Source organism: Microbacterium sp. LWH12-1.2, from assembly GCF_040675825.1.
In the GTDB taxonomy this organism is placed as follows: Bacteria; Actinomycetota; Actinomycetes; order Actinomycetales; family Microbacteriaceae; genus Microbacterium.
Genome location: NZ_JBEGIJ010000001.1, coordinates 568,812 through 624,911, shown reverse-complemented (window position 1 = coordinate 624,911; position 56,100 = coordinate 568,812). Strand labels below are relative to the sequence as shown.

The window sequence follows — 56,100 nt, the reverse complement described above, 5'->3', positions numbered from 1 at the left end:
GCTGTGCCGAGCTGGCCCCACGTGCTCGGTACCGACGACACCGGTCGCGACATCCTGAGCCTGATCATGGCCGGCGCGCGGACGACGGTGTTCGTCAGCATCGGCGCCGGTGTCGTCGCGACCGTCGTCGGCATCGCCCTGGCCGCCCTCGGTGCGCTCACGGCGCGCTGGATGCGAGAGACGGTGGCCGTGCTCGTGGACATCCTCATCGCCTTCCCCGTGCTGATCATCGCGATGATGATCTCCTCGGTCTGGGGCGGCTCGCTCTGGGTGGTCGTCTGGGCCGTCGGCATCGGGTTCGGCGTCAACATCGCCAGGGTCACGCGCCCGGAACTGCGTCGGGTCCAGCAGAGCGACTTCGTGCTGGCCGGCCGCGCCTCCGGTCTCACTCCTGCGCAGAGTCTCGTCCGGCATCTCCTGCCGAACGTCGCTCCGGTGTTCATCGTGCAGTTGTCCTGGTCGATGGCTGTCGCCGTGCTCGCCGAAGCGGGCCTGTCGTACCTCGGATTCGGCGCATCCGTGGTCGAACCTTCCTGGGGCATCCTGCTGGCCGACCTGCAGCGCTACATCAGCGTGCATCCGCTCTCCGTAGTCTGGCCCGGCCTCGCCATCACGATCACCGTGCTCGCTCTGAACCTGCTCGGCGACGGGCTCCGCGAGGCCACCGACCCGACCCTGCAGCATCGTGCTGCCGAGATCCACACCCCTGGAGTGGTCGCATGAGCCTCGAAGTCGAGAATCTCGTGATCGAGATCGACGGGCGCCGCGTCGTCGACAGCGTCTCCTTCGACGTGCCCGATGGCGCCCGCGTCGGGCTGATCGGGGAATCCGGTTCCGGCAAGTCCCTCACCGCGCTCGCCGTACTCGGTCTCCTCCCGGTCGGAGCCGTCGCGAGCGGCAGCATCCGCTGGAACGGCACCGAACTGATCGGGATGCCGGACCGACAGCTCGCCGAGCTGCGCGGGGACGAGATCGGCATCGTCTTCCAGGAACCGCGGACGGCGCTCAACCCGATCCGCACCGTCGGCCGGCAGATCGCCGAGTCGATCCGCATCCATGAGCGCATCGGCCGCCGAGAGGCCAGGGAACGGGCGATCGCGGAGGCCGCCCGCGTGCGACTGCCCGACCCGGAGTCGATCGTCGACCGCTACCCGCATCAGCTCTCCGGCGGTCAGCGTCAGCGCGTGGCGATCGCGATGGCGCTCGCCTGCCGACCGAGACTGCTCATCGCCGACGAACCCACGACCGCCCTGGACGTCACCATCCAGGCGGAGATCCTCGCCCTGCTGCTCTCTCTGGTCGACGAAGAGGGCATGTCGCTGGTCTTCATCACCCACGATCTCGCTGTACTCTCACAGGTCGCCGTCGACGGCGTGGTGCTCGAGCACGGCCGGGTCGTCGAGGCCGCTCCCGTCAGGACATTGCTGAGTGCACCGGCATCGCCGATCACCCAGGGTCTGCTCCGCGATGCCACCGCGACGCTGTGGCGCCCGGAAGGAGGCGGAGCATGAGCCTCATCGAGGCGCGCGGGCTGTCACGCGACTTCTTCGTACCGAAACGCTCTCCGTTCGAGAAGACCCGTACGCAGACCGCGCTGGCGCCGACCGACCTCGACGTCACCGAGGGCTCGTCGGTCGGGATCATCGGCGAATCCGGGTCGGGGAAGTCCACGCTGATCCGTCTGCTCCTGGGTCTGGATCGCCCGACATCCGGCACCGTTGCGGTGGACGGCAGAGACGTGGATGCCGCGGCATCCGCGCGCTCGCTGCACTGGTTGCGCCGGGCCACCGGCCTGGTCTTCCAGGACCCGTACGCGTCGCTGGACCCGCGGATGACGGCTGCCCGGATCATCGGAGAGCCGCTCTGGGCGCTGGACATCCCGGGAGACCGCGCCGCGCGCATCGCGGAGGTGCTGACGCAGGTCGGCCTCGAGCCGTCAATGGCATCGCGGTACCCTCACGAGTTCTCCGGCGGTCAGCGCCAACGCATCGCCATCGCGCGTGCGATCGTGCACCGCCCGCGGATCCTGATCGGCGATGAACCCCTCTCCGCGCTCGACGTCACCGTGCGCGCGCAGATCCTGGAGCTGCTCGCCGATCTGCGCCGCACCTCCGATCTGACGCTGCTGCTGGTCTCGCACGACATCGGCGTCGTCCAGCACCTGTGCGACGAGGTCATCGTGATGAAGGACGGCGTGATCGTCGAACGCGGCACCACGAAGGACGTGCTGCTGCGCCCCCGGCACGATTACACGAAGAAGCTTCTCGCCGCGATCCCGGTGATCCCAGGACGGTGATCGCCGGTCACTGACCGCGGCCGATGATCCGGCGCCGACGCCGACCCGTCGGCCGCAGCGAGCGCTGCAGATACACGGTGCCGAGATTGCGTCCGAACTTGAAGCCGACCCGGCCCATCCGACCGACTTCGACGAAACCGAGCTTCGTGTGCAGACGGATCGACGCCTCGGCCCCGGTGTCGCTGATCACGGCGACGATCTCGCGGAGGCCGATCTGCTCGCACGCCTCGATGAGCGCCTGCAGAAGGGCTGCGCCGAGCCCCTTCCCAGCCGCTCCTGGCCCGAGATAGATCGAGTCCTCGACGGTGTACCGGTAAGCGGTCTTGCTCGCCCAGGGTGCCGCGAGCGCGTAGCCGAGCACCTCCCCGGCCGGTGAGACCGCGACGAGGAACGGAAGGCCGAGCTTCGACAGCAGCGCGAACTTGTCGCGCCAATACCGGATGCTGCTGCGCCGCTCGTCGAAGGTGACGACGGAGTTGCTCACGAAGTGGTTGTAGATCTCGCGGACGTGCGGGAGATCGGTCGCCGTCGCCGCCCTGATCGTGTACGAGAACACGTCAGGAGCCGGCTCGGGCCTGCGCAGATGGCGGGGGATGCGGCGGCGGCGGTCGCCGGGTTCGAACTGCATGCGCTCAGCCTAGAGAATCGGCGGGCTCGCCCTCGACCCGCCAGTCGACGGCTGCGGCTCCTGCCGCCTCGAGAAGCGCGTTGGTGCGCGAGAACGGCCGGGATCCGAAGAAGCCTCGGCTCGCGGAAAGCGGCGACGGGTGCGCGGAGGCGATCACGGGCGTCGCCCCCAGCAAGGGCTGCAGGTTCGCCGCGTCCTTGCCCCACAGGATCGCGACGAGCGGCTGCTCCCGCGCGGCCAGGGTGCGGATGGCGAGTTCGGTGACCTGCTCCCAGCCCCAGCGGCGATGGGAGCCCGGCACGCCCGGCTGCACCGTGAGCACCCTGTTCAGCATCAGGACGCCCTGATCGCTCCAGGCGGTGAGATCGCCGTGCGGGGCGGGTGGGATGCCGAGATCGCTCTCGCGCTCCTTGTAGATGTTCGCCAGGCTCCGCGGCAGCGGCCGTACGTCGCGTTCGACCGCGAAGGAGAGACCGATGGGATGACCGGGCGTCGGATAGGGATCCTGCCCGGTGATGAGCACGCGCACGTCGGACAGCGGGCGTTGGAACGCCCTGAGCACGTTCTCACCGGCGGGGAGATATCCGCGACCCGCGGCCTGCTCCGCCCGCAACCGTTCTCCGATCTCGGAGATGACGCCCTGGACGGGGGCGAGAGCCTCCGCCCAACCGACATCGATCCGGCCTTCGGTCGCGAGGTCCGCGAGAGTCTTCGGCACTGCTCAGTTGTCCAGCCGGACGCGCAACGGTCCCCTGGCCAGGAGATGGTGAGCGGACTGGGCGACAGGTCGCATCGTGATCAGGTCGAGGTTGACGTGCCCCGGCGCCTGCAGCGCGTAGGCGATGACATCTGCGACATCCTCGGCGAGGAGGGGCGCCTCGACGCCTGCGTACACGGACTCCGCAGCGACAGCGTCGCCGCCGAGCCGGTTCAGCGTGAACTCCTCGGTGTGCACCATGCCAGGAGCGACCTCCACGACGCGGATCGGCTCGCCGTTGAGCTCCTGCCGGAGCACGCGCACCAGCATCCCCTCGGCAGCCTTGGCCGCGTTGTAGCCGCCTCCGCCCGCGTACGCGACCTGGGCGGCAGTCGATGTCACGAAGACGGTATCGGCATGGCCGTCTTCATCGGCGGCGCGGCGCAGCAGCGGAAGGAGGCCTGCGACCAGTCGCTGCGTCGCCAGCACGTTGGCGTCGAACATCCACTGCCAGTCGTCGATCGAAGAGTCCTCGATGCTGTCGGTGCCGCGAGCTCCGCCGGCGACCTGTACGAGTGCGTGCACCGGCCCGGTCTCCTCGAGCTCGGTGATGAGCGCTGCGACCGCCTCGGCGTCGGTCAGATCGCAGACGATCGCGGACGCCCCGGTCTCGGCGACGAGCGCGGCCAGGCGGTCTTCGCGCCGCGCGACGCCGACGACGTCCCATCCGCGCGACCTCAGCGCACGCACCGTCGCCGCGCCGATCCCCGAGCTCGCACCTGTCACTACCGCACGCCTGTTCACCATGCCTCCACCGTACGACTTTCGCGTGCGGTTTTCGCGTGCGCCGGCCGCATGGCTTGTTACGTCACATTTCCCGGTCGTTGTTGACATCCCGCCATCCTCCGTACGCTCGCTGCAACGGCATCCGCCATCCGACCTTTCAATCCGCTCCCAGGGGGAACAGCATGTCCGAATCCGAGACCTGGCGTTTCGAGACCAAGCAGATCCATTCCGGTGCTGCTCCCGACCCGGTGACGAAGGCCCGCGCGACGCCGATCTACCAGACCACCTCCTACGTCTTCGACAATGCGGACCACGCGGCGAACCTGTTCGCGCTGGCCGAGTTCGGGAACATCTACACCCGTATCCAGAACCCGACGCAGGACGTGCTCGAGAAGCGTCTCGCCGCGCTCGAGGGCGGCACCGGCGCTCTCGTCCTCTCCAGCGGCCAGGCCGCCTCGACCTTCGCGGTGCTGAACATCGCCGAAGCCGGCGATCACATCGTCGCCTCGAGCTCGATCTACGGCGGCACGTACAACCTCTTCAAGTACACGCTCGCGAAGCTCGGCATCGAGGTCACCTTCGTCGAGAACCAGGACGACCCCGAAGAGTGGCGCCGCGCGGTCCGCCCCAACACCAAGCTCTTCTTCGCAGAGACGATCGGCAACCCGCAGATCAACGTCCTCGACATCCGTTCCGTCGCCGACGTCGCACACGACAGCGGCGTGCCGCTCATCGTGGACAACACGATCGCGACTCCGTACCTCATCCGCCCGTTCGAGTTCGGTGCCGACATCGTCGTGCACTCGGTCACGAAGTTCCTCGGCGGCCACGGCACGACCATCGGCGGCGCCATCATCGACGGCGGCAGCTTCGAGTGGTCGAAGAACGTCGACAAGTTCCCCGGCCTCACGGTTCCGGACCCCTCGTACCACGGCGCGTCGTACACGGCGGCTGTCGGCGACGGCCTCGCCTACATCATCAAGGCCCGCGTGCAGCTGCTGCGCGACCTCGGTTCCGCGATCGCTCCGCAGAGCGCCTGGAACCTCATCCAGGGCATCGAAACGCTGTCGCTGCGCATCGAGCGCCACGTGCAGAACGCGCAGGAGATCGCCGAGTGGCTTGACAACCGCGATGACGTCGCAGCCGTCAACTACTCGGGTCTGCCCACCTCCCCCTGGTACGCGAAGGCGAACGAGTACGCACCGAAGGGTGTCGGCGCTGTGCTGTCCTTCGAGCTCAAGGGCGGCGTCCAGGCCGGTCGCGAGTTCGTGAACAGCCTGACGCTGTTCAGCCACCTCGCGAACATCGGCGACGTCCGTTCGCTGGTCATCCACCCCGCATCCACGACCCACGCGCAGCTCACCCCCGAGCAGCAGCTCACCGCCGGCGTCACCCCCGGTCTCGTGCGTCTGTCCGTCGGTCTCGAGAACATCGACGACCTCAAGGCCGACCTCGACCAGGCCCTGGCCGCGGCACGCCGCGTCTCGGAGGCGGCTCGCGCCTGATCTCGTTCGGCACACCGGATGCCCTGGGCCGTTGCGGTCCGGGGCATCCGTGCGTCTGGCACGCGCCCGGCGTCTCCGCGCGGGTGTCAGACCACCGGCGCCGCGGTGACCACGTAGGCGCCGGTCTCGCCACGGCTGTCGAGCTCGATGATCCAGCCCGGCGTGCTCGTCTTCACTGCCACGGTCGCACTCGAGGGGCACTGGATGCTCCCTGTAGGCGCGGCCCGGTGGTCGATCTCGTCCCCTTCGCTGAACCAGAGGTCGATGACCTCGGCACCGGCGCACCTGACCGTGACGGAGTAATCGCCCGCCGCGGCATTCCGATCGTGCCACCCCTGGGGTGCGACCTGCCCAGCGACTCCGAATGATCCCCACATCGCGTTCGCGCCATCGGGGATCGGCTCGTCATCGAAATAGTCCGTGAACCGATCGAGAGCCGCTGGTCGCGCCGTCTTCGTCGGAGCCGGAGCCGGAGCTGCGTCGTACTGCCGCGCCTGCGGGGTGCACGCCGTGAGGCACGATATTCCCAGCAGCATGGCGACCGTTCCTGCTCCCACCCGTGTCCGCATGGTCTCGAGCGTAGCCCGCACGAAGGACGCAGAACCGTAACCTTCGCCGGTCGGTCGCCTTTCCACGCGACAATGGAGGAATGGACTGGCAGACGACCTCTGAGGACACCGTGCCGTCGGCACCGGTGACGGAGGCGGATGTACGCCTGCTCCGCGCGCGCCCCCCGGCGACCGGCGCCTGGCGCGACGGCGACCCCGTCGGCAACCGGCGCTTCGCCGGGTTCGGGGCTTTCCGCACCGAGAGCGGTGCCGAGCTTCCCGGCATCCGTCTCGCCTACGAGACCTGGGGCGAGCTGACCCCCGAACGGGACAACGCCGTGCTCGTGCTGCACGCGCTCACCGGCGACAGCCATCTTCGCGGCGAAGCCGGCGCGGGTCACCCCACCGCGGGATGGTGGGAGCAGATCACCGGACCCGGAGCTCCTCTGGACACCGACCGCTGGTTCGTCATCGCCCCCAACATGCTGGGCGGATGCCAGGGGTCGACCGGACCAGCCAGTGTCGCGCCGGACGGCTACGAGTGGGCGTCGCGTTTCCCGTACCTGACCATCCGCGACCAGGTGGCAGCCCAGGTCCGCCTCGCCGACGCTCTCGGTATCGACACGTGGGCCGCCGTGATCGGTGGCTCGATGGGCGGCATGCACGCGCTGGAGTGGGCCGTGTCGCATCCGGAGCGCGTGCAACGGCTGGGCGTGCTCTCCTCGCCGCCGGTGACGACTGCCGATCAGATCGCGCTGAACACCGTGCAGACCGAGACGATCCGGATGGATCCGCGTTTCCAGGGCGGCGAGTACTACGACCTCGGCGACGGAGACGGACCGCACCGCGGGCTCGCCCTGGCGCGCCGGATGGCGCTGCTGAACTACCGCAGTCCGATCGAACTCAATCAGCGCTTCCAGCGGTCCTGGCAGTCAGGCGTCTCGCCGCTCGGTCACGGCGGACGTTTCGCCGTGGAGTCGTACCTCGATTTCCACGGGAACAAGTTCACCCGCCGCTTCGACGCGAACAGCTATGTCACCCTCGTCGAGGCGATGAACTCGCACGATGTCGGACGCGACCGCGGCGGCGTCGAAGAAGCACTGCACTCGGTCACCGCGACGACGCTCGTTCTCGGCATCGACAGCGACCGGCTGTTCCCGATCGATGGGCAGCATCGCATCGCCCGCAGCATCCCGAACACTCTCGACGGAACCGAGGCCGTGGTGCTCGCGAGCGACTTCGGTCACGACGGATTCCTGATCGAGACGGAGGCCGTGGGGGCGCACCTGCGGCGACTGCTGGCGAGCTGAGATCAGCCCGGTCGGTACCGCCACGGCAACGACCCCGTTTCGAGGCGGTCACTGCCCCAGGTGAAGACCTGTCCCTCGGCCGTCCGGTTCACCACCGTGCGAAAGGTCCGTGGCATCCCTGCCGATGTGAGCGCCGTGGCGACATCGGCGAACGTGGCGAGGTGACGCAACGTCATCCAGGTCGGCGGGAACAGCGTCCACTCCCCTGCGCCGTGCCGAGCCAGCGCGTCGCCCGGTCGGACCCAGACCGCGTCGATGACCTCGTCGGTCGACGCCAGGACGTCACCACCGGGATCAGCGGCGACGAAGAACCACGTGCGGAACCGCCGGGGAGCCTCGACGGGCGGATGCCAGCAGGAGAGCACAACCAGGTCGGAGACGACGATCCCGACCTCCTCGAACGTCTCGCGAATCGCCGCACGCCTGGCATCCTCGTCCTCGGCCTCCGACGGCTCGCGATCCCCATCCTCGACGCGACCCCCGGGGAACACCCACGCATCCGCGAAGGAACCCCGCTCGGGCCTGCGCATCAGCAGGACTTCGAGGCCGTCCGTGCCGTCGCGCAGCAGCACGACGGTGCCGGCGACGGGGAGCATCTCGGTGTCGGTCACTCCCACACTCTATGACCGGGTGCCCGACGACCAGCCCGGCTACGAACGAGCGGCCACCAGCACCGTCGTCGGACGGCGCCCCTCGACCCGGTACGAGACGACCGCGATGACGAGCCCGATCACCGCGAGCGCCGCCCCGGTCCATGCAGGAGCCGTGAACCCCCACCCGATGGCGATCACCGCTCCGCCGAGGAAGGCGCCGAGGCTGTTGCCGATGTTCAGGGCCGAATGGTTGAGCGCCGCCGCGATCGACTGGTTGTCGCCTGCGACGTCCATGAGGCGTGTCTGGATCGTGGGGCTGAGCACGGACGACACGAAACCGACGACGATGACGAGCACACCGAGCGTCAGGATCCAGAACGACAGCACGGCGAGCAGTGCGAGCACCGCTGCCATCGCTGTCAGGCCGACGAGCATCGTTCGACGCAGATCGATGTCGGCGAGGTGTCCACCGACGAGGTTTCCGGCGGTCATGCCGACGCCCATGAGCACCAGCACGATCGGCACGGTCCATGCCGGCGATCCGGCGACCTCGGTGACCAACGGGGCGATGTAGCTGTACACCGCGAAGAAGCCGCCGAACCCGATCGCGCCGACGGCGAGAGTGAACCACACCTGCGGAATGCGGAACACGCCGAGTTCCGCGCGCATCGTGCGACCCGGCTCCCCCGGATGCTCCGGTACGAACAGCGCGATGCAGAGCGTCGCCAGCGCGAACACCAGCGTGACGACCAGGAAGGCGGTTCGCCAGCCCCACTGCTGGCCGAGGAATGTGCCCAGCGGCACACCGACGACGTTCGCGATGGTGAGACCGGTGAGGATGAACGCGACGCCCTTGGCCCTGTTGCCCGGCCCCATCACGTCGGCGGCGACGAGTGCGCCGATGCCGAAGTAGGCGCCGTGCGGGAGCCCGGCGAGGAACCGTGAGGCTCCGACGAGCTCGAACGACGGCAGCACGACCGTGAGCGCGTTGAAGACGGTCAGCGCGAGCGCGAGGACGATCATCACGCGATGCCGCGGAAAACGCGCGACGAAGCCGGCGATCGTGGGGGCGCCGATGACGACTCCGAGCGCATACAGCGAGATCAGCCAGCCGGCCTGGCCCAGCGCGTCCTCCTGGCTGGCGTTCCAGACGGAGGGCAGCAGGTCTCGGGCGATGTCGGGCAGCAGGCCCATGACCACGAATTCGGTCATGCCGATGCCGAAGCTGCCGATGGCGAGAGAGAGGAGCGCCCTCTTCGCCGCACCCCTCGATTCAGTCGAGGGATTCACCCTTCGATGCTACCGGTCCGACCCGCCCTCGATCGCCGCCTCCAGGCGGTCGACCTTCGCATCCAGCTCGCCGGAGTAACCAGGGCGGATATCGGCCTTCAGAACGAGCGACACCCGGGAGCCGAAGGGCATCACGGCTTCCGTCGCTCGCTTCACGACGTCCATGACCGTGTCCCAGTCGGGTCCCTCGATCTCGGTGAACATGCTGGTCGTGCGGTGGGCCAGGCCGGACTCGCGCACGACACGGACGGCAGCCGCTACCGCATCGTGCACGGAACCGTCCGTGCTCTCGGCACCGCTGGCCGGTGTGCCGCTGGGGGCGACGGAAAAGGCGATGAGCATGGGAGTACCTCCGGGTGTTCAGGGTTTCGTCGGCACCCGCACCAGCGCGCGGATGCCGACGGCGAGCAGGATGACCAGCAGGATATTCCGCGCCGACAGCATCATGACGGGCACGAGCTCGGCACGCAGGAGCGCATCGTAGGTGAGCGGGTAGATGAAACAGGTGAGTGCGCACAGGACGAGCACGATGATGGCCGGAACGTGTGCGCGGACGCGATCGAGAACGATCCAGAGCAGGGCCGGTGCGATCAGCCAGGTCTGGAACTGCGGGGAGCCGACCTTGTTGGTGACGATGAGCGTGACGACGAGTGCGAGCGCCAACGGCGGGAACAGCCGCGGGAAGGATGCCCCGCGCATGACCTTCATGGCGCCGATCGCGGCGATCGCGAGAACCGCGGCGAACATGAGCGGCGTGAGCACGGCGGTGACGGCATCCGCACCGTCCGCAGCGATCTGGAAGGTGAGGATGTCGAAGCTGTACTCGATCCGCGCGGATCCGGCCATGGCGAGCCAGAGGAACGGCGTCGCGGCGACCGCTTCGATCTGCAGGCCTCTGCCGGTCTGCTCCGTGAGGAATCCGAGCAGCTCTGCGTCGGCCCCGAGCAGGAAGAGCAGCACGATCACGACCGCCGTCACGGCGACCGCGGTGACCAACATCCGCACGCGGGTCCTCGAGGCGAGGATGGCGGCCACGACCACGGCGCCGGGCCAGATCTTGATCCATGCTCCGATCGTGAGCAGCGCGACCGCGACCGCCGGTCGCCTGAGCAACCAGAGGCCGCCGACCACGACGATCGGCACGGTGATCGCATCGATCCGGTACATCGCGATCGGCCCGAGCAGGAGCAGCGCCGCCGACCAGAACCAGGCAGCGCTCCGATGCGGCCGCGACGCCACGCGACCGAGGAGCACACCGAACGCCACGGCGTCGAGCACGGTCACCAGCACCGCCCAGGCGATGAGATAGGCGCCGGATACGCCGAGCAGCGGCACGAGCGGCATCGAGAGGAGCTTGGCCAGGAGCATCGGCAGCAGCGCCAGCTGCGGATAGACCCACTGCTCGGTGACGCCGACGATCGCTCCCCCGCCGAGCGCCGAGGCCGACCAGGGTTCATAGACGAGGACGACGTCACCCATCGGTTGGCTGGGATAGATCCAGCCGAGTACCGCGATGAGCAGGTGCACGCCGAGGAACACCGCCCAGAGCGCGATGAGTCGACCGGTGCGGGCGGCGGTCACGACAGCAGGTCCGCAATCGCCGACGGCAGCGCCTCGGCGACGTCCATGGCCACGATCGGATGCCCGTGGGCTCCATCGGTCGCTCCTGCGGCCAGCCGCCCGGCGTGTCCGTGCAGCCAGGCCCCGGCCGCTGCCGTCTCGGCGAGCGGCGCATCAGGATTCGCCGCGATCAGCGCGCCCAGGATGCCGGCGAGCACATCTCCGGTGCCGGCCGTCGCGAGCCAGCCCGTCCCCGCCTCGACGGTGATGATCGCTGCATCCGCGGAGGCGATGAGAGTCTTGGCCCCCTTCAGCAGCACCGTTGCGCCGAGCGCTGCTGCCGTCTGCGCCACCTCAGCCGCTCTGTCCGCGTCCGCGCGAAGCTTCATCAGCTCTCGCAACCGAGCGAACTCTCCGGCGTGCGGTGTGACGAGGGCCGGCGCGTTCGCGGCGACGGCAAGATCGAGCGCACCGGCATCGACGACCACAGGCACCACGCCGGCGAGAATCTCGCGCAGCGCCTCGTGCTCCTGGTGACTCCGGTGCCCGGGGTCCGTGCCGGAGCCGATCACCCACGCGCCGATGCGGGTGCGGCCGGTGTCACGGCCGGTGACCGTCTCCGGCCGCCGCGCGATCACCGCATCCGCTGCCTTTCCCTCGCCGACGTAACGGACATAGCCAGCGCCGGCGCGCCAGGCGGCCTCGACACCGAGCACAGCCGCCCCCGGGTACGCATCCGATCCGGTGCGCAGCGCGACGACGCCTCGCGAATACTTGTCGTCGGCCGGCGACGGAACGCGCAGGAACGGCACGGTGTCCGCACGGGACCACTCACGAACCTCGACCATGACTCCACGTTAGTGCGAGCGCCTCGGGTCGTCGCGCGCGCACTACGGTCGAGAGGTGAGCATTCTCTTCTCTCCGCTTCGTCTTCGTTCGGTCGAGTTCCGCAACCGGCTCTGGGTGTCACCGATGTGCATGTACAGCGCCGTCGACGGGATGCCGCAGGAGTGGCACCACACGCACCTCGCCCAGTTCGCGTCCGGCGGTGCCGGTCTCGTCGTCGCCGAGGCCACCGCCGTGGCGCCGGAGGGTCGGATCTCGCCCCGGGATACGGGCTTGTGGAACGACGAGCAGCGCGATGCCTGGACGCCGATCGTGCGGGCGATCCACGATCGCGGTGCGGTCGCCGGCATCCAGCTCGCACATGCCGGACGCAAGGCATCGACGTGGTGGCCCTGGGCCGACGATCGCGGCTCCGTTCCGGTCGGCGACGGCGGGTGGAGCACCGTGGCGCCCTCTCCCGTCGCGTTCGACGGGTTCGATGCCCCGATCGCCCTGGAGATCACCGGGATCGACAATGTCGTCGACGCCTTCGCCGCCGCGGCACGTCGCGCACTGGATGCCGGATTCGACGTCCTCGAGATCCACGGCGCCCACGGTTACCTGCTGCACCAGTTCCTGTCGCCGCTGTCGAATCAACGCACCGACGAGTACGGCGGGACCCTTGCGAACCGCGCCCGACTGCTGCTGCGTGTCATCGACGCGGTGCGCGCGGAATCCGGCGACGACGTGCCGTTGTTGGTACGCATCTCCGCGACGGATCACGCCGACGGCGGCTTCACTCCCGAGGAGGCAGCGGTCGTCGGCGGATGGGCGACGGAGCACGGCGCCGACTTCATCGACGTATCCAGCGGAGGGCTCGTCGCCCACCAGCAGATTGACCTGTTCCCGGGCTATCAGGTCGCGCTGGCCGAGACGGTGCGCCAGGGCGGCCGCATCCCGGTCTCCGCCGTCGGCCTGATCACCGCGGCCGAGCAGGCGGAGCGGGTACTCGCGGAGGGCGCGGCCGACGCGATCTTCGCCGGCCGCGAGTGGCTTCGAGACCCCCACTTCGCGCTCCGGGCCGCGCACGAACTCGGCGCGGACGTCTCGTGGCCTTCGCAGTACCTTCGCGCCCGTTGGCGCTGACCGTCACTGCCCTCGGTTGATCACGCGCCGGGTCGCATCCTGCACCTCGCCGACGAGTTCCTCGAGGATGTCCTCGAGGAAAAGCACGGCTGTGGTCTCCCCCTGCGCATTGCGCACCTTCGCCAGGTGGCGGCCGGCTCGACGCATCAGCGCGAGAGCATCTTCCAGGTCCGTGTCCTCTTGGACCGGGACCATGTGGTGGATGCGCTTCTTCGGCACCGGCTGCGCGGCCTTGGCGACGGCATCCGCTCCGTCTGAGGTGCGCAGGATGTCCTTCAGGTGCACATACCCGATCGGAGCGCCCTCGCCGTCGACGATCACGTACCGCGAGAATCCATAACGCGCGACAGCCCGTTCGATCTCATCAGGTGTGATCGATTCGGGCAGGGACACGAGATCGTCCAGCGGGACGGCGATGTCTCGGGCCTTCTTGTCGGTGAACTCCAACGCCGCGGCCAGCGTGCCCGAGGCATCCGAGAGCACGCCCTCCCGCCGGGACTGATCGACGATCGTCGCCACTTCCTCGAGCGTGAACGTCGACGCCGCCTCATTCTTCGGCTCCACACGGAACAGCCGCAGCACGGCGTTCGCCGCACCGTTGAGCAGCCAGATAACCGGCATGAACACCTTCGACACCCACACCAGGGGTGGTGCCAGGATCAGCACCGCTCGGTCGGGCACCGAGAACGCGAGGTTCTTCGGCACCATCTCACCGAACACGACGTGCAGGAAGGAGACGATGAGCAGCGCGACCGCGAAGGCGACAGCGTCGACGACACCATCCGACCACCCGATCGCGTGCAGGGGCTGCGCGAGAAGGTGGTGGATCGCCGGCTCGGACACGTTCAGGATGAGGAGCGAACAGATCGTGATGCCGAGCTGCGATGTCGCGAGCATGAGCGTCGCGTGCTCCATCGCGTACAGCGCGGTCTTGGCCGCACGGGAGCCCTGCTCCGCACGCGGCTCGATCTGCGAGCGCCGTGCGGAGATCACCGCGAACTCGGCGCCGACGAAGAAGGCGTTCGCTGCGAGGAGCACCACGAGCCAGACGAGGCCTGCCCAATCGTTCATCGGGTCGCCTCCTTTTCGATCTCGTGCGGTCTGGGGATGTATCGGATGCGGTCGACCCGACGTCCATCCATCCGCACCACCTGCAAGATCCCGCTGTCGAGGGTCACCTCATCGCCGTTGGAGGGCACGCGCTCGAGAACACTCATGATGTAGCCGCCGACCGTGTCGTAGACATCGCCCTCCGGGACCTCGACGCCTGCGCGACGGCGAAGCTCGTCAGGACGCAGCTCACCGGGGAAGACGACCCCGTCGCGCCCGCGGACGATGCCGGCCTTGGAGCGGTCATGCTCGTCGGAGACCTCGCCGACGATCTCCTCCACGAGGTCTTCCAGGGTGACGAGGCCCGCCGTGCCGCCGTACTCGTCGACGACGACGGCGAGCTGATAGCCGCGCGCGCGCAGCTCGGAGATGAGTCCGTCCAGATGAACGGTCTCCGGCACCCGGAGCGGCTCAGTGGAGAGCGCCCCGACGGGGACCTCGGCGCGGCGCTCGCGCGGCACCGAGACTGCGGCCTTCAGGTGCACGACACCGGTGATGTCGTCGAGATCATCGTCGTACACCGGGAATCGGCTGTGTCCGGTCCGCCGAGCGAGGTGGATGACGTCATTCGCCGAGTCACCTGCCGCGATCGCGTGCATGCTCGGCCGTGCGGTCATCACGTCGGCCGCGGTGAGCCGCGCGAAGCTGAGGCTGCGGTCCAGCAGACTCGCCGTGTCGGCTTCGAGCACGCCGGCTCGCGCCGATCGCCGCACCAGCGAGGAGAGCTCCTCTGCGGTGCGCGCACCTGAGAGCTCCTCCTTCGGCTCGATGCCCATGCCGCGGAGCACCGCGTTCGCACTGCCGTTGAGCACGATCACCGCGGGCTTGAACACCGTGGTGAAGGCGATCTGGAACGGGATCACCAGCTTCGCCGTCGCCAGGGGAAGGGCGAGCGCGAAGTTCTTGGGGACGAGTTCACCGAGGATCATCGACACCACGGTCGCGACCGTCATGGCCACCACCGTCGCGATCGGCGAGACGGCGGCTTCGGGAACCCTCCAGGCCAGAAGCGTCGGGCCGAGGATGTTCGAGAGCGCCGGTTCCATCGTGTAACCGGTGAGCAGAGTCGTCAGCGTGATCCCGAGCTGAGCCGAGGACAGATGCGTCGACGTGTGTTTCAGAGCGCTGATCGTCAGCGCCAGTCGCGATTCCCCTTTGGCCTGTCGGGCTTCGAGGTCGGCACGGTCGAGATTGACCAGCGCGAACTCGCTCGCGACGAACAGGCCGGTCCCGACCGTGAGAAGGAGCCCCACGCCCAACATGATGTAGTCCATCAGGTGTTCCTCCCGCTGCGGAGAGGTGGACGGTGGGGCGAACTACTGCAACTGGGAGGGTCATCCATTGTGCCGACGATTCTACAGAACTGGTCTGTGATTGCGAGTCGCGGGACCGCCCCTACCAGCTCACCGGCAGCGCCTTGCCCTCTTCATAGCCGGCGGCCGACTGCAGACCGACGAAGGCACGGTCGTGGAACTCCGCCACGGTTGCCGCGCCCGCGTAGGTGAACGATGAACGCACCCCCGAGGTGATCATGTCGAGGAGATCCTCCACGCCGGGACGCAAGGGGTCGAGGTAGATCTTCGACGAGGAGATGCCCTCGGCGAACAGCTCTTTGCGCGCCCGCTCGTAGGGGTCGAGGCGTCCGAAGCGGGCCTGCACGGCCTTCGTCGAGGCCATCCCCCACGATTCCTTGTAGATGCGGCCGTCTGCGTCGCTCTGGAGTTCGCCCGGCGCCTCGATCGTGCCGGCGAACCAGGAGCCGATCATGACGGATGCGGCACCCGCGGCGAGCGCGAGAGCGACGTCGCGCGGATAGCGGACGCCGCCGTCCGCCCAGACGTGCGCGCCCACCTGGCGCGCGGCCTCGGCGGTCTCCAGAACGGCGGAGAACTGCGGTCGCCCCACGGCGGTCATCATCCGCGTCGTGCACATCGCACCGGGGCCGACGCCGACCTTGAGGATCGTCGCTCCGGAATCGACCAGATCGTTCACGCCGTCCGCCGTGACGATGTTGCCCGCCACGATCGGCAGACCGAGATCCAGCTCCGACACGGAACGCAGAGCCCGGAGCATCCCCTCCTGATGACCGTGCGCGGTATCCACGACCAGGACATCGACTCCGGCCGCCGCCAGCGCCTTGGCCTTCGCCGCGACGTCGCCGTTGATGCCGATCGCTGCGGCGACCACCAGCCGACCCTGGGCATCGAGCGCCGGACGGTAGAGCGTGGACCGCAACGCACTGCGAGCGCTCAGCGTCCCGACCAGGTGCCCGTGGTGGATGACGGTCATCATCTCGACTCCGGCGTCGGTGATCACATCGAACGCATGGCGCTCCGAACCGATGTCGTCGGCGTCGAGCGATGGCGTGCCGGAATGCACGAGGTCGCCCAGCTGTGCATCCGGCAGGGCCGTGGCGAGTCGAGACGCGGGCAGGATGCCGAGAATCCGGCCCACGTCGAAGGGAGCGCGTCCGGCCGCGACGACCACGCCATGCCCGGCGACCGCCGGGACGAGTCGGAGCGCGTCTGACACGGATGCCTCTGGCGGGAGTACGAGCGGTGTATCCCAGAGCACCGGCTGGCTCTTCACATCTCGAATCGCCGCATCCAGGTGCTGCAGCGGCATGTCCTGCGGGAGCACGCCGATACCGCCGCGCCGGGCGAGCACGGCCGCGAGTCGCGGACCCGTCACGGAGTTCATGTTGGACGCCACCAGCGGAAGGGTCGCAGCGGTGCCGTCCCGTGGCGCGAGATCGACCTGGAGGCGACTGGAGACCGCGGATCGGCGCGGCACGAGAAAGACGTCTGAATAGGTCAGATCGACGGTCGGCAACGCACCTGAGAACTCCATGCCCCCACGCTACTCACGTCGGGCCGTGTTCGGCTGGTGGTGTGGGAGATTCGCCCGGGAAACACGTTAGGCTTGTTCGTTGAGAGTGTGCGATCCCGGGCGCATCCTGCCCCTTGGACCGTGCAGACAGATTCAGCGATGAAAGAGGGCGATTGAGCGTGTCGAACCAGGTGACCGGCGACGGGGGGTTCGGAGCCAATTCCTGGCTCGTCGAAGAGCTCTACGAGCAGTTCAAGGTGAACCGCGACTCCGTCGACAAGGAGTGGTGGCCGATCCTCGAGAAGTATCAGCCGGAGACCGCCGCTCCCCCGGCAGGCGAGGCCGCACCGGCCACACAGACGGCTCATCCGGTCACCGCCCCCATCCCGGTGATCGGCGCGCAGCCCGTCGCCCGGACGACCACCAAGCCGGCCGCCGCCGCCCCGATCCCCGCCCAGGCACCGAAGCCCGCGGCGAAGAGCGATCCCGTCGAGGCGACCGAGGAAGACAAGGTCACTGTCCTGCGCGGCATGACCAAGACTCTCGCCGCGAACATGGACGAGTCCCTCGCCGTCCCCACTGCGACCAGCGTGCGCACGATCCCGGCGAAGCTGATGATCGACAACCGCATCGTCATCAACAACCACATGGCCCGCACACGCGGCGGCAAGATCAGCTTCACGCATCTCATCGGTTGGGCGCTCATCCAGACGCTCAAGGAGTTCCCGAGCCAGAACGTGTTCTACGCCGAGGTCGACGGCAAGCCGTCTGTCGTCGCGCCGGCGCACGTGAACCTCGGCATCGCGATCGACCTCCCCAAGCCGGACGGCACCCGCGCCCTCATGGTGCCGAGCATCAAGCGTGCCGACACGATGACCTTCACCGAGTACCTCTCCGCCTACGAGGACCTCGTCGGCCGCGCCCGGGGCAACAAGCTCACCGCTGCCGACTTCCAGGGCACGACGCTCTCACTCACCAACCCGGGCGGCATCGGCACCGTGCACTCCGTGCCCCGTCTGATGAAGGGCCAGGGCGCCATCATCGGCGCCGGCGCCCTCGAGTACCCGGCCGAGTTCCAGGGCGCCAGCGAGAAGACGCTGAACGAGCTCGCGATCGGCAAAACGATCACCCTGACCAGCACCTATGACCACCGTGTCATCCAGGGCGCCGGCTCCGGCGAGTTCCTCAAGAAGGTGCACGAGCTGCTCATCGGGCAGCGCGGCTTCTACGACGACATCTTCGCGGCCCTGCGCATCCCGTACGCCCCGATCCACTGGAACGCGGACATCGCCGTCGACCTCGCCGAGCGCGTCGACAAGACCGCCCGCGTGCAGGAGCTCATCAACTCCTTCCGTGTGCGCGGCCACCTGATGGCTGACATCGACCCGCTGGAGTACGTGCAGCGTTCGCACCCCGACCTCGAGATCGAGACCCACGGCCTCACGTTCTGGGATCTCGACCGCGAGTTCGTCACCGGTGGCTTCGGCGGACGACGTGTCGCGAAGCTGCGCGAGATCCTCGGCGTCCTCCGCGACTCCTACTGCCGCACGCTGGGCATCGAGTACATGCACATCCAGGATCCTGAGCAGCGCCGCTGGTTCCAGGAGAAGGTCGAGCTCAAGTACCAGAAGCCCGGCCACGACGAGCAGCTGCGTGTGCTCCGCAAGCTCAACGAGGCCGAAGCGTTCGAGACCTTCCTGCAGACGAAGTTCGTCGGACAGAAGCGCTTCTCGCTCGAGGGCGGCGAGTCGCTCATCCCGCTGCTCGACGAGATCCTGCAGGGTGCGGCGACGGCCGGCCTCGAGGGCGCCGCGATCGGGATGGCGCACCGTGGTCGCCTGAACGTTCTCACCAACATCGCCGGCAAGACCTACGGACAGGTGTTCCGCGAGTTCGAGGGCACTCAGACTCCGGGCAACCAGCGCGGCTCCGGTGACGTGAAGTACCACCTCGGCACCGAGGGCACCTTCATCGCGGATGACGGCGGCGAGCTTCCCGTCTACCTCGCCGCGAACCCGTCGCACCTGGAGACCGTGGACGGCGTGCTCGAGGGCATCGTCCGCGCCAAGCAGGACCGCCACCCGATCGGCACCTTCTCGTGGCTGCCGATCCTCGTGCACGGCGATGCCGCTTTCGCCGGTCAGGGCGTCGTGGTCGAGACGCTGCAGATGTCTCAGCTGCGCGGCTACCGCACCGGCGGCACGATCCACGTCGTGGTCAACAACCAGGTCGGGTTCACCACCACCCCGACGGATGCCCGCACCTCGGTGTATGCGACGGATGTCGCGAAGACCATCCAGGCACCGATCTTCCACGTGAACGGCGACGACCCCGAAGCGGTCATCCACGTCGCCCAGCTCGCGTTCGAGTACCGCGAGCGGTTCCACCGCGATGTCGTCATCGACCTCGTCTGCTACCGCCGACGTGGCCACAACGAGGGCGATGACCCCTCGATGACGCAGCCGCTGATGACCGACCTCATCCAGGCGAAGCGGTCCGTCCGCCGGCTCTACACCGAGGCTCTGGTCGGCCGCGGTGACATCACCGAGCAGGAGTACGAAGAGGCGAAGGCCGACTTCCAGAACCGGCTCGAGATCGCCTTCGCCGAGACGCACGCGGCCGAGACCGGTGCCACACCGATCGCCCCGGTCACCGCGCATGTCGATGAGCAGGAGGGCGCCCCCGACGTCACCGGCGTCGCGAACGAGGTCATCCAGCTCATCGGCGATGCCTTCGTGAACAAGCCGGAGGGCTTCACCGTGCACCCGAAGGTGCAGCAGCTCCTCGACAAGCGCGCGGACATGAGTCGCAACGGCGGCATTGACTGGGCGTTCGGCGAGCTGCTCGCCTTCGGCTCACTGCTGTTGGAGGGCACCCCGGTGCGCCTCGCAGGGCAGGATGCCCGTCGTGGCACCTTCGTGCAGCGTCATGCCGTGATGCACGACCGCACCAACGGACAGGAATGGCTGCCGCTGGCGAACCTCTCCGACAGCCAGGGCCGCGTCTGGGTCTACGACTCCCTGCTCAGCGAGTACGCCGCTCTCGGCTACGAGTACGGCTACTCCGTGGAGGCACCGGAAGCGCTGGTGCTGTGGGAGGCGCAGTTCGGCGACTTCGTCAATGGCGCCCAGTCGGTCATCGACGAGTACATCTCGGCCGCCGAGCAGAAGTGGGGCCAGTACTCCGGCGTCACGCTGCTGCTCCCGCACGGCTACGAGGGTCAGGGACCCGACCACTCCTCGGCGCGCATCGAGCGTTTCCTGCAGCTGTGCGCACAGGACAACATGATCGTCGCGCGCCCGTCGACGCCGGCTTCCCACTTCCACCTGCTGCGCCGTCAGGCATACGCCCGGCCGCGCAAGCCGCTGATCATCTTCACGCCGAAGGCGATGCTGCGCCTTCGCGGGGCCACCAGCCCGGTCGAGGCGTTCACTCAGGGCCGCTTCGAACCGGTCATCGACGACGACCGCGGGCTCGACCGCAGCGCCGTCAAGCGCGTGCTGGTGCACTCCGGCAAGATCCACTGGGATCTGCGCAGCGAGCTCGAGAAGAACCCGAACCCAGAGGTCGCGCTGGTGCGCCTGGAGCAGCTGTACCCGACCCCGATCGGCGAGCTCAAGGCGATCACGGACTCGTACCCGAACGCCGAGCTGGTGTGGGTGCAGGACGAGCCGGAGAACCAGGGTGCATGGCCGTTCCTCGCGCTCGCCTTCGCCGATGTCCCCGGTGACCGCACGTTCCATCCCGTCGCCCGCGCCGCATCCGCGTCGCCCGCGACCGGATCCTCGAAGGTGCACGCGGCCGAACAGGCCCGACTGCTGCGCACCGCGCTCACCGTCGGCTGATTCACGCCAACAGAAAAGGGGCATCCCGACTTCGGTCGGGATGCCCCTTTTCACGTGCACGGCACGGCGGTCGCGGCTTCAGCCGGCGCTGAGCGGCACCCGCTGCTGGAATCGCTCATCGGAGCTCAGCCCTTCGCGGGTCCGTTCGAGGGCCTGCTCGTCGCCGCCGGCGGCCGCCAACGCGAGCAACGCCGCGCCGAGAACGGGCGGCGCGTCGACGACGCTGAGCTGCGCGCGCGGTGCGACCCTGTCGAGTCCGTCGCGGATACCCGCCAGGAGCAGCGGATCCCGCGACCGGGCGACGCCTCCCCCGAAGACCACCGGCACCGCGATGTCGTGCAGGTCGAGCCTGCGCACGCATGCCTGCACGAAGGCGACGACCTCCTCGGCCTGCCTCTGCACGATGCTCTGCGCCACGGCATCGCCGGCGTGCGCTGCTTCGAACACGAGCGGCGCCAGCGCCGCGAAGCCGTCGTGATCGCGTTTACCCAGATGGACGTCCTCGATCAGCTCCGCGACCGACGGTGCGTCGACGCTGCGCAGCAGTAGCGCACGCAGTGCCGTCTCGGGTCCTCTGCCGTCCTCGGCACGCGCAGCATGCCAGACCACTGCATCACCGAGTTCGCTGCCTCCGCCCCAGTCGCCGGACAGCGGACCGAGCGCAGGGAAGCGCACGACCACTCCGTCGGCCCGCACGCCGATCGCATTCATCCCGGTGCCGCAGATCACGGCGACCGCATCGGGCGAGTCGGTCCCGGCCCGCAGCAGGGCATGCAGGTCGTTCTCGACAGCCACCGCCGTATCGGCCCATTCCCGCCCGACGATGGCCGAGCGGTACGCGACGATCTCCTCCGCGAGATCCAGACCCGAGAGATACAGGCTCACCTGGATCAGCTCCCGTGGATCGCGCCCGTCGAGCGCACGACCGATCAGAGCATCGATCACCCGCACGGATTCGTCGAGACCCTCCAGTTGAGGACTCGAGCCGGTGCCACGCTCCCAGGCGAGCACCTCTCCCGTGGCGTCGAGCAGCACGACGTCGGTCTTCGATCCGCCCCCGTCGACGGCGAGGACGAGGCCCGACGACGCTGTCACGCCCACTCCAGGAACTGCGAGTTCGCCGCCAGGAGCAGATCCGTGAGGTTCTCGGCTCGATCGTGCTGAAGCACCAGCGGGTGGGCACGCATCGCGCGAAGCACCCGGTCGCGTCCGCCGTGGATCGCCGCATCCAGCGCGAGGCGTTCGTATCCGGCGACAGCGCTGATCAGCCCGCTGATGTCGTCAGGGAGCGCGGCCACCGGCTCGGCGACGAACGTGCCGTCGATGTGCCGCGCCGGCACCTCGATGACGTGATCGTCCGGCAGGAACGGCAGAACGCCATCGTTGCGGAGGTTCACGACGCGCGGCACGTCCGTGCCGCCACGGATGGCGATGAGAAGCTCGATCGCTGCTTCCGAATAGAAGGCTCCACCCCGCTGTTCCAGGATCGCGGGCTTCGTGTCCACCGTCGGATCGGCGTACAGTCCGAGCAACTCGTTCTCGATCGCCCGCACTTCCTGGGCGCGCGTGGCGTGGTGGCGCTGCTCATGCAGGACCTCGTCATGCGCGTAGTAGTAGCGGAGGTAGTACGACGGGATCACACCGAGCTGCGACAGCAGCGCCGGTGCGAGCTCGACGTCGTCCGCGAGTCCCTGCAGGTTGCTGTCCAGGAGTCCCGGGAGTACATCCTTGCCGTCGACGAATACGCCACGCTCCCACGTGAGGTGGTTCAACCCGACGTGCGCGAGTCCCACCCGGTCGGGTTCGACCCCGGCCTCGGCCGCGAAGCGCCGCTGGAATCCGATAGCGACGTTGCATAGTCCGACGGCCCGGTGCCCGGCCTGCAGAAGCGCGCGGGTCACGATGCCGACCGGGTTCGTGAAGTCCACGATCCAGGCGTCGGGTTTCGCGTGCGTGCGCACGACGTCGGCGATCCGCAGGACGACGGGTACCGTGCGCAGCGCCTTCGCCAGGCCGCCGGGTCCCGTCGTCTCCTGTCCGATGCAGGAGACCTCGTGCGGCCATGTCTCGTCCTGCTCACGGGCGTCCTGCCCGCCGATGCGCAGCTGGATGAGTACGGCATCCGCGTCGCTGACTCCGGCGACCAGGTCATCCGTCGCCGTCAGGCGAGCCGGGTGACCGGCGCGAGCCAGCATCCGCCGGGACACGCCGCCGACGAGATCGAGCCGCGAGCGGTCGCTGTCGACCAGCACGATCTCCTCGATCGGCAATTGCTGCTGAAGTCGGATGAATCCGTCGATCAGCTCCGGGGTGTAAGTCGATCCACCGCCGACGATGGCGAGTTTCATCTGCTCTCCTTGTTTCTGTGCTGTGTCTGCGCCCGATGGTCGGACGTCACTGGGTGGGAATGCGCTCTTCGAGGCGTTCCCTGATCTGTTGCACCAGCAGGCGGCGAGCGCCCACCAGTACCGCGGTGCTTCCCGTCGTGCTGAGGTTGACGGTCGGCGCGGGGCGTTCGCCATCGGCCGTGCGCGCCGTGACAAGGGCAGCGAGTCGCGCACCACAGGCGAGAGCGGTCGGGCCGCCGAGGACGACCATCGCGGGGTCGAGCACGGCGAGCACGGGTTCGAGGGTGAGGACGATGCGCTCGGCGATGGCGTCGAGTGCATCGGGGTCGTCGGCGAGCGCGGCGATGTCCTGGGGATACCGTGCGTCGGCGCCGCCGAGCAGCTGCAGAACGGCGTCGGAGCCGAGCAGAGCCGTGGTGCCGGCTCCAGGGGCGCCCGGGGCCGCGGAGACCGTGAGGTATCCGATCTCGCCGGCGCTCCCGTGCGCGCCGCGATGGACGCTGCCGCCGAGGTCCACGCCGACACCGAGACCGCCTCCCATCCAGAGCAGCGCGAAACTGCCGGCATCCTGCGCGACGCCGATGGCGCGCTCGGCCATCGTCGCGAGATTGACGTCGTTCTCGAGAGTCACCGCGACACCGAGCGACTGCTCGATCCGCCGCCGCGATCCCGTCGATGGCCAGCCTGGCAGCGAGTCCGTCAACGAGATCACATCATGCTCGTGGCTCACCGCCGCCTGCACCCCCACCGTCACGGCTTCGACGGTGTGATGCTCGGCATCGGCCGCCGCGCAGGCGGCGTCGATCGCGCGTCGGATGTCGCCCTCCGGCGATCGCTCGGCCTTGTCGACGGGGAGTTCGATGATGGGATGCTCGGCCGCGGCCGCGTCGACGAGCACCGCCTGGATGGTGTCCTCGAGCATGCTCACCGCGACGCCCGTGATGCGATCAGTGCGCACACCCCAGCTCACCGCGCTCGGCCCGCGATTGCCGGACACCTCGCCCACCGGACGCACCAGGTCGGCGCGTTTCAGGCGCGCGATCATCTGCGTCGCCGTCGGCTTCGACATCCCGGACAGCTCTCCCAGCCGGGTGCGCGTCAGCGGGCCGTGCTCGAGGAACAGGTGCAGCGCTTCGCGGTCGTTCCTGGTGCGCAACCAGGACGAAGTCCCCGGATCGATCTGTGACATGAGATTCCCTTGGAGGATGCCGCGACTCACACCGAGCGGAGTTCGCGGCGGACCTCGTCGCGGAGTCGGCCGAGGTTGTCCGGTTCGGGAGCGGCTCCGAGCAGGGTGCGGGTGTACTCGTGCTGGGGGTCCAGGATGACGTCGTCAGCCGGTCCGCGTTCGACGACGTCGCCGCGGTAGAGCACCATGATCTCGTCGCTGAAATGCCGTGCGGTCGCGAGATCGTGAGTGATGTAGAGGACGCCGAGGTTCTCCTCCCGCTGCAGATCCGCGAGCAGGTTCAGCACCTCCAACCGGATCGACACGTCCAGCATCGAGACCGGCTCATCGGCGACGATGAACCTCGCCCCCGGCGCCAACGCCCTGGCGATCGCGACCCGCTGGCGCTGCCCACCGGACAGCTCGTGCGGGCGACGATCCACGTAGCTCTCCGCGGGAGTGAGGCGCACGCGATCGAGCAGCTCCAGAGTGCGTTCACGCACCTGATCGGCGGACAGGTGCGGGTGATGGATACGGATCGGGCGTTCCAGATGGTGCCCGATCGTGTGGAAAGGGTTCAACGACGCGAACGGATCCTGGAACACCATCTGCACCTGTGACCGGTACGCCGCAACATCCCGGCCCCGGGAGCCGGTCCGGTGCCCGTCCAGGAGGATCTGCCCGCTCGTGGGAGATTCCAGCTTCATCAACATCCGGGCGATCGTCGACTTCCCCGACCCGGACTCCCCCACCAGCGCCACCGTCTTCCCGGCCGCGATCGTGAACGAGACGTCCTTCACCGCGTGCAGAGTGTGTGTGCGGAACCCCGACCGGAGGGTGAAGTTCTTCACCAGGTTCCTGGCCTCCAGAGTGGATGTCTCGTTCATCGGACCTGCTCCTCGATCGATGCGCCGGTGCGAACGAAATCGCCGCGCTCACCCTTCAGCGACGGGAAGCTGGAGAGCAGCTTCTTCGTGTACTCATGCTGCGGAGCGCGGTAGATCTCCTCCGCCGTGCCCTGCTCCACGATCTGCCCCTGCAGCATCACCGCGATCCGATCACTGATCTCGATCAGCATCGGCAGATCATGCGTGATGAAGATCACCGCGAATCCGAGTCGCTCGCGCAACCGCATGATCTCGCGGATGATCCCCCGCTGCACCACGACATCCAGCGCCGTCGTGGGCTCGTCCATGATCATCACCTGCGGGTCCAGGGCCAGCGCCATCGCGATCATCATCCGCTGCCGCATTCCGCCGGACAGCTCATGCGGAAACGACGTGAGACGGGAAGGATCCACCCCCACCAGGGTGAGGAGCTCCTCGGCGCGCTCGGTCTTCGCCTTGCGGCTCATCCCCGGCCGGTGCGTGTCGAAGATGTCGAAGATCTGCGCCCGCACACTGATGACCGGGTTCAACGAGTTCATCGCCCCCTGGAACACCATCGAGATCTTGTCCCAGCGGAATACCCTGAGCCCTTCGGCCCCCAACGCCACCACATCGATGTCCGTGCCAGAACGATCGTGGAACACGATCTCGCCGCTGGTCATCAATGCCGGCGCCTTCAGCAACCGGTTCAGCCCGTACGCCAGCGTTGTCTTCCCGCACCCGGATTCTCCGGCAAGGCCCAGGATCTCCCCACGATTCAGCGTCAACGACACATCGCGGACAGCCTTCACCGGCGGATCCACCTCGTACTCGATCGACACGTTCCGCGCCGTGAGAACTGCCTCAGGAACGTTCATGCGACTGCCCCGTCTCCTGCGATGCCGACGCCGGCCCGACGGGCGCGGCGCTGTCGCCGCGCCGCCTGAGGGGCGAGACGCAGCTTCGGGTTCACGATCTCGTCGATCGCGAAGTTGATCAGGGACAGACCGGTGCCGATCAGGGCGATGATGGCGCCCGGCGGTACGAACCACCACCACGCGCTGCTGCCGACGGCTTGGCCGGTCTGCGCATCGTTGAGCACGGTGCCGAGCGTGATCGATCCCGTCGGTCCGAGACCGAGGTAAGACAGACCGGCCTCTCCGAGCACGGCGAAGATCACACCGAAGATCAGCTGTGCGGCGAGCAGCGGCACGAGGTTCGGCAGGATCTCCACGAAGATCACCCGCATCGGTCGTTCACCGGCGACGACAGAGGCCGCGACGTAGTCCCGCGTGCGCAGCGACCGGGCGGTCCCGCGCAGCACCACGGCAGATCCTGCCCAGCCGGTGATGCCGAGCACGAGGGCGACGAGCAACGAACTGCGTGCCAGCGCCCCCAGTCCGTCGGTGTTCTGCACGTACGCGGCGATCACCATCACCAGCGGCAGGCCGGGGATGACGAGCATGATGTTGGTCACCAGGGTCAGGACTTCGTCGAGGACGCCCCCGAAGTACCCGGCGAGCACTCCGAACACGAGTGCGAGCACCAGTGAGACGAGGCCGGCCACCACGCCGACGAACAGCGATCCCTGGGTTCCGGTCGCGATCTGCGAGAGAACGTCGTAGCCGAGCTTGGTGGTGCCCAGCGGATGCTCAGGACTCGGCGGGAGCAGAGCATCGAAGCTCGCGTCTCGCGGGTTGCCGAGGAAGAGCGGGCCGAAGAGACCGAACAGCACGATCGCACCGACGATGATGATCCCGGCGAGGAGCTTGCCCGACATCGTGAGCCCGCCGCGTCGGCGTCTGCCGCCGGATTGCGAAACCGCGACAGCATGGGTGGTGTCGGGGGGAGAAATGAGAAGCGTCTGCTCAGCCATCGCGTCGTACCCTCGGGTCGATGAATCCGTAGACCAGATCCATGAGGAAGTTGGCCGCCAGCACAGTCAGCGTGATGACGAGGAAGACACCCTGCATGAGCGCATAATCCAGCCCCTGCACGGCCTGGATCATCAGCTTTCCGATGCCGGGATAACTGAACACCTGCTCGGTGACGATGGAGCCGGCGACGACGAACCCCAGGGCGATGCCGAAGCCGGAGAGGCTGGGGATCGCCGCGTTACGGGCGGCGTAGGCCGTGCGGATGCGGGAGCGTGTCAGCCCCTTCGCCTCCGCGGTGATGACGTAGTCCTCCGCCATCGTCTGCACCATCATGTTGCGCATCCCGAGCAGCCATCCGCCGACCGACGAGATCACGATCGTGGTCGCCGGCAGGATGGCATGCACCAGCGTGCTGGCGATGAAACCCGGACTCCACTCGGGACCGGCGGGGTATTCGAAGACGTCATACCCGCCGATGATCGGCAGCACGCCCCACTGCACGGAGAACACCGCGACGAGGACGAGCGCCAGCCAGAAGTAGGGCACGGACTGCAGGAAGGTCGTGAACGGGACGAGCTGGTCGACCCAGGTGCCGCGCAACCACCCCACCCACGCGCCGGCGATGATGCCGATCACGAAGGAGATGATGGTGGCGGCACCCACGAGTGTCACCGTCCACGGCAGCGCCGCGGTGATGAGCTCGCCTACCGGAGCCGGGTATCGGGTCGAAGAGACCCCGAGATCACCGTGCAGCAACCGGCCCCAGTAGGCGAGGTACTGATCCCACAGACTGATGTCATCTTCCGCGCCGAGGATGGAGCGGATCGACTTGATCGTCTCCTCGGATAGCGGCCTGCCACCACTGGCACGCCGGAGCTTGCCCAGCATGATCGCAGCGGGGTCGCCCGGCAGGAACCGCGGCAGCAGAAAGTTGAGAGAGATCGCGGCCCACAAGGTCACGACGTAGAACGTGATGCGTCGTAGCCAGAACTTCATGGGGTCCTCCCCTCGATGAATCGGTCCATGGGATGTGGTCCCTTACTTCTCGGTGGGACGCAGGTGCGTGAGGATCACTGCCGACGCGGTCGACAGGTACGGCAGTGGCGACGCGTACAGGTCGTCCTCGGTGGGCCAGCCGGTGAAGTCCTTCGTGTTGAAGAACGACTGCGAGGCGTTCAGCACCACGGGGATGTACGGCAGATCCTTGGCGATCTCCGCCTGAGCGGCCGCGTACGCCTCCTTCTTCACGGCCTCGTCCTGCGTCGCTCCGGCCGCGATGACAGCCTGATCGACGGTGGGGTTCGAGTAACGGCCGTAGTTCTGGCCGGCGGTGGGTGCCTCGCCGACCTTGGCCGTGGCCTCGGTCGCGAAGTAGGTGTCGTAGGTCGAGAACGGGTCGGCCACCAGCGACTGGGTGAGACCGTAGAGCGCCATCTGGTACTCGCCGCTCTCGAGCGGCGTCCAGTACTCGGCGTCCGACACGGTGCGGGCGTTGATGCGGATGCCGGCATCCGCAGCCTGCGCGCTGATCAGCTTCGCCGCGTCGTTGTAGTCGGTCCAGCCGTCAGGCGAGAACAGGTCGAGTTCGATGGCGACGCCGTCCTTGCCGTAGAAGCCGTCGGCATCCTTGGTGTAGCCGGCGGCTTCGAGGATCGCGCCTGCTGCCGCAGCGTCAGGACTCTGCGGGCTCTCCAGGAGAGACGGGTCGCTGAGCCACTTGTCATCGCGACCCGGCAGCACGAAGCTCGGGGTCGAGATGCCGCTCAGGCCGGCGAACGCCTTGGAGCCGATCGCCTCACGATCGATCGCGACGTTGATCGCCTGGCGCACGGCCGGGTCGGTCTGGGCACCCTCGCAGCCGAGCGCTGCATTGGCGCACGTCATGATGACCGTCGGGTCCTGCTGCTGGTTGATCGTGGCGTTGCGTCCATTGGACGTGACGTTGTCGGGGTTCGCGATGAACTGGCCGACCCAGTCCAGCTTGCCCGTCTTCAGGAGATCTTCGGAGGACTGGTTCGAGTCGATGCCGACATCCTGGACCTCCTTGATCGCGACCTCCTCACGGAATTCCTTGTTCGCCTCGAGCGTGTAGGCCGCGTCCGTGAACGACTTGAGCGTGTACGGGCCGGAGCCGACGGGCTCAGGGTTGGTCTCGGTGGCGAAGTCGGTGATGTCGGCCCAGATGTGCTCGGGGACGATCCACATGCCGCCGAGGATCTGCGACGCGGCGGTGAACTTGGGTGACGAGTACGTCACGACGACGGTGGTGTCGTCGGGAGTCTCGACGCCGACCATGTCCTTGTCGACGTTGTTCGCGTAGCCGAAGGTGAAGGCGACGTCCTTCGACGTGAGGTCTTTGCCGTCGCTCCACTTGAGGTCTGGCTTGATGGTGATGGTCAGCGTCTTGCCGTCTTCGCTGTATTCTTACGAGTCTCCGATCAGGCCGACGGGCGCCTCGTCGGACAGCTGATTGAAGAAGAAGAGCGGCTCGTAGATCGCGCCGAACGTCATGTGCGTCGCCGTCTCGGTGGCGAACGGGTTGAAGTTGTTCGTGATCGGGGTCATATGACCCGACCACATCCGGATCGGGCGTTCGCCGGCGTCGGTGGAGCTGCCGCCGGGCGCGCAGCCGCCCAGGGTCAGTGCGAGCGCAGCTGCGCCCGCGACAAGAGGAAGAACTTTCCTCCAGCGGTTGTCCTGCATGGGAACCTCGTCTCAAGTGCTTCGTTGCTCAGTGAGAGCAGGGCGGAAGGGCATCCACCTGGAGACGAGGTTATAGGAAAGGTCCTTTTCAGAAAAGACCTTTCCAATTATTTTGTGAAGATTCTTTTCTTGGATCTCTGGGCGACGGTCACGACGACGGCCACCGCCGCGAGCACAGCCGGTACGAGGAGCGCGGATGCCGCGAGCGCGAGCAGCCCTGCGCAGAGGATGGCGGCGATCGCCGCCATCCACCAGCCTGCACTCCCCCGCTCCAGGATGCGGACGGCGGCGATCATGCCCAGGGTGTAGATCGCGACCATGCTGGCCGTGTGGATGAGGATGAACGGCTGAAGATCGAGATCTCTCCCGAGCAGCAGCCCGAAGTAGACGAGACCGATCGCCCCGGTGAGCAGAAGAGCGCGACGCGGCACGGCACCGTTCTCCGCCCCGCGTGCGAACCACCGCGGCAGGTCGCCGGTGAGCGCCAAGGATGCGCCGAGTTTCGCGAAGGCGGCGAGATACACGTTCAGGACACCGATCGCGACGATGGCGGCGACGGCGCCGATCATCACGGGAGCTGCCCCCGGCGCACCTTCTCTCGCCAGGTCGAGCAGCACGACACTCCCGCTCCCCGCTCCAGCCCCGAGCGCACCGACCGTCACCACCTGAAGGGCGAGGTAGGCCGCTCCGGAGATGACCAGGGTCACCGCGGTGGCGATCGGGATGACCCGGCGGGGATGCGCGAACTCACCGGAGATGTGCGTGCCGACCTCCCATCCCGCGAAGGCCCAGACGAACATCACGATCGCTGTGCCGACGCCGCCCCAGCCATGCGGGAGGAAGGGGGCGAAGTTCGCCGGGTCGACGGCCGGAGCGGCGACGGCGACCACCGTCACGACGACGCCGAGCAGGAGCGCCATGAGCACCAGCTGCAGCCACCCCGCCACTCGGACGCCGAACAGATTGACGCAGAACGGGATCACGTAGAACGCGAGGGCGACGAAAGGCACGGCGGCGCGATCGATGCCGAGCACCGCCGAGATGTACTGCGCCCCGAGCGTCGCGACCACCGGTCCCCCGGCGGCGACGCCCAGCAGAAACCAGTAGCCGGTCGCACGGGCCGCGGTATCACCGAGCGCACGGCGCACGTAGCTCGCGACGCCGCCAGGGTCGGGATAGCGTGCTGCGAGGACGGCGAACGTTCCGGCCAGCGGGATCGCCAGCACCGTCACGACGGCGACCGACACGAGGCTCGCCGGCCCCGCCTCCCTCGCTGCGAGCCCGGGGAGCACGAGCAGACCGGTGCCGAGCACCGAAGCGAGGTACAGGGCGATGCCCTGCAGAAGACCGAGCCCGCCGGTGGAGCGGGGCGTCAACGTCGTTGCCATCCGCCCATCCTCGGGCATCGGACCCTGCTGTCCGACCACCTGCACAGACAACGATCGTCGTTTCTCGGTCAATCATCTGGGCGAGGCCGGTGCGGCGCACCGGCCTCTACTCAGTACCAGATGTCGAGCGACGGCGACGGCAGCGCGATGAAGGCCCGGTCGAGTCGATCGATGATCTCGGCATCCGCGCGGATGAGCCCCGCGGCGTGCAGCGAAGACGCCCGCACCCCGCCCGCGTACAGCGCCGACAGCGCGGCGATGCCCATCTGGACGTCTGCCTCTTCGCCATGCACCGCGTCGATGTGGGTCCGGCCGCCGGCCTCCACACGCAGCAGCCAGTCCCCTGCGGCGAATCCCATCTCGTCCTCGATGCGGATCACGACGTCGAGAGGGGCCGAGAACGTCCGCGCGGCCAGAGCCGCCGGCACATCGAGAATGCGCAGCCAGCCGTGGTCGTGCAGGGTCTGCGTCACCCCCCGCGGGTCGGCGACCAGCCACGGGAGCGGGTCGTCGATCGGGCGGAGATCGGCGGTGACCTCATCGACCAGGTCATGCTGGAGCGCGAACCGCCAGAGCGCGGCGAGAGCCTCCGGCGTCTCGGCGACGAGCAGCCGGACGCTCAGGCTGAAGCGGAACGTGTTGCCTGTCTCGCTGACGGTGTACGCCAGGACGCCTCGAACCTCTCCCGCCTCATCGAGATAGCGGACCCCGCGGACCTTCTCGCGGTCGGAGTCCGGAGCCAGACCCGCGTGCCCTTCCCATCGCCCCGGCCACCCGGGGATCTGTCCTGCGCGCGCGGACCGAGCCCGCTCGTGCACGACTCCGAGGTCTGCGGCCAGCGCCTCCTTCTCCACGAACTCGATGCGTCCTGCGGAGGACGGACCTGCCCATCCGGCTCTCCGCGTGTCGACCGTGAAGCGGGCCACCGGGATCGCCGCGCCGAATCCGTAACGACCGTAGATCGTCGCCTCCGAGACGGTGAGTCCCGCGACCGGGACGCCGGCCGCAGCGGCGGCGCGAAGTTCGCCCTCCAGCAGCGCTCTCGCGATTCCTCGGCGCCGATGCGTGGCGGCGACGGTGACGACGCTGATCGCCCACATGTCCACCTCGGCGCCACCAGGAACGGTCAGCGGCGTCGCCCAGGAGTTGATGGTCGCAACCGGCAGGTCATCGTCAGCAGCGCCGGCGTTGTACACGCCCGTGTTGCGGCGGGCTTCGAAGGGGGCCCGACCGTGTTCCAGGGATTCTTTGGTCGGCTCGCCGCCGAGGAAGCCGCGTGACACGGCTCGCTGAAAGGCCGTCGCGTGCGCCGGATCACCGAAATCGACAAGACGGTACTCGAGCCCGTTCTCGGCGAGTCGGGCGGCGGAGGTCTGGTCGGCGGGAATCTCCCGCGCGTCGATGGAGCTCATGCGACCCACCCTATCCAGAGGGGCGGACGCCGCACTCGACTCAGTGCTGCGAAGCCTGCACCTCGCGCAGACGCGCGAAGACCTGGTCGCGCAGCTCCTCCGGAGCGCTCTCCTTGCAGGCGCGGGCGATCACCTCGGTCAGCGTGGTGGCGACGAGTGCCTCATCCCGGCAGGAAGGGCAGCTCTCCAGATGCTCGCGGATCTCGGTGTGCTCGGTCTTGCACACCTCGTTGCGGAGGTACTCCTCCAGATCCTGACGCGCTTTCGCGCAGCCGCAGTCGCTCATCTCTTGCTCCTCGTGTCTGCCGCGGCGATGCCCCGCTCTGCGGCGTAGTCGGCCAGCAGCTCCCGCAGCATCCGTCTGCCCCTGTGCAGACGACTCATCACGGTGCCGATGGGCGTCTTCATGATGTCGGCGATCTCCTGGTAGGCGAACCCCTCGACGTCGGCGAGGTACACCGCGAGACGGAAGTCCTCCGGTACCGCTTGCAACGCGTCCTTGACGACGGATGCCGGCATCCGGTCGATCGCCTCCGCCTCAGCCGAACGGCTGTGCGAAGCCGTGGTCGACTCCGCCCCGCCCATCTGCCAGTCCTCGAGCTCGTCGATCGTGCCCTGATACGGCTCGCGCTGCTTCTTGCGATAGATGTTGATGTACGTGTTGGTCAGGATGCGGTAGAGCCAGGCCTTCAGGTTCGTCCCCTGCGTGAACGTCGCCCAGGACCCGAACGCCTTCACGAACGTCTCCTGTACGAGGTCGGCCGCATCGGCCGGATTGCGCGTCATACGCATCGCCGCGGCGTAGAGCTGATCCATAAACGGGATCGCCTGCTCCTCGAATTCACGCCGTGCGTCGCCGATCGTGTCTGCAGTAGCCGTGTCATCCATCACCGGCCAGTCTAGGCCGCTGATGTCCGCCGTCTCGCGCTCAAGCGTGGCGAGCATGGGTGTCTCCTTCTCGGCGAGTGGGGCGCCGTTCACTAAGGTGGAAACCGATGAGCGCCAACAGGTATTCCCCTCCCCTCGTCCAGGGTGCCTACACGGCGCCGACGACCTCCGACGCCGTGCACGCCACGTTGACGATTCCGGGGTCGAAATCGCTGACGAACCGCGAACTCATCATCGCTGCCATCGCCGACGGCCCAGGGCGTCTGATCGCACCGCTGCACTCCGACGATTCCCGACGGATGGTCGACGCGCTGCGGGCCCTCGGCGTCGGCATCGAGGAAGAGCACGCAGGCAGCGAGTTCGGCCCCGATCTCATCGTGACGCCGGCGAAGCTGCAAGGCGGCGCGACGGTGGACTGCGGCCAGGCGGGCACCGTGATGCGCTTCATCGCCCCCCTCGCCGGTCTCGCTGCGAAAGATGTGCACCTCACCGCCCACGAGACGGCGCTGCATCGCCCCATGGGCGGGCTGATCCACGCACTCCGCGACCTCGGCGTCGACATCGACGACGAAGGCACCTGGTCGCTTCCGTTCACGATCCGCGGACACGGCCGCATCCGCGGCGGCCGGATCGAGATCGACGCCTCCGCATCCAGCCAGTTCGTGTCCGGGCTCCTGCTCGCGGCCCCGCGCTTCGACGTGGGTCTGCACCTCGTGCACACCGGCTCGCATCTGCCGAGCCTCCCGCACATCGACATGACGATCGAGGCGCTCAGCCGCCGAGGCATCCGCATCGAACGACCCGCGGCCGGCGAATGGCTCGTCGAGGCGGGTGTGCCCCGGGCGAAAGAGATCCCGATCGAGCCCGATCTGTCCAACGCGGCGCCCTTCCTCGCAGCCGCACTCATCACGGGCGGTTCCGTCTCCGTCACCGGGTGGCCGGCGCACTCCACGCAGCCGGGAGCCCTGCTGCCGGAGATCCTGCAGGCCATGGGTGCACACGTCAGCCGGCACGGCGGCACCCTCACGGTACGCGCCGGAACCGGCATCCGCGGCCTCGATCTCGACCTCTCCGCAGCCAGCGAACTCACCCCGACACTCGTGGGGCTTGCAGCGTTCGCCGAGACCCCGACGACCATCCGCGGCATCGGCCACATCCGCATGCACGAGACCGACCGCATCGCCGCACTCATCGGCAACATCCACGCGCTCGGTGGCGAAGCGGAAGAACTCGCCGACGGACTGCGCATCATCCCGCGGCCGCTGCACGGCGGCGGCTGGGCCGCTCACCACGACCACCGGATGGCCACCACCGGAGCCCTCATCGGCCTGCGGGTCCCCGGCGTGGAGGTCGACGACATCGGCACCACCGCGAAGACGCTGCCCGAGTTCACCATGCTCTGGGAGCGGATGCTGCGAGGCAGCGCCGGATGAGCTGGCTCGACGGCGCCGACGACCTCGAAGACGACTTCGAGGACTACGACGAGAGCAGTTTCCGGACAAGGCCCAACCCCAAGGCCAACCGTCCCCGCACCAAGCGCCGCCCCGCCCATGACGACGCCGTCATCGGACGCGTCCTCGGCGTCGACCGCGGCCGCTACTCGGTGCTCATCGATGAGAACGGCCCAGACGAGCGCGCCGTGACGGCGACCAGGGCGCGCGAACTCCGACGCATGCCGATCGTGACCGGGGACCAGGGCCGGATCGTCGGCGACACCTCGGGCGCCGAGGGAACGCTCTGCCGGATCGTCGGCATCGTCGATCGCACCTCGCTGCTCCGGCGCAGCGCCGATGACACCGACCAGGTGGAGCGGGTCATCGTCGCGAACGCCGACCAGATGCTCGTCGTGGTGGCCGCGGCCGACCCCGAGCCCAGGGCTCGATTGGTCGACCGCTACCTCGTCGCGGCGCTGGATGCCGGCATCCGCCCGCTTCTCGTCGTGACCAAGACCGATCTCGCCGACCCCACGGCCTTTCTTTCGCACTTCGACGGCCTCGACCTCCGCGTGTTCACCAGCGCCCAGGAGGAGATGCCGATCGAGGAGATCGGCGCCGCACTGGTCGGACACTCCACGGTGTTCGTCGGGCACTCCGGCGTCGGCAAGTCCACGCTCGTCAACGCGTTGGTGCCGACGGCGCTCCGCGCCACCGGTCATGTCAACCAGGTCACCGGCCGCGGCCGGCACACTTCCTCGTCGACGGTCTCGCTGCGCTACCAGGGCGATGCCGGTTCCGGCTGGGTCATCGACACCCCTGGAGTGCGGTCGTTCGGCCTCGGGCACGTCGACCCGGCGAACATCCTGGCGGCCTTCACCGAGCTCTCACTGATCGCCGAGGACTGCCCTCGGGGCTGCACGCACCTGGCCGATGCGCCGGACTGCGCCCTGATCGAAGCAGCGGAGAGCGGAGAGCTCGGCGAGACCGGGCGGGCCCGCCTGGACTCCCTGCAGCGGCTGCTGCAGACCTTCTCCGACAAGGCCGACCAGGCTCCCGGCCGTTAGGCTGGACAGGTGACTCTGCGCCTGGAACCCGGTACCTCCGCCCCTGACTTCACCCTCCTCGATCAGGACGGTGCGCCCGTACGCCTCGCCGATCTGCGGGGCACGAAGACGATCCTCTACTTCTACCCGGCGGCGATGACGCCCGGTTGCACGACTCAGGCGTGCGACTTCCGCGACAGCATCTCGTCACTGCAGGGCGCGGGATATCGGGTGATCGGGATCTCCCGGGACGAACCGTCGAAGCTCGCGGAGTTCCGCGCACGCGACGGTCTGACCTTCACGCTGCTCAGCGACCCCGACCATGCCGTCCACGACGCGTACGGCGTGTGGGGCGAGAAGATGAACTACGGCAAGGTGATCGAGGGCGTCATCCGTTCCACGTTCGTCCTCGACGAGGACGGAACGATCTCGCTCGCGCTCTACAACGTCAAGGCGACCGGACACGTCGCGCGCATCCGGAAACTGCTCGGCATCGACGCCTGAGCTCTCACTCCGACGCCTGAGCTCTCACTCCGGCGAGAGCTGCTCCGCCTCACGGCGGGCGCTGGCAATGAGCAGCACGAACCCGATGAGGCCGGGGAAACCGACGGCTGCAGTGAAAATCCACGGGATCGGCTGCAGTGTGAGCGAGGCCAGCGCGAGCGCGACGGCCAGCACCTGGAACACGACACCTCCGGAGCGCGCCCATGAGCGGCCGGTGCGGGTGCCGATGGCGAAGGCGACGAGTGCGACGGCGCCGATCAGGGTGAGCACGATGAGCGCGACGGCCGTGGGCAACGACGCCGCAGCTCCTGCGCCGAGTCCGGCGATCTCGATGGCCGCGAAGACGACGAGCGCTGCCCCCTCCGCAGCCAGCACGGCGGCTGCGGCAAGAGCCAGTCCGGGTGCGCGCACGACATCTCCTGATGAATCCGATGAGAGCGCAGAAAACCCTTGCTCTTGTTAACTTTATGTTACAGAATAGACAAAGTCATGTGCTCCCACAGCGGCGTGGGGCGGGCGCTTCGGCCCGCAACACAAACGCAGGCATCCGCCTGCATCACGTCAGGGTAGCGGAACCCGAAACCGATACCCGAATCCGAGCCATCGCGTCTGCGATCGCTCTAGAAATCCACACCGAGGAGCCCCCATGGATTGGCGCGACAAGGCCGCTTGCCTGACTGTCGACCCCGAGCTGTTCTTCCCCGTCGGGAACACCGGCCCAGCGGTCGACCAGATCGAGAAGGCGAAGACGGTCTGCGCCACCTGCACGGTGACCGAGATCTGCCTGCAGTACGCGCTCGAGTCCAGCCAGGACTCCGGTGTCTGGGGCGGCCTCTCCGAAGACGAGCGCCGCGCCCTCAAGCGTCGCGCAGCACGCGCACGCCGCGCCTCCTGATCGCTCCCCGCACGAGGTTTCGACTCGTGCCTCGCTCAACCTGAGTCGCAGACGGGGCAGGTTCGCTTCGCGAACGAGCCCCGTCTCGACTCACTTCGTCAGCCAGCGCAGCGGGATGTCGATGATCACGTCGGTGCCTTCGCCCTCACGGCCGTGCCACTCGATCGTTCCGCTGAGCTCACCCTGGATGAGCGTGCGGATGATCTGCGTGCCGAGCCCCTGGCCGATGCGCCCCTCAGGCAGGCCCCGCCCGGTGTCGCTCACGGTCACACGGAGGTTCTCCTCGGTGCGCACCGCATCGACGGTGACCAGACCCTCCTGACCCGCGAGGCCGTGCTCGACCGCGTTGGTCACCACCTCGGTCAGGGCGAGCGCAAGCGGCGTCGCGTATTCGCTCGGCAGCACGCCGAAGCGACCCGTCGACCGCACCATGGCGCGGGTGTTCGGAGCCGAGGCGACCTCGGCGACGAGCTTCAGCGCGCGCTGGAAGACCTCGTCGAAATCGACCTTCTGAGTGAGCCCCTGCGCCAGGGTGTCGTGTACGACCGCGATGGCGTCCACGCGCCGCATCGCCTGGGTGAGCGCGTCGCGCGCTTCCTCCGAGTGCGTGCGCCGGGCCTGGATTCGCAGCAGCGACGCGACGGTCTGCAGATTGTTCTTCACCCGATGGTGGATCTCGCGGATCGTGGCGTCCTTGGTGATGAGCTCCTGCTCCTGGTGGCGCAGTTCTGAGACGTCGCGACACAGCAGGATCGCGCCGATCCGGTTGCCATGGTCCTTCAGCGGGATGGCTCGGAGCGAAACGGTGACGCCGCGCGCCTCGATGTCCGTGCGCCACGGAGCACGGCCGGTGACGACGACCGGGAGCGACTCGTCCACCTGCCGCGACGGCGGCACCAGCCGAGTGGTCACTTCGGCGAGGGACTCCCCTTCGAGCTCGTCGTCGAAGCCCATCCGGTTGAAGGCGGAGAGCGCGTTGGGACTGGCGAACGTGGTGATGCCGTCGACATCGATCCTGATCAGCCCGTCGGATGCCCGTGGCGCGCCGCGACGCGGGGATGTGGGGGCAGCGAGGTCGGGGAAGCTGCCGTCGGCGATCATGCGGAAGAGGTCGTTCGCACATTCCTCGAACGTGATCTGCTGCCGGGAGGGCGTGCGCGCCTCACCGAGGTTCGTGTGCCGCGTCACCACTCCGATGACCGTGGCCGCACCATCCTCCTTGCGCCGCTGACGGACGATCGGCACTGCCCTGACCCTCGTCGGCGTCTCCTCGAACCAGTCCGGCGACGAGGAGTCGACGATCTCCGCCGAATCGAACGCGCCCTGCACCTGGGTCCGCCACTGGGGGCGGACGCGCTCTCCGACGATGTCCCGGTAGAACAGGGTCGCTGCACCGCTGGGCCGCGCGTGCGCGACGGCGACGAAGGAACCGTCATCTGTCTGGATCCAGACGACGATGTCAGCGGACGCGAGATCCGCGAGCAGTTGGCCGTCACCGGCGAGGCGGTGAAGCCACTCCACGTCGCTGTCGGTCAGGAGGCCCTGGGCCTGGGCGAGATCGCTGAGGGTTGACACCTCCCCAGCATAGATTCAGTCAGCTCAGAGAATCGCCAGCGACGTCGCCCGCCAGCGTCGATCCATGCCCTCCAGCCGAATCGCGACCGCGCGAGTACGACCGGGGCCTGCGACGATCACCACGGATTCGACCACATCGTCTCGCGGTGCCGCGCACCGGATGGACAGGATCTCGAATGAAGGCCGTGCGGGCGCGACACCGCGGGCACTGCGTGCCCTGGCTGACAGATTCGACCTGGTCACCAGGCTCCGGAACGCCTCCTCGCTGAACCATCTCGCGAGCTGGTCGACCTCGCGGACGCCTGCGAGAACCTCAAGCACGCCCTGGGTGAGGCTCCGGAGGAGCGGCGCAGGATCCGGTAGCTCGGATGCCGAGGTGGGCTGGGGTGCGAAGTACTCATGCAAGGTCATCAGAGGCACTCTCGTTCTGGGAAACTGCGTGAAAGTACAGCACGGCGAGGATCGCCCTGACGCTCCGCGAACGACAATTGTGGATAACTCGTACACCGATCCGGGCAGTCGCCTACGCTCGGTCGAGTGCACTGGGATCGCCTGTTCGAAGACCTCGAAGGTCAACTCGCCTCGGAGTGGGAAGCCGAGCGTGCCGCGCTCGATGCGGAATCCGAACGGCTGCGGATCTCACGGCTCGAACTGCGCAGCAGAATCCGGATGCTGTGCGCCGTGGAAGCGCGGATGACCCTCGACCTCGCGGGTGGACAGCGCCTGCCGGTCCGTCTGCGTGCTCTCGGCGCCGACTGGCTCGCTACCGAACCGTCGTCCGGCGGAGAAACGGCTGCGCCCCTGTCGATATCCATCGTCCCGTTGCACGCGATCAGCGGGATGAGCATGGATCACGGAATGCTGCTGACCAGTCTCGACCCGCAGGTCGCCGCCGAACCCGCCCTGCGGGAGCGGATGACTTTCGGATTCCTGCTCCGCGACTTCGCGCGCCGACGGGTACCGGTGCGCATCGCACTCCGCGACGGTGACGAGGTGCACGGGACCATCGACCGTGCCGGCGCCGACCATCTCGACCTGGCCGTGCACGATGCCGGAGACGTCCGGCGCGCCGACGCCGTACGCGGGTTCCGGATCGTCCCGTTCAGCGCGCTGCTCTGGCTGCGAGCCAGTGGTGAGGCTCAGCTGCCCTGAGCAGGACCACGCGTCGACGTTCCCCACACCTCGGGGAAGCTCGCCTCATTCGCCTGACGCCACAGCGCCATTCGTCTGGCCTCCTCCGACTGCGCCGCGAGGTACTCCGAGAGACTCGACTCCTCGACCCGCCAGCGCGCAGGCGACCCGAGCTGCGAACCGCGCAGCCGCCCATCGAGAACGAGCGCGATCACCTCGTCCACCTCGATGCTCAGCAACTCCGCCACCTGGGCAGGCGCGAGGAAGCGCGGAGCGGATGCGGGCATATCAGGCATGTCTCCATTCTCCCCTGCGCCGCACGCGTACGTCCCACCCGAGAGCCGCCTGTGGATAACTCGAACGGCAGTCAGCCGATTTCTGTGACCATGGCTCCATGACGACGCAGACTCGACCGCGACGCGCCTTCCTGGGCGACGTCCGCTTCCTCATCGGCATCGTGCTGGTGGCACTCTCCATCGTCGGCGTGTGGTTGATCGTCTCCTCTGCAGGACACACCACTCCGGTACTGCAGGCGAGCCGCACGATCGTGGCTGGCGAGGCGCTCATCTCGGGAGACTTCCAGGTCGTCGAGGTGAACCTCGGTGCCATCGACGGCGCCTATCTCGCCCCACAGGATCTGGAGCCGGGCCAAGTGGCCGCGCGTACCCTCACCGAGGGCGAGCTCGTCCCGTCAGCGGCGGCTGCGGATGCCGAGAGCAGTCGCACCACCACGATCGTCGTGGAGAGCAGCACCGGAATCCCCGAAGACGTCGCCCCCGGGACGGTCGTCGAGCTGTGGCATGCTCCTCCCCTCGATGACGACCGCTCCTACGATGCGCCGAGAATCCTCCTCACGGATGCGGTGGTGGCTGCGATCGTGAAGACCGATGGCATGCTGGCGGGGTCGAACGCCGGAGTCGAGGTGGTCATCGATCGCTCCGATGTGGCCGACGTCCTCGCGGCGATCACCGGCGGCTCCGTGCTGTCACTGGTTCCGGTCGGCGTCGGATCATGAGTGGCGTCGTCATCGCCATCCCCGAGCCGCGGGCAAGCGCACTCGCGCAGGAGCTCGAGCTCGAGGGGGTGCATGTCATCGCGATCCTTCCCCCTGACACCGCGATCGCGTTCCGCCTCGCCGACGCCGATACGCTGCTCGCGCCGGCCACCCGTGCCGTCCTCACCCCCGATCTCATCGCCGCGTGCGACCGCTCCGGCGTCCGGATCGTCCCGCTCGGTGACGGCGACAGCCGGCTGCTCGGACGTTACGGATTGACCGCGGCGCTGCCTGCGGATGCCCCGGGTTGGGAGGTGGCGGCCGCCCTCGCCGTGGAGACCCCCGTCGCGGTACGGCCGGTCTCCTCCGCGTCCTCCCACCGAATCCTCGCGGTCTGGGGACCGCACGGCGCGCCTGGCCGATCCACCCTCGCCATCCAGCTCGGCGTCGAACTCGCCCGCACCGGTCGCCGCACCGCCCTCATCGACGCCGACACGGTCGCGCCGTCCCTGGCGCTCCTCCTCGGACTCAGCGACGACGCACCCGGCGTCGCGGCCGCGTGCCGCCGCGCCGAACTCGGCGGACTCGACTCGAGCGAGCTGACCAGGCTGGCGACCACGCTGGAGACGAGTGCCGGCCCCATCGAGGTGCTCGGCGGGATCAATCGCCCGAGCCGATGGCCGGAGCTGTCCGCTGCCCGCCTGCGCGGCACCCTCCAGGCGTGCCGCGAGTGGGCGCAGGAGACCGTCGTCGACATCGCAGGCACTCTCGACGCCGACGACGAGGCGACGTTCGATCTCACCGGGCCGCGACGACATGCCGCGACGACCACGACCCTCCGCGAAGCCGACACCGTCGTCGCGGTCACGACGGCCGATCCGCTCGGCATCAGTCGCTTCCTCCGCGATCACGCCGAACTCCGCGATCTCATCGGTCCGGTTCCGATCACGGTCGTCGCCAATCAGGTGCGTCCCGGGCCTCTCGGCATCGATGCCCGCGGTCAGGTCCGACGAACCCTCGAAAGGTTCGCCGGAATCACCGAGGTGACTTTCCTGCCCTACGACCGGCGTGCCGTCGACGCCGCGCTGCTGCACGCCAGACCGATGAGCGATGTCACGCCACGATCCGCGCTGGTCGCGGCCGTGCGCCGGCTCGCGGCAACGCTCTCACCGTCGCCGGGCACGCCGGCACCGGAATCGGTGACCGCTACTGGCGGTAGCTGGCGAGGAAGTTTCCGAGTCGCTCGATCGCCTCGCTGAGCACCCGCGCCTCCGGCAGCGTCACGATCCGAAGATGATCGGGAGTCGGCCAGTTGAAGCCGGTCCCCTGCACGAGCAGGATGCGCTCGGAGACGAGCAGGTCGTAGACGAGCTTCGCGTCGTCCCTGATCTCATGCACGTTGGGATCGAGCCGAGGGAAGGCGTAGAGAGCACCCTCCGGCTTCACGCAGGAGACGCCGGGAATCGATTCGAGCCCCTCCCACGCGATATCGCGCTGCTCGTGCAGGCGGCCGGTCGGCGCGATCAGCGCATCGATGGACTGGACACCGGAGAGTGCCGCTTGCAGGGCGTGCTGCGACGGCACATTCGGGCAGAGGCGCGTCGACGCGAGCAGCGTGATCCCCTCGATGAACCCCTTCGCGTGCGCCTGAGGTCCCGTGATGACCAGCCAGCCCGAACGATACCCGGCGACCCGATAGGTTTTGGACAACCCGTTGAAGGTCAGGCAGAGCAGGTCGGGAGCGAGTGTCGCCGTCGGGATGTGCACCGCGTCGTCGAAGACGATGCGGTCGTAGATCTCATCGGAGAGCAGCAGCAGCTGGTGCTCTCTGGCGATCTGCACCAGGCCCTCGAGAACAGCTCGGGAGTACACGACACCGGTGGGGTTGTTCGGATTGATGATGACGAGCGCTTTGGTGCGTGGCGTGATCTTGGAGCGGATGTCCTCGAGATCGGGCTGCCAGTCATTCTCCTCGTCGCACAGATAGTGCACAGGGGTACCGCCGGCGAGGCTGGTCATTGCCGTCCACAGCGGGTAGTCCGGGGCCGGGATGAGCACCTCGTCGCCCTCGTCCAGCAGCGCCTGCATGGTCATCGTGATGAGTTCCGAGACGCCGTTCCCGAGATAGACATCGTCCGGGTCGAAGCGAGGGAAGTCCGGGATCTCCTCGTAGCGGCTGACCACGGCGCGGCGCGCCGAGATGATGCCCTTGCTGTCGCTGTAGCCGTGCGCCGTCGGCAGCGCTGCCAGCATGTCGTGCACGATCTGGTGCGGAGCATCGAACCCGAAGATCGCCGGATTGCCCGTGTTCAGCTTGAGGATCTGGTGACCCTCGGCCTCGAGCCGCGCCGCCTCGACGAGCGTGTTCCCACGGATCTCGTACAGGACATTCTTGAGCTTCGACGACTGGTCGAAGTTGCGCGATGGGGTCATCGACCAAGCCTACAGGGACGCGAAGAGGGGCTGATCCGGATGGATCAGCCCCTCTTCGACGGCACGCTACTTCTTCTTCTTGCCCTGCGCTCGGCGCTGCTCGCGGTTGCCGGCCGCCGGCTGCTCCGCTTCCGTGCGCTGGCCGAAGGCACCGCGAGCGCCCTGCTCGGGTTCCGCCGGTTCGGTCGCGGCCGCCCGGGCCGCCGCCTGGCGAACCCGGTCTGTCGCAGCCTGCTGCACCTGACCGCGGTCGTTTCGCACCTCGACCTCGCCGGCGTCATTCGCCGCCGAGTACTCGAGACGCTGCTCGCCGCCGCCGTCGGAAAGGCCCTTGGCCTCGACCTCTGCCGTGTCGCTGTCGCCGGCCCGGCGCACCTCGACCTCGAGGTTGTAGAGATAGCCGACCGACTCCTCCTTGATCTGCCCCATCATCGACTGGAACATCGAGTAGCCCTCGCGCTGGTACTCGATCAGCGGGTCGCGCTGCGCCATGGCGCGCAGACCGATGCCGTCCTTGAGGTAGTCCATCTCGTAGAGGTGGTCCCGCCAGCGGCGGTCCAGAACCTGCAGCACGACGCGACGCTCGAGCTCGCGCGTCGCGGCCGCACCGAGAGTTCCCTCGCGGTTCTCGTAGGCGATCTTCGCGTCGGAGAGCAGCTCGCGGGTGAGGCCGTCCGAGGTGATGCCGCCCTTGCGTCCACTGGCCTCTGCGACGACCTCGTCGATCGTGACGCCGACCGGGTAGAGGGTCTTCAGCTCGGTCCAGAGCGCGTCGAAGTCCCAGCTCTCGTTGTGCCCCTCGCCGGTGTGATCACGCACGACTCCGGTGACGGCATCCTCGATGAAGTGCTGCACACGGTCCGCGATGTCGTCACCCTGCAGGATGTGGCGGCGGTCCGCGTAGATCGCCTCGCGCTGACGGTTGAGGACGTCGTCGTACTTGAGGACGTTCTTGCGCATCTCGGCGTTGCGGGCCTCGACCTGCGACTGCGCGCTGCGGATCGCACGCGAGACCAGACCGGACTCGATCGGCACGTCATCCGGGAAGTTCGTACGGGAGAGGATCGCCTCGGCCGCTCCCGACTGGAAGAGCCGCATCAGATCATCGGTGAGGCTGAGGTAGAAGCGGCTCTCGCCGGGGTCGCCCTGACGTCCTGATCGTCCTCGCAGCTGGTTGTCGATGCGCCGCGACTCGTGACGCTCGGTGCCGAGCACGTACAGCCCGCCGGATGCGACGACCTTCTCCGCCTCTTCGGCGACCGTCGCCTTCATCGCCTCGTAGGTCTCGTCCCAGGCGACCTCATACTCCTCCGGCGTCTCCACCGGGTCGAGCCCCTTGGCCTTGAGTTCCTGAACGGCGAGGAACTCGGCGTTTCCGCCGAGCATGATGTCGGTGCCTCGACCGGCCATGTTCGTGGCGACGGTGACGGCGCCGAGGCGCCCGGCGCGGGCCACGATCTCGGCCTCGCGAGCGTGGTTCTTCGCGTTGAGCACCTCGTGCTTGACGCCCTTCTTGGCGAGCAGCCGCGAGAGATACTCGCTCTTCTCGACGCTGACGGTTCCGACGAGAACCGGCTGGCCGGCAGCGTGCCGCTCGGCGATGTCCTCGACGACCTGACCGAACTTCGCCGTCTCGTTCTTGTAGACGAGGTCGGACTGGTCCTTGCGGATCATCGGCTTGTTCGTCGGGATCGGGATGACGCCGAGCGAGTAGGTCGACATGAACTCGGCGGCCTCGGTCTCGGCCGTTCCGGTCATGCCTGCGAGCTTGTCGTAGAGGCGGAAGTAGTTCTGCAGCGTGACCGTGGCGAGGGTCTGGTTCTCGGCCTTGACCGGCACGCCCTCCTTGGCCTCGATCGCCTGGTGGATGCCCTCGTTGTACCGACGGCCGACCAGGATGCGCCCGGTGTGCTCGTCCACGATCATGACTTCGTCGTTCATGACGACGTAGTCCGTGTCCTTCTTGAACAGGGCGAGAGCCTTGATCGAGTTGTTCAGGAAGGAGATCAGCGGCGTGTTCGCGGACTCGTAGAGGTTGTCGATGCCGAGGTAGTCCTCGACCTTCTCGATACCGGGCTCGAGTACGCCGACGGTGCGCTTCTTCTCGTCGACTTCGTAGTCCTCGCCTACGACGAGGGTGCGCGCGATCTTCGCGAACTCCGCAAACCAGCGGTTCGCCTCACCTGAGGACGGACCGGAGATGATCAGCGGCGTGCGAGCCTCATCGATGAGGATCGAGTCGACCTCGTCGACGATGGCGAAGAAGTGGTCCCGCTGAACGAGATCCTCCTTGCGCCACGCCATGTTGTCGCGCAGGTAGTCGAAGCCGAACTCGTTGTTCGTGCCATAAGTGATGTCGGCGGAGTACTGCTCGCGACGCACGGCCGGGGTCTGACCGGAGACGATGATGCCCGTCTTCATGCCCAGTGCGCGGTAGATGCGCCCCATGAGTTCGGCCTGGTAGCTGGCGAGGTAGTCGTTGACCGTGATGACGTGCACGCCCTGGCCGGCGATGGCGTTGAGATACGCCGGGAACGTGGCGACGAGCGTCTTGCCCTCACCGGTCTTCATCTCGGCGATGTTGCCCAGGTGGAGGGCCGCGCCGCCCATGAGCTGCACGTCGTAGGCGCGCATGCCGAGAGTGCGCTTGCCCGCTTCGCGGACGGCGGCGAACGCCTCCGGCATCAGCTGATCGAGCGTCTCGCCCTTTTCGAAGCGCATACGCAGCTCCGCCGTCTCTCCGCGGAGCTCTTCGTCGGTGAGCTTCGTGAAGTCCTCTTCCAGCGCGTTCACTGCCTTCACGACCTGGTTCAGGCGGCGGATGACCCGCCCTTCGCCCGCGCGCAGCAGCTTCTCAAGAGGATTCGCCACAGATGTCTTCTCCCTGTTGGTGGGTCTTCTGCCGGCCGCCCGCCTTCGGGCACGCACAGACATACGGCTGCCATGTTACCGGGCTGTGACCTGCGCGTCGCCTGCGTGCATCCCGAAGGGAGGGTTTCTCCGCATGCATATACTCGGTATTGCTTTCCAATTCCCCGTGAACAGGAGTCTCCATGTCGGTGCGCCAGAGCCTGCTCGCGATCCTCGACCAGGGCCCCTGCTACGGCTATCAGCTGCGCCATGAGTTCGATCGGCGCACCGGTTCCACCTGGCCGCTCAACGTCGGGCAGATCTACAACACACTGGAGCGCCTGGAGCGTGACGGCCTGGTCTCCCGCGGAGACGCCGACGAGCAGGGACACGTGTATTGGGCGATCACCGACGCGGGTTCCGTCGAGGTCGCGCATTGGCTGTCCTCCCCCGTCCAGCGCGGCCAGGCGACCCGCGACGAGGTCGCGATCAAGCTCGCGATGGCGGCGACTCTTCCGGGCGTCGATGTCGCCGGCGTCATCCAGAGCCAACGATCCGAATCGCTCCAACAACGGGAAAGGCTGAATGCCGCGACATACGCGGGCTCCGGATCCGACGCCGAGGAACTCGCCTGGTCACTCGTGATCGCCTCGAGGATCTTCGCCGCCGAAGGCGAGTTGCGCTGGCTCGATCACGTCGAGGAACGCCTGGCGCAGCATCCGCAGCACGCCATCGGGCTGGGTTTGACCGCCGAACGCCCCCGCCGCGGCCGTCCGCTGAACGCTGAACGGAAAGCACGCTCCCCCGAGCCGCACCTCCCGTAAGATCGGAACCATGGCTGGATTCTGGGGCAAACGCAAGCGCGAAGACGAAGCACTCGCGGCACAGGACGCCGATCTGGCGCGTCGCGCCGAGCAGGCCCTGGTCGCAGCGGACGAGCGGATCCGTACGACCTCCGACGAGTTGGCGTTCGCCGACGCCGAGCTGGGCGGATCGCTCACCGCCGACCTGAAGAAGGCGCTGACCGCGGTGCGCACCCACCTCCGCGAGGCCTTCCAACTGCACCAGCTCAACCACGACGAGATCCCTGACACCGCAGAAGAGCTGCGCACCCGCAACGCGCGCATCGTCCAGCTGTGCGATTGGGCTCAGGATCTGCTGGATGAGAAGACGGGCGTTCTCGCCGAGTCGATCTCTCGCGTGCGGCGCGCACCCGAGGTCATCGCCCAGGTGCGCGCGGATGCCGAGACTCTGAGCGAGCGCATTCCGCAGACCAACGCGACCGTGGAGCGACTGGCCTCTCGTTATGCCGACTCGGCGATGGCGCAGATCACGGCGAGCGCGAAGGAAGCGGAGCAGCTCATCTCGTTCGCGACCCACGGAGCGAACGTGTCAGAGCGTCGGCGCGCGGCGAAGCAGAACGAGGAGGCGAATCTCGCCCTCGAGACGGCGACGGAGGCCACCCGACGCGCATCCGCCCTCCTCGACGCGGTGGAGGACTTCGAGATCGAGGCGCTGCGCGCCGAATCCACACTCGCGGAGGTCGTCGCAGACTCCCGCGGCGACATCATCGCGGCGCGCACCGCGCCGCAGGTGCCGGCGGTGCGCACGGCTGTCAGCAACCTCGAGCAGGCCCTGGCGGCGCTCTCACCCTCCGGCACGCCGAACGATCCCTTCGCCGAGCTCTCCCAGCTGCGCGAGGCGAACGGGGCGCTCGACGAAGCGATCGCCAAAGCCCGTCACCGTGAACAGAATCCCCTGCCGACCGTGCAGCACGTTCAGCACGCGATCGACGACGCCGATCGTCAGCTCGGCGTCGCTCGCGGCCTGATCGCCGGTCACCGCGGCTGGATCGGCGCGGATGCACGCACCCGCCTTGCCGAGGCCGAGCGTCTGCGCGTCGACCTTCCTGCACTGCTTCCTGCCGAGGACACCCGCGAAGAGGCTCTCGCCGTCGCGCGGCGAGTCGCGCATCTGGCATCCGAGGCCCTTCAGCTCGCCCAACGCGACATCGACTCGTCCCGCCCGCAGGATCAGGGCTGGGGCGGCGGCGACGGCTGGGGTGGCGGCGGTCGCCGCGGCGGTGGCGGCGGCGACATCGCCTCCGGCCTCCTGGGCGGCCTCGTCATCGGCAGTCTCCTCGACGGCATCTTCGACTGAGGCGCGAATCAGGTTCGCTGAGCCAGTCGAAGCGTCTGGCACAGACAAAGAGCGGCCCGGCCCCCGAAGGGACCGGGCCGCTCTCGTCTCAGCCTCAGGACGCCAGAGCCTCCGCAGGCGGAGCCTGCGTGCTCAGCGCGATGACGCCGTAGTCCCAGCCCTTGCGGCGGTAGACCACACTCGGGTGGTCGGTTGCGGCGTCGACGAACAGGAAGAAGTCGTGTCCGACGAGTTCCATCCGATCGACGGCTTCTTCGACGCTCATCCATTCGGCGTCGAAGCTCTTGGTGCGGATGACGACGGGTGAGTACGCCTCCTCCTCGTCGTTCTGCACCGGCACGCTGCCGGTCGCGACGGCACGCAGGAGATCGACGGATGCGGGCTGCACGTCGATTCCCTCAAGGGCTCCGCTGCCCTTCTCGAAGTGTGCTCCACGAGGATGCTGACGTCCGTCGACCCTCTTCTCCTTCGCGCGGCGCAGCTGCGTCGACAACTTGTCGATCGCGAAGTCCAGCGCGACGAACTTGTCACCATCCGTGGCCTCTGCCCGCACCACAGGTCCCTTGCCGACGAGCGTGAGCTCGACGGTCTCATCGGGCACATGGCCATTCCGGTAGACGCGATGCGTGACCTTCACATCCAGGCGCAGCGCTCGGGACGCGAGCGGCTGGACCCGGGCGATCTTCTCTTCGACAACGGTTCGGAAGCGGTCGGTGATACCCACTCCGACGCCAACGATGCTTGTTTCCATTGCTGTCTCCTTGTCCCGGTCCTCCCGGCCAAGGGCGGACCGTGGTCGCCTTGTGGTCCCTAACCGTAGTCCGCTCATCGCAGGAAGTCACGGTTCATTTTCTCCGTGTCCCCGGTGCGTTCTCGATGATTCTCCGGTGAAGCGGCGTGGCGGCGAGCGCGACCGCCGCCACGACGCGGAAGCCGGCGGATCCGAGCACGCGCGATGCTTCATCGAAGGTCGCGCCGGTCGTGACGACGTCGTCCACCAGGACGACGTCGGTGCCGTCTCCCCGCGTTCGAACGCGCATGCTGCCGCGCACGTTCTCGGCGCGTTCCTGCACGCCCAGCCCACGCTGGTCGACGGTCGCACGTGCGGCGAACAGCAGGCGATGCGGTTCGGCACCGGCACGACGTATCAGGAGATCCGGTACCCGGTAGCCGCGACGACGGAAGGCCGCGCGACCCGTCGGGATCGGCACCGCGACCGCGCCATCGGCAAGCGCTTCCGTCAGCACCCCGGCCAGCGCATCGCCCAGGGGGCGGGCCAGCAGTGTCTCGCCATCTCCCTTGAGGCGTCGGATGCAGCGCGCGGCGACCCCGTCGTAGCCGAGCGCCGCCCGGACCCATCGCCCCTCGGGAGTCGTGAACTCGCGCGGGTCCGGCGACAGCTGCGCGCGGCAGGAATCGCAGAGCAGCTCACCAGGGGCGTCGCAGCCGGCGCAGCACGCGGCGAGCAGCAGAGCGGCCAGTTCGGCGCCGATGGCCCTCAGCGGAACCAACGGAGAAGGCACGGAGGACGGCATCCCCTGATCTTGCACCGGCCGACCCTGCACCCGTCTGCCGACTCCCCCTCTTCGTGGAGAACTCGCGACGATCCGGAAGTGTGCAGAAGCGGCGGCGCGTCACTGACCTGCGCGGGTCGCGAGCAACGAGACACCCGACGTCGCCTCACGCCACGCGGAGCCGCTGCGCGCGAACAGTGCGCCGCTCGCGCCGAGAACACGAACACCGGCCGTGGTCCTCGACCCGGCGATCGAGACGGCGTCGGACGGGGCCGCCTCGCTCGTCGACGGTCCGGCGACGCGCTGCCACACCATCATCGGATCATCGGGTCCCGTCAGAATGCCGAGCCGGTCCGAACCGAGCCACACCAGACCGATCGCCGCACCGGGCAGCGTTCCGAGCACTTCGACCTCGTCACCGAGTGCGACGGGCACGCCGGCGCCGTCTCGGATCACCGCCGCGACCACGACTCGTCGCTGACCGCCGACGTTCACCACCGCGGCGACCCTGGCGCCGTCGGCGGCGACGCGCAGATGCGTGATGCCGGACACGTCGGGGAACGCCTTCGCGATCCGATGCTCCGTGACGCCCGCACCCCATGCGATGAGCCCGCGAGGATCGCCCGAGGGCACCGTCCACGTGTAGCCGTACGGGTCGATGGACGGCGTCACGAGTCCCGGTCCCCCGGGCAGCTGGTCGATCTGTCCGTCGCCGACCCGGAAGACGCTCCCGTCATCGAGTTGCACAGCGGCGTGCGAGTCGTCTGCCGCGACATCGATCGCGGCGATCGGCTGCGCGATGCTCAGGATTTCGCTGCTCACGCCAGGGATCGGCGTGATCTCGTCTCCGACGATGGTTCCGAACGCGCCCTCGGCCAGTACCAGAGAACCCGACGGCGCCGTCGGCTGCTCCACTTCGACGACACCCGCACCGAGCACGCGCCCGTCGACGCTGAACTGCACCTGGTTCACGCGCACACCGGCGTCGGCGAGGCTGCGCTCCAGTTGCGTGCGCATCCGCGCGAGCGTCGTCTGGTCGAGGTTCTGCGCGGCACTGTTGAGAGCGACATCGGCGATCTGATCGGTCCCGATGGGGACGGCGCCGAGAGCGAGGCGCACATCCGGCGGGAAGGCGCTCTGCACCGCTGGCTCCAGCCAGGCGCTGGGTGTGCCGCCGATCAGCGCCTGAGCGATCGTGGTGGCCGGCGCGGGACGACGAGGAAACCATCGCACGTCGGGCACGAGGCGTTTCCAGGTCTGATCGAAGTAGCTCAGCGCGTATCCGATGAAGACCACCGAGAAACGTCTCTCGTCGATCACGATTCCGTCGGGCGCTTTCGCGATGCGCCACTCGCCGTCGTCCGCGCGCACCACCTGGAACGACATGTTGCCGGGTCCCGGCGCGTCGGAGTACTCCCCTGTCTCATCGACGCTCGCCACCAGTTCCGTCTGCACCTGCACGTCGGCTTCGGTGGCCTCCTCCGCCTCCTCACCGTCCTGGACGGACGAGGTGATCCTGCGCGTCGAGGCATCGGCGTCGATGGCCACGGCCTCCGCGGGCCTCCAGGTCGCGGCGAACTCCGGGGTGAGGAACTTCCGGGCTGTCTGCCATCCCTCGTCCGGCGTGATCGCTGCTTCCATGAAGCCCTCGACGATCTCGGCGGGGCCTGCTCCGTCCACCGGACCGGACGCGAGCGGAAGGAACTCCGATTCGTCCGGCACCTGTCCCAAGGGCAGCCCGACTTCCACATCGCTGCTGGTCGGGAGCCCCGTGCACGCCGTGAGCAGCACCGCGGCAGCGACCACGGCGATGCCACGCAGCACACGGCTCTTCCGTGCGTCAGTCATCGCGACCCCCGTTCTCGCCGAACAGGTCTCGATGCAGGTCCGTGACCTCGATGGGCTGCGTCGCGCTGCCGATCTCCATGAGCGTCTCCTGCGGCTCCAACGGCACCGGCGATTCCCCCTCCAGCACACCTGCGCGACGCGGCAGCGTGAGCACGAAGTTGGTCCCGACGGCCAGCTCGGACCAGACCGCGAGCGTGCCGCCGTGCAGAGTGGCATCGCCCAGGGCGATCGACAGACCGAGTCCGGTGCCGCCGATCGTGCGCTGGCGCGAGGGATCGGCCCGCCAGAAGCGGTCGAACACCCGCTCGGCGTCCGACGCGGTCATCCCCAACCCGAAATCGCGCACTCCGGCGGCCACGGCTTGCTGATTGCTGTCGACGGTGATCACGATGGGCTTCCCCTCCCCGTGCTCGATCGCGTTGCCGATGAGGTTGCGCAGCACGCGGCGCACGCGCCGCGGATCCATGTCGACCGGAGAATAGCCGCCGGGGGCCACCAGACGCAGTTCGCTGCCATGACCGTCGGCGAGGGGCTTCATCTGCTCGATGATGTCTTCGGCGAGATGGGCGATGCTGGTCGCTTCGAGCTCGAGCTGCACGGAGCCGGCGTCGTAACGACTGATCTCCAGCAGGTCAGACAGCAGGGTCTCGAAGCGCTGCACCTGGGTGTGCAGGAGCTCAGTGGTCCTGGCGGTCGTCGCATCGAAGTCGTCTCGCTGGTCGTTCAGGATGTCGGCAGCGAGCCGGATCGTCGTGAGCGGGGTGCGCAGCTCGTGCGAGACGTCCGAGACGAAGCGCTGCTGCACGAGAGAGAGCTCGCCGAGCTCCTTGATCTGCGCCTCGATGCTGTCGGCCATCGCGTTGAACGAACGGCCGAGTGTCGCCAGTTCATCCTCGCCGCGCACCTGCAGACGCACGCCGAGATCACCGGACGCGAGTCGGGCACTGGTCTCCGCCGCCTCCACGATCGGCGTCGACACCGTACGCAGCACGATCCATGAGATCGCGGCGACGATGGCCACCAGTCCGATGCCGGCGATCCAGAGCGTGCGCTGCACGAAACTCAGAGTCTGATCGGCGTCGGCGAAGTCGTATGCAATGTAGAGCTCGAACGGGCCCACTTCCGGGACGACCAGCTGCTGACCGACGATGATCCCTGGGACCTCACCGCCCCCCTCGGTCGGGAGCGCGACGGACTGCCACCACTGCCGGTCGTCGAACTCGGCGACGAGCCTGCTCAGCGCCGGGCTCAGATCGTTGGTGCTGAGTCCGGCGGTGAATCCGTTGAGCCGGACGCCGGACGACTCGGAATCGATCCTGTTGGCCAGGAGCATGTTGGACGACGAGTTCCGCCCCAGGTCCGCCTGGATCCGGTCCCACAGGTCCCTGAGCGCGGCAGGATCGTCGCCGACCTCGGCGACATCCAGCGTGCTCTGCGCCTGATCCACCGCGCGCTGGGCGTCCTCGAGCGCCTGATTCTTGCGGGATACGAAGAGGTCGTTCTGGATGACGAGCGCCATTGTCACGCACGTGATGAAGATCGCGAGCGAAGTGAGCAGCAGCGTGACCGAGAGCGTGCGGAAGCGCAGCGAACGCCGCCAGAGAGCGGCGAGCGCGTCGGGCCAACCGCGCCAGTCGCGGAGGACCGCGACCGCTGTGGTGGTGGTGCCCGTCCCGGCCATCACCTGCGCCTAGCCGGAGGTGGCGACGCTGCCGGCGCGGTAGCCGACGCCGCGCACCGTCATGACGATCTTCGGGTTGTCCGGGTCGAGCTCGACCTTCGCCCGGAGGCGCTGCACGTGCACGTTCACGAGCCTGGTGTCGGCCTTGTAGTGGTATCCCCACACCTGTTCGAGCAGCATCTCCCGGGAGAAGACCTGCTGCGGCTTCGACGCGAGCGCCACCAGCAGCTGAAACTCGAGCGGAGTGAGCGCGATCGGTGCGGTACCGCGACGCACTTCGTGCGCGTCGACATCGACGGTGAGGTCACCCACGCGCAGCTGCTCGCCGGCGGTCTGCGTCACCGGCCGCAGACGCGTGCGGATGCGGGCGACGAGCTCCTTCGGGTTGAAGGGCTTCACCATGTAGTCATCCGCCCCGACCTCGAGGCCACGGACGACATCTGCCGTATCGGTGCGTGCGGTGAGCATGATGATCGGGATGCCGGACTCGGCCCGGATCCGGGTGCAGATCTCGATCCCGTCCATACCGGGCAGCATGAGGTCGAGGAGAACCAGGTCGGGGCGCTGAGTGCGCCATTCCTCGACGGCTCGCGCACCGTCGGCGCAGAACACCGGCTCGAAGCCTTCGGTGCGCAGCACGATGCCGATCATCTCGGCGAGCGCGGTGTCGTCGTCGACCACAAGAATGCGTGAGGTCATACCGTTACCTTATGACACTCGCTCCGTTCTGCTCTGCGACCCGGCGCCCAGTGTTCTGCGGCCGCGTCGCCGTTGCGGATGTGACACGATGGGAGCGCACGACGGAGGGAGTGCTGTGAGCGGCCAGACGTGGACCCCTGCCCCGAAGAAGGGCATCATCCCCCTGCATCCTTTGACCTTCGGAATGCTGCTGGGCAAGGCCTTCGCCGCCCTGCGTCACAACCCCAAAGTGCTCTTCGGCTTCGCCGTGGTGATCCAGCTCATCGCCACGCTGGTGATGGCAGCCGTCATGGGCGTCGTGCTCTTCACGACGTTCTCGCGACTGGAGACGGTGTCCCCGTCGTCGCCTGACTTCGAGGCCGTGTTCGCCGGCACCATCCTCGCGAACATCCTCGCCGGCCTCGGCGTGGGCGTGGCATCGGTGGCGTTCACGGCGCTGATGCAGGGCGTCGTCGCCGCAGAGGTCGGCTATGCCGCCGTCGGCGTGAAGGCGTCCCTGGGCACGCTGTGGCGGAAGATGGCTCCCGCCTTCTGGCGGCTGGCCGGTTTCGCCTCCCTCTCGGTGCTCTTCATCTTCGGTCTGATCGCGATCGTGGTCGGCATCATCGCCGCGTTCGTGGCAGGCGGGCTCGGTTCGAGTGCGGAACTCATCGGCGTGACGGTGATCATCGTGCTGCTGATCCTCGCTGCCAGCATCCCGCTGATGGTGTGGCTGACGACGAAACTGCTCCTGGTCCCGTCGATCCTCGTGCTGGAGCGCGCGCGGTTCCGGGAAGCGCTGGTGCGCTCATGGCGGCTGACCAGAGGGCGCTTCTGGGTCGCGTGGGGCGTGAGCTTCCTGATCAGCGTCATCATGGGCCTGGCGATGCAGGTCGTGAGCATTCCGGTCTCGCTCATCAGCACCCTGTTCGGCTCGGTCATCGCCCCCACGGGCTCGCCGGATGCCGGCGCGATCTTCGGATTCGTCTTCGCCATGCTCGCACCGCAGATCCTCCTGCTCGTGCTGCAGGCGATCACGCTGGTCGTGCAGAGCACAGGATCCGCGCTCGTCTACCTGGATTGCCGGATGCGGTACGAAGGGCTCGACCAGGCACTCATCGCCCATGTGGAACGCCGTGACCTGGGGTGGACCGAAGACCAGTTGGGCGATCCCTACGCGGTCGATCCGACGCGCGCGGTGAGCAGCGCACCACCGCCGAAGCAGACCCCCGAGTATGCGATGGCACCGGCCGGCTACGGATACCCGCCACAGCAGTACGCGAACGCTCCCCAGCCGTATCAGGCGTACTCCGCGCAGGCGTATCCCGCTCCGCCGTACCCGGCGCAGGCGTACCCGGCTCAGGCATACCCGGCTCAGGCATACCCGGGTTCCGCACCTGCCTCGCCCTACGCCGCCGTGCCGCCGCAGCAGGCCGCCCCCACCGTTCCGCAACAGGGATTCGCGCCGCCCCCTCCTGCTCCGCTTCCCCCTGCCGTCGCCAGCCCGCCGACCGACAGCCCCTGGGCCGCCCCGGGTTCCGATTCGGCATGATCCTGCGGTTCGACGAGCTCTTCGTCCCGGACGGCGACGAGGCGCAGCGCTGGGCCGAGGAGGAACTGGCCAATCCTCGCTACGCCGACGCGAGGCCGAACTGGTTCGACCTCGTCGCGCGCGACATCGGCCGCTTCCTCGCCGACCTGTTCACCTCCGAGACCAGTGCCGATGTGGGTCCGGCCGCG

The 56,100-nt window shown here is 68.0% G+C and carries 53 protein-coding genes and 1 pseudogene (2 of these 54 running past the window's edge); 18 read left to right on the top strand and 36 right to left on the bottom strand.

The window, feature by feature from the left end; all coding sequences use genetic code 11:
- The 3 genes in view from MRBLWH12_RS02850 to MRBLWH12_RS02840 are tightly spaced (each overlapping or abutting the next) and all read left to right on the top strand, a layout consistent with a single transcriptional unit that may run on beyond the window.
- Positions 1–723, top strand: the 3' portion of a protein-coding gene (locus MRBLWH12_RS02850) for an ABC transporter permease (protein WP_407358357.1). It extends 147 nt beyond the left edge of the window; only the last 723 of its 870 coding nucleotides appear in the window; its start codon lies off the left edge, out of view; the stop codon is at positions 721–723.
- Entirely contained in the window at positions 720–1,511 is a 792-nt protein-coding gene (locus MRBLWH12_RS02845) for an ABC transporter ATP-binding protein (RefSeq protein ID WP_363545883.1), read from the top strand. The genes MRBLWH12_RS02850 and MRBLWH12_RS02845 overlap by 4 nt, the downstream gene beginning before the upstream one ends.
- Positions 1,508–2,296 carry an ABC transporter ATP-binding protein gene (locus MRBLWH12_RS02840; RefSeq protein ID WP_363545880.1) on the top strand — a complete coding sequence of 263 codons (789 nt, stop codon included), beginning with the start codon at positions 1,508–1,510 and terminating at the stop codon, positions 2,294–2,296. The genes MRBLWH12_RS02845 and MRBLWH12_RS02840 overlap by 4 nt, the downstream gene beginning before the upstream one ends.
- Before the next feature lie 7 nt (positions 2,297–2,303).
- Here the strand turns inward: MRBLWH12_RS02840 and MRBLWH12_RS02835 are convergent, their stop codons facing one another.
- Genes MRBLWH12_RS02835 through MRBLWH12_RS02825 form a run of 3 tightly spaced genes read right to left on the bottom strand, consistent with a single transcriptional unit; the run spans position 2,304 to position 4,428 of the window.
- Positions 2,304–2,924, bottom strand: a complete 621-nt coding sequence (locus MRBLWH12_RS02835) for a GNAT family N-acetyltransferase (RefSeq protein WP_341975234.1) — start codon at positions 2,922–2,924, stop codon at positions 2,304–2,306.
- Positions 2,925–2,928: 4 nt separating this feature from the next.
- The gene (locus tag MRBLWH12_RS02830) at positions 2,929–3,642 is read right to left on the bottom strand and encodes a uracil-DNA glycosylase (protein WP_363545877.1); all 714 of its coding nucleotides are present in this window, start codon (positions 3,640–3,642) and stop codon (positions 2,929–2,931) included.
- Between the two features lie 3 nt (positions 3,643–3,645).
- The gene (locus MRBLWH12_RS02825) at positions 3,646–4,428 is read right to left on the bottom strand and encodes an SDR family oxidoreductase (protein ID WP_363545874.1); all 783 of its coding nucleotides are present in this window, start codon (positions 4,426–4,428) and stop codon (positions 3,646–3,648) included.
- Positions 4,429–4,589: 161 nt separating this feature from the next.
- Between MRBLWH12_RS02825 and MRBLWH12_RS02820 the strand changes: the two genes are divergently transcribed.
- Positions 4,590–5,912 carry a bifunctional o-acetylhomoserine/o-acetylserine sulfhydrylase gene (locus MRBLWH12_RS02820; RefSeq protein ID WP_341975237.1) on the top strand — a complete coding sequence of 441 codons (1,323 nt, stop codon included), beginning with the start codon at positions 4,590–4,592 and terminating at the stop codon, positions 5,910–5,912.
- A gap of 86 nt (positions 5,913–5,998) precedes the next feature.
- Here MRBLWH12_RS02820 and MRBLWH12_RS02815 read toward each other — a convergent pair whose 3' ends face one another.
- The gene (locus MRBLWH12_RS02815) at positions 5,999–6,481 is read right to left on the bottom strand and encodes a hypothetical protein (protein ID WP_363545871.1); all 483 of its coding nucleotides are present in this window, start codon (positions 6,479–6,481) and stop codon (positions 5,999–6,001) included.
- A gap of 80 nt (positions 6,482–6,561) precedes the next feature.
- On the opposite strand from MRBLWH12_RS02815, the gene metX reads away from it, so the two are divergent.
- A complete protein-coding gene (gene metX / locus MRBLWH12_RS02810; RefSeq protein ID WP_363545869.1) occupies positions 6,562–7,770 on the top strand; it encodes a homoserine O-acetyltransferase MetX in 1,209 nt (402 codons plus the stop codon).
- A 2-nt stretch (positions 7,771–7,772) separates the two neighbouring features.
- Here metX and MRBLWH12_RS02805 read toward each other — a convergent pair whose 3' ends face one another.
- From MRBLWH12_RS02805 to MRBLWH12_RS02785, 5 genes are read right to left on the bottom strand one after another with little or no spacing between them, the layout of a single operon-like run.
- On the bottom strand, positions 7,773–8,381 hold the full coding sequence (locus tag MRBLWH12_RS02805) for an NUDIX hydrolase (protein WP_363545866.1): 609 nt from the start codon (positions 8,379–8,381) through the stop codon (positions 7,773–7,775).
- 39 nt (positions 8,382–8,420) lie between these two features.
- Positions 8,421–9,653 carry an MFS transporter gene (locus MRBLWH12_RS02800; RefSeq protein WP_363545863.1) on the bottom strand — a complete coding sequence of 411 codons (1,233 nt, stop codon included), beginning with the start codon at positions 9,651–9,653 and terminating at the stop codon, positions 8,421–8,423.
- A 9-nt stretch (positions 9,654–9,662) separates the two neighbouring features.
- The gene (locus MRBLWH12_RS02795) at positions 9,663–9,995 is read right to left on the bottom strand and encodes a thiamine-binding protein (protein WP_341975242.1); all 333 of its coding nucleotides are present in this window, start codon (positions 9,993–9,995) and stop codon (positions 9,663–9,665) included.
- 18 nt (positions 9,996–10,013) lie between these two features.
- Positions 10,014–11,234 (bottom strand): hypothetical protein, encoded by a 1,221-nt coding sequence (locus MRBLWH12_RS02790; protein WP_363545860.1) that lies wholly within the window; start codon positions 11,232–11,234, stop codon positions 10,014–10,016.
- Complete coding sequence (locus MRBLWH12_RS02785) at positions 11,231–12,061, bottom strand: NAD(P)H-hydrate dehydratase (protein WP_363545857.1); 831 nt, start codon at positions 12,059–12,061, stop codon at positions 11,231–11,233. The genes MRBLWH12_RS02790 and MRBLWH12_RS02785 overlap by 4 nt, the downstream gene beginning before the upstream one ends.
- 55 nt (positions 12,062–12,116) lie before the next feature.
- Between MRBLWH12_RS02785 and MRBLWH12_RS02780 the strand changes: the two genes are divergently transcribed.
- Positions 12,117–13,184, top strand: a complete 1,068-nt coding sequence (locus MRBLWH12_RS02780; protein WP_363545854.1) for an NADH:flavin oxidoreductase/NADH oxidase — start codon at positions 12,117–12,119, stop codon at positions 13,182–13,184.
- Between the two features lie 3 nt (positions 13,185–13,187).
- Here the strand turns inward: MRBLWH12_RS02780 and MRBLWH12_RS02775 are convergent, their stop codons facing one another.
- From MRBLWH12_RS02775 to MRBLWH12_RS02765, 3 genes are all read right to left on the bottom strand, one after another.
- Positions 13,188–14,255, bottom strand: coding sequence for a hemolysin family protein (locus MRBLWH12_RS02775; RefSeq protein WP_341975246.1), 1,068 nt, complete (start codon positions 14,253–14,255; stop codon positions 13,188–13,190).
- Positions 14,252–15,568 (bottom strand): hemolysin family protein, encoded by a 1,317-nt coding sequence (locus MRBLWH12_RS02770; RefSeq protein ID WP_363545851.1) that lies wholly within the window; start codon positions 15,566–15,568, stop codon positions 14,252–14,254. Before MRBLWH12_RS02770 ends, MRBLWH12_RS02775 begins: the two co-directional genes overlap by 4 nt.
- Positions 15,569–15,689: 121 nt before the next feature.
- Positions 15,690–17,144, bottom strand: coding sequence for a GuaB1 family IMP dehydrogenase-related protein (locus MRBLWH12_RS02765; RefSeq protein WP_363545848.1), 1,455 nt, complete (start codon positions 17,142–17,144; stop codon positions 15,690–15,692).
- Between the two features lie 158 nt (positions 17,145–17,302).
- Between MRBLWH12_RS02765 and MRBLWH12_RS02760 the strand changes: the two genes are divergently transcribed.
- On the top strand, positions 17,303–20,968 hold the full coding sequence (locus tag MRBLWH12_RS02760; RefSeq protein WP_363551287.1) for a multifunctional oxoglutarate decarboxylase/oxoglutarate dehydrogenase thiamine pyrophosphate-binding subunit/dihydrolipoyllysine-residue succinyltransferase subunit: 3,666 nt from the start codon (positions 17,303–17,305) through the stop codon (positions 20,966–20,968).
- A 78-nt stretch (positions 20,969–21,046) separates the two neighbouring features.
- On the opposite strand, the gene MRBLWH12_RS02755 is transcribed toward MRBLWH12_RS02760, so the two are convergent.
- The 13 genes and pseudogenes from MRBLWH12_RS02755 to MRBLWH12_RS02695 all read right to left on the bottom strand — a co-directional run bounded on the left by MRBLWH12_RS02755 (position 21,047) and on the right by MRBLWH12_RS02695 (position 33,675).
- A complete protein-coding gene (locus tag MRBLWH12_RS02755; protein WP_363545845.1) occupies positions 21,047–22,063 on the bottom strand; it encodes an N-acetylglucosamine kinase in 1,017 nt (338 codons plus the stop codon).
- On the bottom strand, positions 22,060–23,316 hold the full coding sequence (locus MRBLWH12_RS02750) for a 6-phospho-beta-glucosidase (protein ID WP_363545843.1): 1,257 nt from the start codon (positions 23,314–23,316) through the stop codon (positions 22,060–22,062). The genes MRBLWH12_RS02755 and MRBLWH12_RS02750 overlap by 4 nt, the downstream gene beginning before the upstream one ends.
- A 46-nt stretch (positions 23,317–23,362) precedes the next feature.
- Positions 23,363–24,505, bottom strand: coding sequence for an ROK family transcriptional regulator (locus MRBLWH12_RS02745; protein ID WP_363545840.1), 1,143 nt, complete (start codon positions 24,503–24,505; stop codon positions 23,363–23,365).
- A gap of 26 nt (positions 24,506–24,531) precedes the next feature.
- Positions 24,532–25,371, bottom strand: coding sequence for an ABC transporter ATP-binding protein (locus MRBLWH12_RS02740; RefSeq protein ID WP_341975254.1), 840 nt, complete (start codon positions 25,369–25,371; stop codon positions 24,532–24,534).
- Complete coding sequence (locus MRBLWH12_RS02735) at positions 25,368–26,228, bottom strand: ABC transporter ATP-binding protein (RefSeq protein WP_363545837.1); 861 nt, start codon at positions 26,226–26,228, stop codon at positions 25,368–25,370. The genes MRBLWH12_RS02740 and MRBLWH12_RS02735 overlap by 4 nt, the downstream gene beginning before the upstream one ends.
- A complete protein-coding gene (locus tag MRBLWH12_RS02730) occupies positions 26,225–27,226 on the bottom strand; it encodes an ABC transporter permease (RefSeq protein ID WP_363545834.1) in 1,002 nt (333 codons plus the stop codon). Before MRBLWH12_RS02730 ends, MRBLWH12_RS02735 begins: the two co-directional genes overlap by 4 nt.
- Entirely contained in the window at positions 27,219–28,223 is a 1,005-nt protein-coding gene (locus MRBLWH12_RS02725) for an ABC transporter permease (RefSeq protein ID WP_341975257.1), read from the bottom strand. Before MRBLWH12_RS02725 ends, MRBLWH12_RS02730 begins: the two co-directional genes overlap by 8 nt.
- A 42-nt stretch (positions 28,224–28,265) precedes the next feature.
- Positions 28,266–29,636: pseudogene (locus MRBLWH12_RS02720) on the bottom strand (ABC transporter substrate-binding protein); the annotation flags it as partial.
- Between the two features lie 15 nt (positions 29,637–29,651).
- Positions 29,652–29,930 carry a hypothetical protein gene (locus MRBLWH12_RS02715; RefSeq protein WP_363545831.1) on the bottom strand — a complete coding sequence of 93 codons (279 nt, stop codon included), beginning with the start codon at positions 29,928–29,930 and terminating at the stop codon, positions 29,652–29,654.
- Between the two features lie 107 nt (positions 29,931–30,037).
- Complete coding sequence (locus tag MRBLWH12_RS02710) at positions 30,038–31,318, bottom strand: APC family permease (protein WP_363545829.1); 1,281 nt, start codon at positions 31,316–31,318, stop codon at positions 30,038–30,040.
- 110 nt (positions 31,319–31,428) lie between these two features.
- Positions 31,429–32,730 carry a GNAT family N-acetyltransferase gene (locus MRBLWH12_RS02705; RefSeq protein WP_363545826.1) on the bottom strand — a complete coding sequence of 434 codons (1,302 nt, stop codon included), beginning with the start codon at positions 32,728–32,730 and terminating at the stop codon, positions 31,429–31,431.
- Between the two features lie 40 nt (positions 32,731–32,770).
- Positions 32,771–33,016: a zf-HC2 domain-containing protein gene (locus MRBLWH12_RS02700; RefSeq protein ID WP_341975262.1), complete on the bottom strand. Its 246-nt coding sequence runs from the start codon at positions 33,014–33,016 to the stop codon at positions 32,771–32,773.
- Positions 33,013–33,675, bottom strand: a complete 663-nt coding sequence (locus tag MRBLWH12_RS02695; protein ID WP_341975263.1) for a sigma-70 family RNA polymerase sigma factor — start codon at positions 33,673–33,675, stop codon at positions 33,013–33,015. The genes MRBLWH12_RS02700 and MRBLWH12_RS02695 overlap by 4 nt, the downstream gene beginning before the upstream one ends.
- A 50-nt stretch (positions 33,676–33,725) precedes the next feature.
- On the opposite strand from MRBLWH12_RS02695, the gene aroA reads away from it, so the two are divergent.
- Genes aroA through bcp form a run of 3 tightly spaced genes read left to right on the top strand, consistent with a single transcriptional unit; the run spans position 33,726 to position 36,601 of the window.
- Entirely contained in the window at positions 33,726–35,051 is a 1,326-nt protein-coding gene (aroA, locus tag MRBLWH12_RS02690) for a 3-phosphoshikimate 1-carboxyvinyltransferase (protein WP_363545824.1), read from the top strand.
- Positions 35,048–36,118, top strand: a complete 1,071-nt coding sequence (gene rsgA / locus MRBLWH12_RS02685) for a ribosome small subunit-dependent GTPase A (RefSeq protein WP_341975265.1) — start codon at positions 35,048–35,050, stop codon at positions 36,116–36,118. The genes aroA and rsgA overlap by 4 nt, the downstream gene beginning before the upstream one ends.
- Positions 36,119–36,127: 9 nt before the next feature.
- On the top strand, positions 36,128–36,601 hold the full coding sequence (bcp, locus tag MRBLWH12_RS02680) for a thioredoxin-dependent thiol peroxidase (protein ID WP_363545821.1): 474 nt from the start codon (positions 36,128–36,130) through the stop codon (positions 36,599–36,601).
- 24 nt (positions 36,602–36,625) lie between these two features.
- Here the strand turns inward: bcp and MRBLWH12_RS02675 are convergent, their stop codons facing one another.
- Positions 36,626–37,012: a hypothetical protein gene (locus MRBLWH12_RS02675; RefSeq protein WP_363545818.1), complete on the bottom strand. Its 387-nt coding sequence runs from the start codon at positions 37,010–37,012 to the stop codon at positions 36,626–36,628.
- Positions 37,013–37,247: 235 nt separating this feature from the next.
- Between MRBLWH12_RS02675 and MRBLWH12_RS02670 the strand changes: the two genes are divergently transcribed.
- Complete coding sequence (locus tag MRBLWH12_RS02670) at positions 37,248–37,496, top strand: WhiB family transcriptional regulator (RefSeq protein ID WP_028503730.1); 249 nt, start codon at positions 37,248–37,250, stop codon at positions 37,494–37,496.
- Between the two features lie 90 nt (positions 37,497–37,586).
- On the opposite strand, the gene MRBLWH12_RS02665 is transcribed toward MRBLWH12_RS02670, so the two are convergent.
- Entirely contained in the window at positions 37,587–39,071 is a 1,485-nt protein-coding gene (locus tag MRBLWH12_RS02665; RefSeq protein ID WP_341975268.1) for a sensor histidine kinase, read from the bottom strand.
- A 24-nt stretch (positions 39,072–39,095) separates the two neighbouring features.
- The gene (locus MRBLWH12_RS02660) at positions 39,096–39,482 is read right to left on the bottom strand and encodes an Rv3235 family protein (protein WP_341975269.1); all 387 of its coding nucleotides are present in this window, start codon (positions 39,480–39,482) and stop codon (positions 39,096–39,098) included.
- 126 nt (positions 39,483–39,608) lie between these two features.
- On the opposite strand from MRBLWH12_RS02660, the gene MRBLWH12_RS02655 reads away from it, so the two are divergent.
- Positions 39,609–40,223: a hypothetical protein gene (locus tag MRBLWH12_RS02655; protein WP_363545814.1), complete on the top strand. Its 615-nt coding sequence runs from the start codon at positions 39,609–39,611 to the stop codon at positions 40,221–40,223.
- Here the strand turns inward: MRBLWH12_RS02655 and MRBLWH12_RS02650 are convergent.
- On the bottom strand, positions 40,211–40,498 hold the full coding sequence (locus MRBLWH12_RS02650; RefSeq protein WP_341975272.1) for a helix-turn-helix domain-containing protein: 288 nt from the start codon (positions 40,496–40,498) through the stop codon (positions 40,211–40,213). The genes MRBLWH12_RS02655 and MRBLWH12_RS02650 overlap by 13 nt on opposite strands.
- A gap of 98 nt (positions 40,499–40,596) precedes the next feature.
- Here MRBLWH12_RS02650 and MRBLWH12_RS02645 point away from each other — a divergent pair, with 98 nt between their 5' ends.
- Together MRBLWH12_RS02645 and MRBLWH12_RS02640 are read left to right on the top strand one after the other, a co-directional pair.
- Positions 40,597–41,217, top strand: a complete 621-nt coding sequence (locus tag MRBLWH12_RS02645; protein ID WP_341975273.1) for an SAF domain-containing protein — start codon at positions 40,597–40,599, stop codon at positions 41,215–41,217.
- Positions 41,214–42,455, top strand: a complete 1,242-nt coding sequence (locus MRBLWH12_RS02640) for an AAA family ATPase (RefSeq protein ID WP_363545811.1) — start codon at positions 41,214–41,216, stop codon at positions 42,453–42,455. Before MRBLWH12_RS02645 ends, MRBLWH12_RS02640 begins: the two co-directional genes overlap by 4 nt.
- Here the strand turns inward: MRBLWH12_RS02640 and MRBLWH12_RS02635 are convergent.
- On the bottom strand, positions 42,403–43,629 hold the full coding sequence (locus MRBLWH12_RS02635; RefSeq protein ID WP_363545809.1) for a pyridoxal phosphate-dependent aminotransferase: 1,227 nt from the start codon (positions 43,627–43,629) through the stop codon (positions 42,403–42,405). The genes MRBLWH12_RS02640 and MRBLWH12_RS02635 overlap by 53 nt on opposite strands.
- Positions 43,630–43,695: 66 nt before the next feature.
- Positions 43,696–46,500, bottom strand: a complete 2,805-nt coding sequence (secA, locus tag MRBLWH12_RS02630) for a preprotein translocase subunit SecA (protein ID WP_363545807.1) — start codon at positions 46,498–46,500, stop codon at positions 43,696–43,698.
- A 182-nt stretch (positions 46,501–46,682) separates the two neighbouring features.
- Here secA and MRBLWH12_RS02625 point away from each other — a divergent pair, with 182 nt between their 5' ends.
- Both MRBLWH12_RS02625 and MRBLWH12_RS02620 read left to right on the top strand, forming a co-directional pair.
- On the top strand, positions 46,683–47,303 hold the full coding sequence (locus tag MRBLWH12_RS02625; protein ID WP_363545804.1) for a PadR family transcriptional regulator: 621 nt from the start codon (positions 46,683–46,685) through the stop codon (positions 47,301–47,303).
- A 10-nt stretch (positions 47,304–47,313) separates the two neighbouring features.
- Positions 47,314–48,639: a hypothetical protein gene (locus MRBLWH12_RS02620; RefSeq protein ID WP_341975278.1), complete on the top strand. Its 1,326-nt coding sequence runs from the start codon at positions 47,314–47,316 to the stop codon at positions 48,637–48,639.
- 94 nt (positions 48,640–48,733) lie between these two features.
- Here the strand turns inward: MRBLWH12_RS02620 and hpf are convergent, their stop codons facing one another.
- The 5 genes from hpf to mtrA form a co-directional block, all read right to left on the bottom strand.
- Entirely contained in the window at positions 48,734–49,390 is a 657-nt protein-coding gene (gene hpf, locus MRBLWH12_RS02615) for a ribosome hibernation-promoting factor, HPF/YfiA family (RefSeq protein ID WP_341975279.1), read from the bottom strand.
- A gap of 94 nt (positions 49,391–49,484) precedes the next feature.
- Positions 49,485–50,174: a ComF family protein gene (locus tag MRBLWH12_RS02610; RefSeq protein WP_363545800.1), complete on the bottom strand. Its 690-nt coding sequence runs from the start codon at positions 50,172–50,174 to the stop codon at positions 49,485–49,487.
- Positions 50,175–50,273: 99 nt separating this feature from the next.
- Complete coding sequence (locus tag MRBLWH12_RS02605; RefSeq protein ID WP_363545797.1) at positions 50,274–52,001, bottom strand: LpqB family beta-propeller domain-containing protein; 1,728 nt, start codon at positions 51,999–52,001, stop codon at positions 50,274–50,276.
- Positions 51,994–53,682: an MtrAB system histidine kinase MtrB gene (mtrB, locus tag MRBLWH12_RS02600; protein ID WP_363545795.1), complete on the bottom strand. Its 1,689-nt coding sequence runs from the start codon at positions 53,680–53,682 to the stop codon at positions 51,994–51,996. The genes MRBLWH12_RS02605 and mtrB overlap by 8 nt, the downstream gene beginning before the upstream one ends.
- Positions 53,683–53,691: 9 nt before the next feature.
- A complete protein-coding gene (gene mtrA / locus MRBLWH12_RS02595) occupies positions 53,692–54,381 on the bottom strand; it encodes an MtrAB system response regulator MtrA (RefSeq protein ID WP_341975283.1) in 690 nt (229 codons plus the stop codon).
- Positions 54,382–54,496: 115 nt separating this feature from the next.
- Between mtrA and MRBLWH12_RS02590 the strand changes: the two genes are divergently transcribed.
- Positions 54,497–55,912: a hypothetical protein gene (locus MRBLWH12_RS02590; protein ID WP_363545791.1), complete on the top strand. Its 1,416-nt coding sequence runs from the start codon at positions 54,497–54,499 to the stop codon at positions 55,910–55,912.
- Positions 55,909–56,100 carry the 5' portion of a DUF4129 domain-containing protein gene (locus MRBLWH12_RS02585; RefSeq protein ID WP_363545789.1) on the top strand. 450 nt of this gene lie beyond the right edge of the window, so 192 of the gene's 642 nt are visible here — the first part of the coding sequence; the start codon lies at positions 55,909–55,911; the stop codon falls past the right edge of the window. The genes MRBLWH12_RS02590 and MRBLWH12_RS02585 overlap by 4 nt, the downstream gene beginning before the upstream one ends.

Bases quoted from the DNA above. Each gene is read 5' to 3' on its own strand.
- MRBLWH12_RS02845 (WP_363545883.1), top strand. From the start codon at position 720: ATGAGCCTCGAAGTCGAGAATCTCGTGATCGAGATCGACGGGCGCCGC.
- MRBLWH12_RS02840 (WP_363545880.1), top strand. From the start codon at position 1,508: ATGAGCCTCATCGAGGCGCGCGGGCTGTCACGCGACTTCTTCGTACCG.
- MRBLWH12_RS02835 (WP_341975234.1), bottom strand. From the start codon at position 2,924: ATGCAGTTCGAACCCGGCGACCGCCGCCGCCGCATCCCCCGCCATCTG.
- MRBLWH12_RS02825 (WP_363545874.1), bottom strand. From the start codon at position 4,428: ATGGTGAACAGGCGTGCGGTAGTGACAGGTGCGAGCTCGGGGATCGGC.
- MRBLWH12_RS02820 (WP_341975237.1), top strand. From the start codon at position 4,590: ATGTCCGAATCCGAGACCTGGCGTTTCGAGACCAAGCAGATCCATTCC.
- MRBLWH12_RS02815 (WP_363545871.1), bottom strand. From the start codon at position 6,481: ATGCGGACACGGGTGGGAGCAGGAACGGTCGCCATGCTGCTGGGAATA.
- metX (WP_363545869.1), top strand. From the start codon at position 6,562: ATGGACTGGCAGACGACCTCTGAGGACACCGTGCCGTCGGCACCGGTG.
- MRBLWH12_RS02795 (WP_341975242.1), bottom strand. From the start codon at position 9,995: ATGCTCATCGCCTTTTCCGTCGCCCCCAGCGGCACACCGGCCAGCGGT.
- MRBLWH12_RS02785 (WP_363545857.1), bottom strand. From the start codon at position 12,061: ATGGTCGAGGTTCGTGAGTGGTCCCGTGCGGACACCGTGCCGTTCCTG.
- MRBLWH12_RS02775 (WP_341975246.1), bottom strand. From the start codon at position 14,255: ATGAACGATTGGGCAGGCCTCGTCTGGCTCGTGGTGCTCCTCGCAGCG.
- MRBLWH12_RS02770 (WP_363545851.1), bottom strand. From the start codon at position 15,568: ATGGACTACATCATGTTGGGCGTGGGGCTCCTTCTCACGGTCGGGACC.
- MRBLWH12_RS02765 (WP_363545848.1), bottom strand. From the start codon at position 17,144: ATGGAGTTCTCAGGTGCGTTGCCGACCGTCGATCTGACCTATTCAGAC.
- MRBLWH12_RS02750 (WP_363545843.1), bottom strand. From the start codon at position 23,316: ATGAAACTCGCCATCGTCGGCGGTGGATCGACTTACACCCCGGAGCTG.
- MRBLWH12_RS02745 (WP_363545840.1), bottom strand. From the start codon at position 24,505: ATGTCACAGATCGATCCGGGGACTTCGTCCTGGTTGCGCACCAGGAAC.
- MRBLWH12_RS02740 (WP_341975254.1), bottom strand. From the start codon at position 25,371: ATGAACGAGACATCCACTCTGGAGGCCAGGAACCTGGTGAAGAACTTC.
- MRBLWH12_RS02735 (WP_363545837.1), bottom strand. From the start codon at position 26,228: ATGAACGTTCCTGAGGCAGTTCTCACGGCGCGGAACGTGTCGATCGAG.
- MRBLWH12_RS02730 (WP_363545834.1), bottom strand. From the start codon at position 27,226: ATGGCTGAGCAGACGCTTCTCATTTCTCCCCCCGACACCACCCATGCT.
- MRBLWH12_RS02725 (WP_341975257.1), bottom strand. From the start codon at position 28,223: ATGAAGTTCTGGCTACGACGCATCACGTTCTACGTCGTGACCTTGTGG.
- MRBLWH12_RS02715 (WP_363545831.1), bottom strand. From the start codon at position 29,930: ATGCAGGACAACCGCTGGAGGAAAGTTCTTCCTCTTGTCGCGGGCGCA.
- MRBLWH12_RS02710 (WP_363545829.1), bottom strand. From the start codon at position 31,318: ATGGCAACGACGTTGACGCCCCGCTCCACCGGCGGGCTCGGTCTTCTG.
- MRBLWH12_RS02705 (WP_363545826.1), bottom strand. From the start codon at position 32,730: ATGAGCTCCATCGACGCGCGGGAGATTCCCGCCGACCAGACCTCCGCC.
- MRBLWH12_RS02700 (WP_341975262.1), bottom strand. From the start codon at position 33,016: ATGAGCGACTGCGGCTGCGCGAAAGCGCGTCAGGATCTGGAGGAGTAC.
- MRBLWH12_RS02695 (WP_341975263.1), bottom strand. From the start codon at position 33,675: ATGCTCGCCACGCTTGAGCGCGAGACGGCGGACATCAGCGGCCTAGAC.
- aroA (WP_363545824.1), top strand. From the start codon at position 33,726: ATGAGCGCCAACAGGTATTCCCCTCCCCTCGTCCAGGGTGCCTACACG.
- rsgA (WP_341975265.1), top strand. From the start codon at position 35,048: ATGAGCTGGCTCGACGGCGCCGACGACCTCGAAGACGACTTCGAGGAC.
- MRBLWH12_RS02670 (WP_028503730.1), top strand. From the start codon at position 37,248: ATGGATTGGCGCGACAAGGCCGCTTGCCTGACTGTCGACCCCGAGCTG.
- MRBLWH12_RS02660 (WP_341975269.1), bottom strand. From the start codon at position 39,482: ATGACCTTGCATGAGTACTTCGCACCCCAGCCCACCTCGGCATCCGAG.
- MRBLWH12_RS02650 (WP_341975272.1), bottom strand. From the start codon at position 40,498: ATGCCTGATATGCCCGCATCCGCTCCGCGCTTCCTCGCGCCTGCCCAG.
- MRBLWH12_RS02645 (WP_341975273.1), top strand. From the start codon at position 40,597: ATGACGACGCAGACTCGACCGCGACGCGCCTTCCTGGGCGACGTCCGC.
- MRBLWH12_RS02640 (WP_363545811.1), top strand. From the start codon at position 41,214: ATGAGTGGCGTCGTCATCGCCATCCCCGAGCCGCGGGCAAGCGCACTC.
- MRBLWH12_RS02635 (WP_363545809.1), bottom strand. From the start codon at position 43,629: ATGACCCCATCGCGCAACTTCGACCAGTCGTCGAAGCTCAAGAATGTC.
- MRBLWH12_RS02625 (WP_363545804.1), top strand. From the start codon at position 46,683: ATGTCGGTGCGCCAGAGCCTGCTCGCGATCCTCGACCAGGGCCCCTGC.
- MRBLWH12_RS02620 (WP_341975278.1), top strand. From the start codon at position 47,314: ATGGCTGGATTCTGGGGCAAACGCAAGCGCGAAGACGAAGCACTCGCG.
- hpf (WP_341975279.1), bottom strand. From the start codon at position 49,390: ATGGAAACAAGCATCGTTGGCGTCGGAGTGGGTATCACCGACCGCTTC.
- MRBLWH12_RS02610 (WP_363545800.1), bottom strand. From the start codon at position 50,174: ATGCCGTCCTCCGTGCCTTCTCCGTTGGTTCCGCTGAGGGCCATCGGC.
- MRBLWH12_RS02605 (WP_363545797.1), bottom strand. From the start codon at position 52,001: ATGACTGACGCACGGAAGAGCCGTGTGCTGCGTGGCATCGCCGTGGTC.
- mtrB (WP_363545795.1), bottom strand. From the start codon at position 53,682: ATGGCCGGGACGGGCACCACCACCACAGCGGTCGCGGTCCTCCGCGAC.
- mtrA (WP_341975283.1), bottom strand. From the start codon at position 54,381: ATGACCTCACGCATTCTTGTGGTCGACGACGACACCGCGCTCGCCGAG.